The sequence below is a fragment of the Kribbella sp. NPDC054772 genome (assembly GCF_053611945.1).
Map to the genome: position 1 here is coordinate 124,810 of NZ_JBSHBJ010000004.1, position 57,671 is coordinate 182,480.

The 57,671-nt window shown below is 67.0% G+C and carries 50 protein-coding genes and 1 pseudogene (1 of these 51 running past the window's edge); 25 read left to right on the top strand and 26 right to left on the bottom strand.

The window, feature by feature from the left end:
* Together ACWGID_RS08740 and ACWGID_RS08745 are read right to left on the bottom strand one after the other, a co-directional pair.
* A pseudogene (locus tag ACWGID_RS08740) lies at positions 1-887 on the bottom strand (hypothetical protein); the annotation flags it as partial.
* A complete protein-coding gene (locus tag ACWGID_RS08745; RefSeq protein ID WP_452195801.1) occupies positions 884-2,227 on the bottom strand; it encodes an L-fuconate dehydratase in 1,344 nt (447 codons plus the stop codon). The pseudogene ACWGID_RS08740 and the gene ACWGID_RS08745, both read right to left, overlap by 4 nt.
* Positions 2,228-2,363: 136 nt before the next feature.
* Here ACWGID_RS08745 and ACWGID_RS08750 point away from each other — a divergent pair, with 136 nt between their 5' ends.
* The 5 genes from ACWGID_RS08750 to ACWGID_RS08770 are packed head-to-tail and all read left to right on the top strand — an operon-like array spanning position 2,364 to position 9,762.
* Positions 2,364-4,739: a glycoside hydrolase family 95 protein gene (locus tag ACWGID_RS08750; protein ID WP_452195802.1), complete on the top strand. Its 2,376-nt coding sequence runs from the start codon at positions 2,364-2,366 to the stop codon at positions 4,737-4,739.
* Between the two features lie 25 nt (positions 4,740-4,764).
* Positions 4,765-5,757, top strand: coding sequence for an ABC transporter permease (locus tag ACWGID_RS08755; protein ID WP_452195803.1), 993 nt, complete (start codon positions 4,765-4,767; stop codon positions 5,755-5,757).
* Positions 5,754-6,704, top strand: coding sequence for a carbohydrate ABC transporter permease (locus tag ACWGID_RS08760; RefSeq protein ID WP_452195804.1), 951 nt, complete (start codon positions 5,754-5,756; stop codon positions 6,702-6,704). Before ACWGID_RS08755 ends, ACWGID_RS08760 begins: the two co-directional genes overlap by 4 nt.
* 44 nt (positions 6,705-6,748) lie before the next feature.
* Complete coding sequence (locus tag ACWGID_RS08765) at positions 6,749-8,434, top strand: extracellular solute-binding protein (protein WP_452195805.1); 1,686 nt, start codon at positions 6,749-6,751, stop codon at positions 8,432-8,434.
* A 14-nt stretch (positions 8,435-8,448) separates the two neighbouring features.
* Entirely contained in the window at positions 8,449-9,762 is a 1,314-nt protein-coding gene (locus tag ACWGID_RS08770; RefSeq protein ID WP_452195806.1) for an alpha-L-fucosidase, read from the top strand.
* Positions 9,763-9,816: 54 nt separating this feature from the next.
* On the opposite strand, the gene ACWGID_RS08775 is transcribed toward ACWGID_RS08770, so the two are convergent.
* Genes ACWGID_RS08775 through ACWGID_RS08795 form a run of 5 tightly spaced genes read right to left on the bottom strand, consistent with a single transcriptional unit; the run spans position 9,817 to position 15,155 of the window.
* A complete protein-coding gene (locus ACWGID_RS08775; protein ID WP_452195807.1) occupies positions 9,817-10,881 on the bottom strand; it encodes a LacI family DNA-binding transcriptional regulator in 1,065 nt (354 codons plus the stop codon).
* Positions 10,882-10,924: 43 nt separating this feature from the next.
* Positions 10,925-11,932, bottom strand: a complete 1,008-nt coding sequence (locus tag ACWGID_RS08780) for a hydroxyacid dehydrogenase (protein ID WP_452195808.1) — start codon at positions 11,930-11,932, stop codon at positions 10,925-10,927.
* Positions 11,933-11,957: 25 nt separating this feature from the next.
* Entirely contained in the window at positions 11,958-12,854 is an 897-nt protein-coding gene (locus ACWGID_RS08785) for a carbohydrate ABC transporter permease (protein ID WP_452195809.1), read from the bottom strand.
* The gene (locus ACWGID_RS08790; protein WP_452195810.1) at positions 12,851-13,816 is read right to left on the bottom strand and encodes a carbohydrate ABC transporter permease; all 966 of its coding nucleotides are present in this window, start codon (positions 13,814-13,816) and stop codon (positions 12,851-12,853) included. The genes ACWGID_RS08785 and ACWGID_RS08790 overlap by 4 nt, the downstream gene beginning before the upstream one ends.
* 28 nt (positions 13,817-13,844) lie before the next feature.
* Positions 13,845-15,155: an ABC transporter substrate-binding protein gene (locus tag ACWGID_RS08795; RefSeq protein ID WP_452195811.1), complete on the bottom strand. Its 1,311-nt coding sequence runs from the start codon at positions 15,153-15,155 to the stop codon at positions 13,845-13,847.
* Positions 15,156-15,398: 243 nt separating this feature from the next.
* On the opposite strand from ACWGID_RS08795, the gene ACWGID_RS08800 reads away from it, so the two are divergent.
* Positions 15,399-18,842 carry a putative Ig domain-containing protein gene (locus tag ACWGID_RS08800; RefSeq protein WP_452195812.1) on the top strand — a complete coding sequence of 1,148 codons (3,444 nt, stop codon included), beginning with the start codon at positions 15,399-15,401 and terminating at the stop codon, positions 18,840-18,842.
* A 71-nt stretch (positions 18,843-18,913) separates the two neighbouring features.
* Here ACWGID_RS08800 and ACWGID_RS08805 read toward each other — a convergent pair whose 3' ends face one another.
* Both ACWGID_RS08805 and ACWGID_RS08810 read right to left on the bottom strand, forming a co-directional pair.
* Positions 18,914-20,026 carry a LacI family DNA-binding transcriptional regulator gene (locus tag ACWGID_RS08805; RefSeq protein WP_452195813.1) on the bottom strand — a complete coding sequence of 371 codons (1,113 nt, stop codon included), beginning with the start codon at positions 20,024-20,026 and terminating at the stop codon, positions 18,914-18,916.
* Between the two features lie 96 nt (positions 20,027-20,122).
* Entirely contained in the window at positions 20,123-20,368 is a 246-nt protein-coding gene (locus ACWGID_RS08810) for a hypothetical protein (protein WP_452195814.1), read from the bottom strand.
* Here ACWGID_RS08810 and ACWGID_RS08815 point away from each other — a divergent pair.
* The 3 genes from ACWGID_RS08815 to ACWGID_RS08825 all read left to right on the top strand — a co-directional run bounded on the left by ACWGID_RS08815 (position 20,367) and on the right by ACWGID_RS08825 (position 26,222).
* Positions 20,367-21,398 (top strand): glycoside hydrolase family 130 protein, encoded by a 1,032-nt coding sequence (locus ACWGID_RS08815; protein ID WP_452195815.1) that lies wholly within the window; start codon positions 20,367-20,369, stop codon positions 21,396-21,398. The genes ACWGID_RS08810 and ACWGID_RS08815 overlap by 2 nt on opposite strands.
* Positions 21,395-25,219 carry a polysaccharide lyase family 8 super-sandwich domain-containing protein gene (locus tag ACWGID_RS08820; RefSeq protein WP_452195816.1) on the top strand — a complete coding sequence of 1,275 codons (3,825 nt, stop codon included), beginning with the start codon at positions 21,395-21,397 and terminating at the stop codon, positions 25,217-25,219. The genes ACWGID_RS08815 and ACWGID_RS08820 overlap by 4 nt, the downstream gene beginning before the upstream one ends.
* Before the next feature lie 676 nt (positions 25,220-25,895).
* The gene (locus ACWGID_RS08825; RefSeq protein WP_452195817.1) at positions 25,896-26,222 is read left to right on the top strand and encodes a MerR family transcriptional regulator; all 327 of its coding nucleotides are present in this window, start codon (positions 25,896-25,898) and stop codon (positions 26,220-26,222) included.
* Positions 26,223-26,363: 141 nt separating this feature from the next.
* Here ACWGID_RS08825 and ACWGID_RS08830 read toward each other — a convergent pair whose 3' ends face one another.
* Positions 26,364-26,519 (bottom strand): Hsp20 family protein, encoded by a 156-nt coding sequence (locus tag ACWGID_RS08830; protein WP_452195818.1) that lies wholly within the window; start codon positions 26,517-26,519, stop codon positions 26,364-26,366.
* 94 nt (positions 26,520-26,613) lie between these two features.
* Positions 26,614-27,606 carry a zinc-binding dehydrogenase gene (locus tag ACWGID_RS08835; RefSeq protein ID WP_452195819.1) on the bottom strand — a complete coding sequence of 331 codons (993 nt, stop codon included), beginning with the start codon at positions 27,604-27,606 and terminating at the stop codon, positions 26,614-26,616.
* An 82-nt stretch (positions 27,607-27,688) separates the two neighbouring features.
* Between ACWGID_RS08835 and ACWGID_RS08840 the strand changes: the two genes are divergently transcribed.
* Positions 27,689-28,267, top strand: a complete 579-nt coding sequence (locus tag ACWGID_RS08840; RefSeq protein WP_452195820.1) for a TetR/AcrR family transcriptional regulator — start codon at positions 27,689-27,691, stop codon at positions 28,265-28,267.
* A gap of 16 nt (positions 28,268-28,283) precedes the next feature.
* Here the strand turns inward: ACWGID_RS08840 and ACWGID_RS08845 are convergent, their stop codons facing one another.
* Positions 28,284-29,186: an alpha/beta hydrolase gene (locus ACWGID_RS08845; protein ID WP_452195821.1), complete on the bottom strand. Its 903-nt coding sequence runs from the start codon at positions 29,184-29,186 to the stop codon at positions 28,284-28,286.
* 120 nt (positions 29,187-29,306) lie between these two features.
* On the opposite strand from ACWGID_RS08845, the gene ACWGID_RS08850 reads away from it, so the two are divergent.
* On the top strand, positions 29,307-29,729 hold the full coding sequence (locus ACWGID_RS08850; RefSeq protein ID WP_452195822.1) for a MarR family winged helix-turn-helix transcriptional regulator: 423 nt from the start codon (positions 29,307-29,309) through the stop codon (positions 29,727-29,729).
* A gap of 70 nt (positions 29,730-29,799) precedes the next feature.
* Here the strand turns inward: ACWGID_RS08850 and ACWGID_RS08855 are convergent, their stop codons facing one another.
* Complete coding sequence (locus ACWGID_RS08855; RefSeq protein WP_452196101.1) at positions 29,800-30,735, bottom strand: LysR substrate-binding domain-containing protein; 936 nt, start codon at positions 30,733-30,735, stop codon at positions 29,800-29,802.
* 172 nt (positions 30,736-30,907) lie between these two features.
* On the opposite strand from ACWGID_RS08855, the gene ACWGID_RS08860 reads away from it, so the two are divergent.
* Positions 30,908-31,564 (top strand): NAD(P)H-binding protein, encoded by a 657-nt coding sequence (locus ACWGID_RS08860; protein ID WP_452195823.1) that lies wholly within the window; start codon positions 30,908-30,910, stop codon positions 31,562-31,564.
* 79 nt (positions 31,565-31,643) lie between these two features.
* Positions 31,644-32,483 carry an alpha/beta fold hydrolase gene (locus ACWGID_RS08865; RefSeq protein WP_452195824.1) on the top strand — a complete coding sequence of 280 codons (840 nt, stop codon included), beginning with the start codon at positions 31,644-31,646 and terminating at the stop codon, positions 32,481-32,483.
* 91 nt (positions 32,484-32,574) lie between these two features.
* Here ACWGID_RS08865 and ACWGID_RS08870 read toward each other — a convergent pair whose 3' ends face one another.
* The 6 genes from ACWGID_RS08870 to ACWGID_RS08895 all read right to left on the bottom strand — a co-directional run bounded on the left by ACWGID_RS08870 (position 32,575) and on the right by ACWGID_RS08895 (position 38,309).
* Entirely contained in the window at positions 32,575-34,479 is a 1,905-nt protein-coding gene (locus ACWGID_RS08870) for a carboxylesterase/lipase family protein (RefSeq protein WP_452195825.1), read from the bottom strand.
* A complete protein-coding gene (locus tag ACWGID_RS08875) occupies positions 34,476-35,048 on the bottom strand; it encodes a hypothetical protein (RefSeq protein ID WP_452195826.1) in 573 nt (190 codons plus the stop codon). Before ACWGID_RS08875 ends, ACWGID_RS08870 begins: the two co-directional genes overlap by 4 nt.
* The gene (locus tag ACWGID_RS08880; RefSeq protein WP_452195827.1) at positions 35,041-35,709 is read right to left on the bottom strand and encodes a hydrolase; all 669 of its coding nucleotides are present in this window, start codon (positions 35,707-35,709) and stop codon (positions 35,041-35,043) included. Before ACWGID_RS08880 ends, ACWGID_RS08875 begins: the two co-directional genes overlap by 8 nt.
* Positions 35,710-35,753: 44 nt before the next feature.
* Positions 35,754-36,308 carry a hypothetical protein gene (locus tag ACWGID_RS08885; protein ID WP_452195828.1) on the bottom strand — a complete coding sequence of 185 codons (555 nt, stop codon included), beginning with the start codon at positions 36,306-36,308 and terminating at the stop codon, positions 35,754-35,756.
* 152 nt (positions 36,309-36,460) lie between these two features.
* Positions 36,461-37,393 carry a CPBP family intramembrane glutamic endopeptidase gene (locus ACWGID_RS08890; protein WP_452195829.1) on the bottom strand — a complete coding sequence of 311 codons (933 nt, stop codon included), beginning with the start codon at positions 37,391-37,393 and terminating at the stop codon, positions 36,461-36,463.
* A 163-nt stretch (positions 37,394-37,556) separates the two neighbouring features.
* Positions 37,557-38,309 carry an SDR family NAD(P)-dependent oxidoreductase gene (locus tag ACWGID_RS08895; protein WP_452195830.1) on the bottom strand — a complete coding sequence of 251 codons (753 nt, stop codon included), beginning with the start codon at positions 38,307-38,309 and terminating at the stop codon, positions 37,557-37,559.
* Positions 38,310-38,441: 132 nt separating this feature from the next.
* Here ACWGID_RS08895 and ACWGID_RS08900 point away from each other — a divergent pair, with 132 nt between their 5' ends.
* A complete protein-coding gene (locus ACWGID_RS08900) occupies positions 38,442-39,074 on the top strand; it encodes a TetR/AcrR family transcriptional regulator (RefSeq protein WP_452195831.1) in 633 nt (210 codons plus the stop codon).
* A gap of 127 nt (positions 39,075-39,201) precedes the next feature.
* Here the strand turns inward: ACWGID_RS08900 and ACWGID_RS08905 are convergent, their stop codons facing one another.
* The 4 genes from ACWGID_RS08905 to ACWGID_RS08920 all read right to left on the bottom strand — a co-directional run bounded on the left by ACWGID_RS08905 (position 39,202) and on the right by ACWGID_RS08920 (position 41,544).
* A complete protein-coding gene (locus ACWGID_RS08905) occupies positions 39,202-39,948 on the bottom strand; it encodes a GAF and ANTAR domain-containing protein (RefSeq protein WP_452195832.1) in 747 nt (248 codons plus the stop codon).
* A 77-nt stretch (positions 39,949-40,025) separates the two neighbouring features.
* On the bottom strand, positions 40,026-40,421 hold the full coding sequence (locus tag ACWGID_RS08910) for a J domain-containing protein (protein WP_452195833.1): 396 nt from the start codon (positions 40,419-40,421) through the stop codon (positions 40,026-40,028).
* Positions 40,422-40,767: 346 nt separating this feature from the next.
* Positions 40,768-41,043: a hypothetical protein gene (locus tag ACWGID_RS08915; protein ID WP_452195834.1), complete on the bottom strand. Its 276-nt coding sequence runs from the start codon at positions 41,041-41,043 to the stop codon at positions 40,768-40,770.
* Positions 41,044-41,100: 57 nt separating this feature from the next.
* Positions 41,101-41,544, bottom strand: a complete 444-nt coding sequence (locus ACWGID_RS08920) for an Hsp20/alpha crystallin family protein (RefSeq protein WP_452195835.1) — start codon at positions 41,542-41,544, stop codon at positions 41,101-41,103.
* 136 nt (positions 41,545-41,680) lie between these two features.
* Between ACWGID_RS08920 and ACWGID_RS08925 the strand changes: the two genes are divergently transcribed.
* Positions 41,681-42,397 (top strand): hypothetical protein, encoded by a 717-nt coding sequence (locus ACWGID_RS08925; RefSeq protein WP_452195836.1) that lies wholly within the window; start codon positions 41,681-41,683, stop codon positions 42,395-42,397.
* A gap of 136 nt (positions 42,398-42,533) precedes the next feature.
* A complete protein-coding gene (locus ACWGID_RS08930; protein ID WP_452195837.1) occupies positions 42,534-43,193 on the top strand; it encodes a GAF and ANTAR domain-containing protein in 660 nt (219 codons plus the stop codon).
* 144 nt (positions 43,194-43,337) lie between these two features.
* On the opposite strand, the gene ACWGID_RS08935 is transcribed toward ACWGID_RS08930, so the two are convergent.
* A complete protein-coding gene (locus ACWGID_RS08935; protein ID WP_452195838.1) occupies positions 43,338-43,808 on the bottom strand; it encodes a hypothetical protein in 471 nt (156 codons plus the stop codon).
* A gap of 1,041 nt (positions 43,809-44,849) precedes the next feature.
* Here ACWGID_RS08935 and ACWGID_RS08940 point away from each other — a divergent pair.
* Positions 44,850-46,835, top strand: a complete 1,986-nt coding sequence (locus ACWGID_RS08940; protein ID WP_452195839.1) for an outer membrane protein assembly factor BamB family protein — start codon at positions 44,850-44,852, stop codon at positions 46,833-46,835.
* A 13-nt stretch (positions 46,836-46,848) separates the two neighbouring features.
* Positions 46,849-47,616: a heparin lyase I family protein gene (locus ACWGID_RS08945; RefSeq protein ID WP_452195840.1), complete on the top strand. Its 768-nt coding sequence runs from the start codon at positions 46,849-46,851 to the stop codon at positions 47,614-47,616.
* Here the strand turns inward: ACWGID_RS08945 and ACWGID_RS08950 are convergent, their stop codons facing one another.
* Complete coding sequence (locus ACWGID_RS08950; RefSeq protein ID WP_452195841.1) at positions 47,617-48,771, bottom strand: ROK family protein; 1,155 nt, start codon at positions 48,769-48,771, stop codon at positions 47,617-47,619.
* A 183-nt stretch (positions 48,772-48,954) separates the two neighbouring features.
* Between ACWGID_RS08950 and ACWGID_RS08955 the strand changes: the two genes are divergently transcribed.
* The 6 genes from ACWGID_RS08955 to ACWGID_RS08980 are packed head-to-tail and all read left to right on the top strand — an operon-like array spanning position 48,955 to position 55,233.
* Entirely contained in the window at positions 48,955-49,953 is a 999-nt protein-coding gene (locus tag ACWGID_RS08955) for a hydroxyacid dehydrogenase (protein ID WP_452195842.1), read from the top strand.
* Between the two features lie 6 nt (positions 49,954-49,959).
* Positions 49,960-51,354, top strand: a complete 1,395-nt coding sequence (locus ACWGID_RS08960) for a sulfatase family protein (protein ID WP_452195843.1) — start codon at positions 49,960-49,962, stop codon at positions 51,352-51,354.
* Positions 51,351-52,610, top strand: coding sequence for an extracellular solute-binding protein (locus ACWGID_RS08965; RefSeq protein ID WP_452195844.1), 1,260 nt, complete (start codon positions 51,351-51,353; stop codon positions 52,608-52,610). Before ACWGID_RS08960 ends, ACWGID_RS08965 begins: the two co-directional genes overlap by 4 nt.
* Positions 52,611-52,640: 30 nt before the next feature.
* Positions 52,641-53,552, top strand: a complete 912-nt coding sequence (locus ACWGID_RS08970) for a carbohydrate ABC transporter permease (protein WP_452195845.1) — start codon at positions 52,641-52,643, stop codon at positions 53,550-53,552.
* Positions 53,549-54,361 carry a carbohydrate ABC transporter permease gene (locus ACWGID_RS08975; RefSeq protein ID WP_452195846.1) on the top strand — a complete coding sequence of 271 codons (813 nt, stop codon included), beginning with the start codon at positions 53,549-53,551 and terminating at the stop codon, positions 54,359-54,361. The genes ACWGID_RS08970 and ACWGID_RS08975 overlap by 4 nt, the downstream gene beginning before the upstream one ends.
* The gene (locus ACWGID_RS08980; RefSeq protein WP_452195847.1) at positions 54,358-55,233 is read left to right on the top strand and encodes a Gfo/Idh/MocA family protein; all 876 of its coding nucleotides are present in this window, start codon (positions 54,358-54,360) and stop codon (positions 55,231-55,233) included. The genes ACWGID_RS08975 and ACWGID_RS08980 overlap by 4 nt, the downstream gene beginning before the upstream one ends.
* A 20-nt stretch (positions 55,234-55,253) precedes the next feature.
* On the opposite strand, the gene ACWGID_RS08985 is transcribed toward ACWGID_RS08980, so the two are convergent.
* Positions 55,254-55,436, bottom strand: coding sequence for a hypothetical protein (locus tag ACWGID_RS08985; protein ID WP_452195848.1), 183 nt, complete (start codon positions 55,434-55,436; stop codon positions 55,254-55,256).
* Positions 55,437-56,003: 567 nt separating this feature from the next.
* Here ACWGID_RS08985 and ACWGID_RS08990 point away from each other — a divergent pair.
* On the top strand, positions 56,004-57,671 hold the 5' portion of the coding sequence (locus ACWGID_RS08990; RefSeq protein WP_452195849.1) for a M28 family peptidase. 3 nt of this gene lie beyond the right edge of the window; the window shows 1,668 of its 1,671 coding nt (coding positions 1-1,668); the start codon lies at positions 56,004-56,006; its stop codon lies beyond the right edge, outside the window.

Consider the following 57,671-nt stretch of genomic DNA (forward strand, 5'->3'; position numbering starts at 1 on the left):
GCGGGTGTCACACTCGCGTTGTCACAGTGTCCGCGTTCAACTCCGAGTCTCGGCGGCCGTCCCCCCGGCGGGGTGTTCGGGATCGCCCGGCGCTGCCGGGTGAGCGCCGCGAAGACGCTGTCGACATCGGTCCCGGCGACAAGCGAGACCGGCACCGACGTGAACGGTGTGTCAGCGGTGACCTCGACGCTCCACTGGTGTTCGAGGTCGGTCGGTCCGCTCAGGAACAGGTAGCCGCCTCGCGCGGTCTCACCGAGCTCGTAGTGCCATGGGCCGTTGTGCTCGATCTGCCAGCCCAGTGCGTACGGCGTACTCCGGTCGACCAGGATGCCGACGGGCAAGGCTTCTCCCGTGGACCACGAGTTCGTACTGGTCACCGCGTAGCGGCTGTTGGCGACATGGTGGTGGGGGGCCCGGACGATGTCGGCCAGCACGTCCCGGAGCGCGCGTTTCGACCAACGGTTCTCTGCCATCCAGCTGCTGACGGCCGAGTGCAGGTCGGCGTCGACGGACGCGAGACCGACCACGAGTGACGACAGGCTGGTGAGCTCCAGCGAACCCGGCCCGATCATCGAGGCTTCGGTCCACGCGCGGACGCCCGCCCGTGCTTCGAAGACACTGGTGACGCGAAGTCCTGTCGCCGGCTCCTCCTGGACGACGCGCAGCGTAGGGCCCGTCTCCTCGTGCCCGACGTACCGGAGCTGCCCACCGAGCACCGTGCCGACGTGACGATTGCTCGAATGGCCGTGCCCCACAGCCGTGACTTCGACCAGGGGCTGGCTCGGATCAGCTCCGGCAGGGGCGCCGGCGGTCAGGCGGACGGGCCCGTCGTCGAGGACGAAGGTCAGGGCGAGCTCGGGTGTGGTCCAGTGCAGCAGATGTGTCATAGGTCCTCGGTTTCTCGTACGCCGGCCCAGTAGCTGCCGTCCGGAAAGCTGTAGGTCTCGATCGACTCCCGATACATCTCGGCGCTGTAGCCCGGGTCGGTCGGCAGTACGTACGCGCCGTTGCGTACGACGCACGGGTCGACGAAGTGTTCGTGGAGATGATCGACATACTCCGTGACCCGGCCGTCGAGTGAACCCGAGACGGCGATGTAGTCGAAGATCGCGAGGTGCTGGACGAGTTCGCACAGTCCGACACCGCCGGCGTGCGGGCAGACCGGGACGTCGAACCAGGCTGCCAACAGGTAGACGGCGAGTACTTCGTTGACGCTGCCGAGCCGGGCCGCGTCGAGCTGGCAGTAGTCGAGAGCGCCGGCCTGGAACATCTGCTTGAACAGCACCCGGTTCATGCCGTGCTCTCCGGACGCGACCCCGATCGGCGCGACGGCCTTCCGGATCGCGGCGTGGCCGAGGACGTCGTCGGGGCTGGTCGGTTCCTCGATCCACAACGGGTTGAACTCGGCCAGTGCCTTGACCCACTCGATCGCGTCCGGCACGTCCCACACCTGGTTCGCGTCGATCATCAGGTGGCCGTCCGGTCCGAGGACCTCGCGTGCGATGCCGCACCGGCGGACGTCGTCGTTCAGATCGGCGCCGACCTTGAGTTTCACGTGCTTGTAGCCGGCGGCAACGGCCTCTTCGCACAGCCTGCGCAGCTTGGCGTCGGAGTACCCGAGCCAGCCGGCCGAGGTGGTGTAGCACGGGTAGCCGCTGCTCTCGAGTTCGTGTATCCGTTGCTGTCGGCCACTTTCCTTGCCGGCCAGCAAGGTGATCGCCTGCTCGCGGGTGAGAGCGTCCGTGAGGTAGCGCAGGTCCGCGGCGTCCACCAACTGCTCCGGCGACATCTCGGCCAACAAACGCCACAGCGGTACGCCGGCCCGACGGGCCGCGAGGTCCCACACGGCGTTCATCACCGCGGCCAGCGCGAGGTGCACGACGCCCTTGTCCGGCCCGAGCCACCGCAGCTGACTGTCGGCCTGCAGTTCCCGGTAGACCGCGCCCAGGTCACCGCACAGCACGTCGACGTCACGCCCGATCAAAGGTTCGGCGCGCTGCCGTGCGGCCGCGACGCACAGGTCGTTGCCGCGCCCGATCGTGAACGTGAACCCGTACCCGGACACCGCCTCGTCACCGGTGCTGCCTGTCTCGTCGGTGTCGTCGGTGTGCAGCACGACGTACGCCGCGGAGTAGTCGCCGTCCTTGTTCATCGCGTCGGACCCGTCCTGGGTGAGCGACGTAGGGAACCGGACATCGACGACCTCGACCGAGGTGATGCGTGGCATGGCGGCCTCACTGTCAGAAATAGATGGGATCTTTTCTCAATTTCGACGGGTTTCAGTATGGACCACATGCGGCGACGGCGCTACGATCCCAAAAATTCGTGGGATTAATCCTCGTCTTCTCGACGGAGGCTGAGCAATGAGCTACCTGGTGAGCTCTGATCGGTCCGGTCAGCAACGGCTCTGGTACGACCGGCCGGCGGCGACCTGGCTGGAGGCGTTGCCACTGGGCAACGGCCGGATCGGCGCGATGTGCTTCGGAGGTACCGCGACCGATCGCATCGCGCTCAACGACGAGACGCTGTGGTCGGGAGGCCCGGAGACCGCGCGACTGTTGTCGGCGCCGATCGGGGCGATCGGTGCGGACGCCGTGCAAGCGGTCCGCGATGCGTTGTGGGCGGGCGACATCCGGCGCGCACACGAACTCGCGCGCGGCTTTCACTCGGGCTACTCGCAGGCATACCTGCCGCTCGGGGACCTCTTGCTCGAGACACGCGTCGGCGGGTCCGCACCGACGGACCAGGCCGTGGCGGCATACCGCCGAGCGGTCGATCTCGACTCGGCGGTGGCGACGACGCAGTACGAGATCGACGGAGTGCGTGTTGTCCAGGAGGTATTCGTCAGCGCACCCGGCTCTGTGCTCGTCCTGCGGCTGACCGCGTCCGCGCCGGCTCTTGCTCTCACCTGCCGGCTCTCGTCACAACTCGTGTCGCGCGGGCATGAGATCGAGGAAGGCCTCGGACTGCTCCTGCAGGCGCCCGCGGACGTGGCGCCTCCACACCGCGACGTTCCAGAGCCGGTTCGGTACTCCGACGGCGCCGATCGTGGGATGACGGCGGCGATCGCACTGCGAACGATCACCGACGGCGTGGTCCGGTCGACCGACTCCCGGCTGGCCGTCGACGACGCGACCGAGATCGTCCTGGTGCTGTCCACCGCCACCGGGTACGACGGACCGTCGACAACACCGACCCGCACGGCCACCGAATGCCTGGCCCGGGCGGACACCGCGGTCACGACCGCCCTGCGCCGAGGGTTCGCGGACCTCTTGGACGATCATCTGCAGGACCATCGACGGCTCTTTCGCCGTTCGTCGCTGGAGCTCGTGGGGCTGTCCGAGGAGTCGCGGCAGCCGACCGATGTGCGCGTGACCGGATCGGTCGACGCCGACGATCCCGCACTGGCGGCCCTGGCGTACAACTACGGCCGCTACCTGATGATCGCGAGCTCACGACCGGGCGGCCTGCCGACGAATCTGCAGGGCATCTGGAACGACATCCTCCGGCCGCCGTGGAGCTCGAACTTCACCGTGAACATCAACACCGAGATGAACTACTGGCCGGCCGAGACGACGAACCTGTCGGAGTGCCACGAACCGCTGCTCAGGTTTATCGATCATCTTGCCGAGGCGGGTCGCAGTACCGCCTGGCAACGGTACGGACGCGGTGGCTGGACCGCGCACCACAACGCGGACGCCTGGTGCTGGGCCAACCCGGTCGAGGGCGATCCCCGCTGGTCGAACTGGCCGATGGCCGGCGCATGGCTTGCCCGGCATCTGTGGGACCACTACGAGTTCACCGGCGACCTCGCGTTCCTCGGGGAGTCGTGGCGCACCTTGCGCGGTGCCGCCGAGTTCTGCCTCGACTGGCTGGTCGAGCTGCCGGACGGCGCTCTCGGTACGGCGCCGTCGACCTCGCCGGAGAACGACTACATCGCCGCGGACGGGCTGCCCGCGTCGGTGACGGTCTCGTCGACGATGGACCTGGCGCTGATCTCGGATCTCTTCGACAAGGTGGAACGAGCCGCGTCATTGCTGGAGGTGTTCGATCCACTGGTCACGGAGATCGCGGCCGCGTGCAAGCGGCTGCCGGCACCGTCGATCGGCGCGCGGGGCCAGCTGCAGGAATGGGCCGCGGACCTGCAGGAAGAGGACCCGCACCACCGGCACATGTCGCACCTGGTCGGCGTACATCCCGGTGACACGATCACGCCCGGTACCACCGCGGCGCTGGCAGCAGCGGCCCTGCGCACGCTCGACCTGCGCGGTGACGAGGCGACCGGCTGGTCCCTGGCCTGGAAGATCTGCCTACGCGCGCGGCTTCACGACGCGGTGGGCGCACACCGGCTGATCAGGGCGTTCCTCCGGCCCGCGGAGGACCGGGCGACCGGACGTGTGGGAAGCGGCGCAGGCGTGTATCCGAACCTGTTCTGCGCGCATCCGCCGTTCCAGATCGACGGCAACTTCGGTGCGACCGCCGGTATCGCCGAGATGTTGTTGCAGAGCCACAACGGCGACATCGCGCTGCTCCCGGCCTTGCCTCCCGCGTGGACCAGCGGTCGGGTGACCGGTCTGCGAGCTCGCGGCGGTGTGGCCGTCGACATCGCGTGGACGCCGAACGGGATCGAAGCGGTCCTGACCGCGGATCGCGACCAGGAACGAACCGTCCGGTTCGGCGACGACCGGACACGGGTCCAGTTGACCGCGGGGATCGGTCATCGGCTGAGCACGGCATGACCACGGCACCCAAGAAGGAGGTTCGATGGCAACCCTGACCACGGTCCGGCCACCGGCCGGTGAGACGCCCGCACGACGTACGCGGCGACGGCGGCGCGAGCGCCCGGGCATCGAAGGACTGCGCCGCAGCCTGCGACGGCACTGGACCCTGTACCTGTTGATGGTCGTGCCGCTGATCTGGTTCGCGGTGTTCAAGTACATCCCGATGTCGAACGCCGTCCTGGCGTTCAAGAGCTACAACGTGGTCAAGGGCATCTGGGGGAGCCCCTGGGTGGGCTGGCAGAACTTCGATCTGTTCTTCCACAACCCGGTGTTCTGGACCCTGGTGAAGAACACCTTCGTCTTGTCGGTCTACACCGTCGCCGCGAGTTTCCCGCTCGCGATCGTCCTCGCGCTGGCGCTGAACGAGATCCGCAACGGGCTGTTCAAGCGGACCGTGCAGCTGGTGACGTACGCGCCGTACTTCATCTCCACGGTCGTGGTCGTCTCGATGACCATCCTGGTGCTGTCACCGCGGCTGGGGATCGTGAACGAGGGCCTCGGTTTCTTCGGGGTGCCAGGGGTCGACTTCCTCGGCAACCCGGATTACTTCCGGCACATCTACGTGTGGTCGGACGTCTGGCAGACCACCGGGTACTCCGCGGTGATCTACCTGGCCGCGCTGGCCGGGATCGATCCGGCGTTGCACGAGGCCGCGCGGGTGGACGGTGCGAGCCGGCTCCAGCGGATCCGGCACGTCGACCTGCCAGGCATCCTGCCGACCGCGGTGATCATCCTGGTGCTTGCTGTCGGCAACATCATGGCGATCGGGTTCGAGAAGGCGTTCCTGCTGCAGAATCCGCTGAACCTGAGCGAGTCCGAGATCATCGCGACCTACGTGTACAAGACCGGCCTGCTGAACGCCGACTTCAGTGGGGCGACGGCGGTGGGCCTGTTCAACTCGGTGATCAACCTGGCCCTGCTCCTGATCGTCAACGCCATCGCCAAGCGGATCACCGGGAACGGACTGTGGTCATGACGACGCTCACCGAACAACGCCCGGCGACCGGAAAGAAGGACGAGCGCCGCGATGCCCGGGAGCGCCGGATCCGCGAACCGCGTACCGACCGGATCTTCCTGTTCTGCGTGTACCTGCTGCTGGGCGTCTTCCTGCTCGTGGTGTTGTTGCCGTTGCTGTACATCGTGGCGAGTTCGTTCAGCAGTCCGGAGGCGGTGTCGTCCGGGCGGGTGCTGTTCTGGCCGGTCGACTTCTCGCTCCGTGGGTACCACGCCGTCTTCGCGAACCCGCAGATCATCCAGGGGTACCTGAACTCGCTCTTCTACACCGTCGCCGGCACGATCGTCAGTGTCACGATGACGATCGCGATCGCCTACCCGCTGTCGCGTCGTACGCTGGTCGGCCGGAACGTCGTGATGACGCTGATCCTGTTCACGATGCTGTTCACCGGCGGCCTCGTGCCGACCTACCTCGTGGTCCAGTCCGTCGGTCTGCTCGACACCCGCTGGGCGCTGATCATCCCGCAGGCGATCGGTGTCTGGCAGGTGATCATCGCCCGGACGTACTTCCGGACCGCGATCCCGGACGAGCTCGTCGAGGCGTCCCAGCTGGACGGCTGCGGCGACCTCCGGTTCCTCTGGTCGGTGGTGATCCCACTGGCCAAGCCGATGATCGCGGTGGTCGCGCTGATGTACGCGATCATGCAATGGAACTCGTACTTCGACGCGCTGATCTACCTGAAGAATCCGGACCTGTTCCCGCTGCAGCTCGTGCTGCGCAACATCCTGATCCTGAACACGACCGGTGGTGGCGCCGTCGACGCGTCCGTCGTCATCCAGCGTCAGCAGCTCGCCGACCTGCTCAAGTACTCGCTGATCGTGGTGGCGAGTGTGCCGGTGCTGCTGATCTACCCGTTCGTCGCCCGCTATTTCACCAAGGGAATCCTGATCGGCGCCGTCAAGGGCTGATCCCCGGTACCGCTCTGCCTTGTCCCAATCTCTGTGAGGAAGCCATGTCCGTAAAGCTCAGTAGGCGGAGGCGTGCCGCGATCGTCGGCACCAGCCTCCTCGCACTCGCCCTCGCGGCCTGTTCCGGAGGCAGCTCCAACGATCCCAGTAGCAAGCCGTTGCCGACCATCAGCGGCAACCCCGCGGTCACCCTGAGCGTGTTCTCGCCGCAGTCGGCCGACTGGAACCTCGCGACGAACGACTTCACCAAGCTCATCCAGCAGAAGTTCAACCTCACGATCAAGTGGCAGACCACCACGTTCGACGGTGGTCCGGCCAAGGAGAAGCGGCAGATCTCGCTCGCCAGCGGTGACTACCCGGATCTGTACCTGCTGATCCCGTGGGTCGACCAGTTCACCCAGGCCGACCTGCTCAAGCTGTCGAACCAAGGCGTCGTCGTGCCGCTCAACCAGCTGATCGACCAGTACGCGCCGAACATCAAGAAGGCGCTGGACGCGACGCCTGAGTGGAAGGCGATGGCCACTGCGCCGGACGGCAAGATCTACGGCATGCCGCAGTGGGTGGACTGCTTCCACTGTTCGTACCAGGACAAGCTCTGGATGAACTCGGCCTGGCTGAAGAAGCTGGGGCTGCAGCAACCGAAGACCACCGACGACATGCGCAAGGTCCTCGAAGCCTTCAAGACCCAGGACCCCAACGGCAACGGGAAGGCCGACGAGATCCCGCTCAGCGCCTCCGTCGGGAACTCCCTCATCCCGTACTTCATGAACGCCTTCATCTACGACCCGCAGGGCACCAGCGGCAACAACAGCTCGACGCTGGTGCTGAAGGACGGCAAGGTCGACCTCCAGGCGAACAAGGACGGCTGGCGCGAAGGCCTGCGGTACATCAACTCGCTGTACAAGGAAGGCCTGATCGACAAGGGCGCGTTCACCCAGAACGGGGATGCGCTCTTGCAGCAGGGCAACCACACCGGCTCGGTCATCCTCGGTTCCGCGACCGTGCTGCACTCGGGTCAGTTCGTCAACATCGGATCGGCAGACGGCCGGGACAAGCAGTACGACGTCGTACCGCCACTGACGGGGCCCCAGGGCGCGAACTACACGGGCTACAACTTCCCGAGCGTGCCGGGCGCCACCTTCGTGCTGACGAACAAGGCGACGCCCGAGCAGCAGATCGCCGCGATCAAGCTGCTGGACTACATCTTCACCGACGAAGGCCAGATCAACGGCCAGTTCGGGCTGGAAGGCAAGGGCTGGACCAAGCCGGGCCCCGGCGACGTCGCGCTCGACAAGTCGCTGAAGCCGGTGTTCAAGCAGATCCCGCAGAAGCCCGGCACGCCACCCCGGAACACAGCTTGGCAGGCGCTCGCGCAGTACAACAACACTGCTCATTTCCGGAACTCCGAAGCCATCGGCACCGACATCCACTCCCAGCCGGGGTACGAGCGCAAACTGTTCGAGGCGACCAAGCTGTACGCCGGCCACGAGGACAAGGCTCAGATCTATCCGTTCTGGAAGGTGTGGATCGATCCGGCCCAGGCCACCGAGGTCGCGACGCTGCAGACCAACATCGAGAACTACGTGCAGCAGAACGCGCTCCAGTTCATCACCGGTTCGAAGAACCTAGACACCGACTGGGACAGCTACGTCAAGGGCCTGGACAGCCTCGGCCTGAAGCGTTACCTGGAGATCCAGCAGACCGCGTACGACAAAGTCCCGAACAAGTAGACGAGGAGTGACCTGTGCCGTTCGACGCATCTTTTGATTCCCTGGCCACGTTCGAATGCCCTGACTGGTTCCGGGACGCGAAACTCGGCATCTGGTCGCACTGGGGTCCGCAGTCGGTGCCGCGGTACGGCGACTGGTACGCGCGCAACATGTACCGGGAGGGCAGTGACCAGTACCGCTACCACCTGCGGACCTACGGGGATCCGTCGGAGTTCGGGTACGACGACGTCGTACCGCTGTGGAAGGCCGAGAGGTTCGATCCGCACGCCTTGATGGAGCAGTTCGTCGCAGCGGGTGCACGGTATTTCGTGGCACAGGCCGTGCACCACGACAACTTCTTCAACTATGACTCGACCGTGAACGCCTGGAACTCCGTGAAGGTCGGTCCGGGCAAGGACATCGTCGGGCTCTGGAAGGCCGCGGCCGACGATGGCGGGCTGCCGTTCGGCATCACCGAGCATCTCGGCGCCTCGTTCACCTGGATGAAGGCCACCGAGGGCGATGTTGTGCCGGATCCCTGGTACACCGACGATCCCACCTTTCATGAGTACTGGCTCGAGTCCGTGACCGAGATGATCGATCGGTACGAGCCCGACCTGCTGTACTCCGACGGGCCCTTGCCGTTCGGCGAGCAGACGTACGAGCCGGGTCTGCGCGCGGTCGCCCATCTCTACAACACCAACCCGCGGGCCGTTTACCAGCAGAAAGACCGGCGCCGCGAGGTGAGCGCCGTCGGGATCATGGACATCGAACGGAGCCAGACCCCGGGGATCCACCCATCGCCCTGGCAGACCGACACCTCGGTCGGGGACTGGTTCTACAACGTCCGGGACGTCTACAAGACCGCCGGCCACGTGATCGAGATGCTCGTCGACATCGTGTCCAAGAACGGCAACCTGCTCCTCAACGTGCCGCAATTGCCGGACGGCACCCTCGACGCCGAGTGCACCGACATGCTCGAGGAGCTGGGTGCTTGGACCGCGCTGTGCGGCGAGGGAATCTACGGCACGCGACCGTTCCGGGTGTTCGGTGAGGGAGCGTCCAACGTGCTGATCAAGGGCTTCACCGAGGACCGGGTGCCGTGGACGAGTTCCGACTTCCGTTTCACCCGCCGGGACAACACGGTGTACGCGTTCCAACTCGCCTGGCCCTCGGACGGCCGCGCCGTGATCCGCAGCTTCGTGGACGACCGGGTGACCGGAGTACGGCTGCTCGGGCACGGCCCGGTCGAGTTCCAGCAGGCCGAGGGCATTCTGGTCGTCCGGCTGCCCGAGACTGCTCCGGTCGCCGTCGCGAACTGCCTGGCCGTCGAACTGCAAGCCGGCTGACCGCGAGTTGACCCGCCCTGCGATCTGCGAGCCGGCAGGGCGGGCCGATCCGGCTTACCGCGCTACCGGAGGCGGGCCGGCGGAGTCGCGGATGATCACATGGGTACCGATCACGGTGTGCTGATTCAGCGCGTGCCGCTCGCGGTTCAGGGCATAGCGTACGGCGGTCCGCCCGAGCTCCTCGTAGTCCACGTGGACCGTCGTGAGCTCGGGCGTGACGTCTCTGGCCAGTGGGATGTCGTCGTACCCGACGACCGAGACGTCCTCGGGCACCCGGAGGCCGGCTTCGCGGAGAGCGACGAGCACGCCGCTGGCCACGACGTCGGTCGCAGCAAAGATCGCGGTGAACTTCCGGTCGCGGGCAAGGAGCTCGCGAGTCGCCTTGTATCCGGACTCGCGGTCGAAGGTGACCGCGCGGGTGCGGTGCGGCGTCGTGGACAGGCGGTGTGCCTCGTGCGCGCGCTCGAACCCGCGGAGCCGTCCGTCGATGGTGATGTGGCTCGTGACGCCGCCGCCCAGGAAGGCGATGTCGCGATGACCCAGTGAGATCAGGTAGCTGGTCACCGCGTAGGCGCCGCCTTCGTTGTCGTACTCGACCACTGTCGCGGGGACATCGGAACCGAGCGGTGGACGTCCGCAGAGCACCAGGCGGGACCCGGACTTGTCCAAGGCACGGGCAGCCTGCGCCATCCGCTCCACGTAGCTTCGGCTGTCGCTGCCGCCGCCGACCAGAACCACCGCCTCGGCCTGCTGCTCGCGCATCAGCTCGATGATCTCCAGCTCGCGGTCCGGATCGCCGTGACTCGTGCAGACCAGGCACAGCCGGCCCTCCGCGGTCGCCTGCTGTTCCACGCCTTGACCGACGTAGGCGAACGCAGGACCGACCAGGTCGTGGACGATGAACGCCACCGTCTTGGTGCCCCCGCCGACCAACGCCCGCGCCTGGGCGTTGATGACGTAGTCGAGCTCGCGGACGGCCTTCATCACCCGCGCGCGAGTCGCCGCCGACACCGGGTAGTTGCCGGCCAGCACCCGGGACACCGTGGTGGCGGAAACCCCCGACGAGGCGGCGACGTCCTTGACCGTCGGACGCTCGCCAGAGGTCGGCTGTCGTGCCACCCACGGCCCCTTTCGGAGAGAACAGGAACAGGTCAACCCTAGGCTAGGCGACGCGGTCCAGATCGGAGGCCACGATCGCGTGTGCGAACGGCCGGCCGTCGAGGAAACGCTCGAGCTCGTCGATCACGCAATCGCCCATCCGTGCCAGTTCGTTGCCGTGCGAGCCGGCGATGTGCGGTGTCAGGAAGGTGTTGGGCAGCTCCCAGAGCGCGGAGCCGGTGGGTAGCGGCTCGGGTTCGGTCACGTCGAGTACGGCGTACAGCCGACCGGCTGCGAGCTGCCCGATCAGCGCGTCGGTGTCGACGAGGCTGCCACGTGCGGTGTTGATCAGGGTCGCCCCGTCCCGCATCAGCGCGAGCTGTTCGGCCCCGACGAGCCGATCGGTCCGCGGATTCGCAGGAGCATGCACACTGACGACGTCGCTGGTGCGCAACAACGTGTCCAGATCGACCAGATGTACGCCGAGCTCGGCAGCAGTGGCGGCATCGACGTACGGGTCGGACAAGCACACCTCGAGATCGAACAGACGGAGCAGTTCGATGACGCGGCGGCCGATCCGGGAGGCGCCGATCACTCCGACCGTACGACCGTAGTTCCCGATTCCGCTCTGTACTTCGGCCAGGGTGAAGTGTCTGGTCGCGTGGTACTGGTCGCGGAGCCGGAACACGTTCTTGCCGGCGAACAGGATCGCCGCGACGGCGTACTCGGCCACAGGTACTGCGTTCGCCTCGGCGGCCGAGGTGATCGCCAGGCCGCGTTCCCAGCAGGCCGGAGACAGGAGCGACTTGACCGAGCCGGCGGTGTGCAGGACCGCCCGCAGCCGGGGTGCCGCGTCGAGGACTGCCTCGGTGATCGGTGCGCAACCCCATCCGGTGATCAGGAACTCGGTCGAGGCCAGGGCGGCCATCACCTCGGCGGTGTCGAACCGCTCGGCGATGACGGTCTGATCGATCCGCACGAGCTGCTGCAGCCGGTGCATCGCCCGTGCTGGGTACAGATCCGGCAGGTGGTGTGTGCCGAGGGCGAAAAGTGCCGCGGGGCGGTCAGCCACGGGCTCCTCCGTTCATGAGTGGAAGCTATTTCAGGCTGCCCAGCGTGATGCCGGAGCGCCAGTACCGCTGCATCGCCAGCATCAGGGCGACGATCGGGATAAGCGAGACGATGGCCCCGACGATGACGAGCCCGGTCAGGTCGACCGACTGGTCGACCTTGATGTTGAGCCAGGAGTACAGGCCGAGCATGATGGTCCACTTCTGTTCGCCGCGCAGGAACACCAGCGGCCCGAAGAACGAGTTCCAGGAGCCGACGAAGCCGAGCAGGAAGATGGTCGCCGACCCGGTCGTCATCAGCCGCGCTCCGATCGTGAAGAAGGCGCGGTACTCGCCGGCTCCGTCGACCCGGGCCGCCTCGAGCAGCTCCGGCGGGACCGCGCCCTCGGCGTACACCTTGGCCAGATAGACCGAGAAAGCGCTGAAGAAGTGCGGCACGATGATCGCCCAGGGCGTGTCGACCAGGTGCAACCGGGTGTAGAGCAGGAACGAAGGGATGGTCAGCAGTGCGCCCGGGATCAGGAACGAGGCGATGATGCAGCCCATCAGGATTCCGCGGCCACGGAACCGGTACATGGCCAGGGCGTACCCGCAGGCCACGCAGATGACAGTCATGCCGAGCGTCCCGGCGACGCCGTACAGGAGAGTGTTCGCCATCCAGCGCAGGAAGATGCTGTCGTGGTAAGTGAACAGGTCCCGGGTGTTGTCGAGGAGGTGGAAGTCGGCGAACCACAGGCCGTTGGTCGTGTAGAGGTCGCGCTGGTCCTTGGTTGCGGAGACGATGAGGAACCAGACCGGTGCGATCGAGTAGATCAGGAAGAGGACGAGGCCGGTCCAGACCAGGATCCTCGACAGCTTGGACGGGTGGTGACCGGCCGGGAGGTCGTCGTCCGGCCGGTGTCTGCGGGCGGTGGTTGTGGTCATGCGGGAGCCTTGTTCGTGAGTTTGTAGAAGGTCGCCGAGATCAGACCGACCACGAGCGCGAGGACGATGGACAGCGCGGCGGCGTAGTTGAAGTCACCGACCGCGAAGGCCTGGTTGTAGATGGTCATGATCGGGGTGAAGTCCTTGGTCACGGTCTCCGGAGTCATCGAGCGGAACAGCAACGGTTCGCTGAAGATCTGGAGGGTTCCGATGATGCCGAGAACGCTGACCAGCACCAGGGAGCGCCGCACGTACGGCACTTTGATCGACCACGCGATCCGCCATTCGGACGCGCCGTCGACCCGGGCGCTGTCGAAGATGTCGCGCGGCACGGCCTGCAGGGCGCCGTACACGATCAGCATGTTGAAGCCGATGCTGCCCCACGCCATCAGGTTGCCGACCGACACCCAGATCAGCCCGCTGCTGTAGAAGTTCGCGTCGATGCCGAACAGCTTGAAGAACGGTGTGAGCGGACCGACGGCGGGGCTGTAGAGGTAGATCCAGATCAGGGTGGCGACGATGCCCGGGCTCATGTACGGCACGAGCATCGCGATCCGGAGCTTTCCGGCGACCCGGCGGCGGACCGAGTCGAGCAACAGCGCCAGCGCGAGGCTGGTGGCCTGGATCAGCGGGATGACCACGATCGCGAACAGCGCGACCCGCCACAGGCTGCCCCAGAACTTCACGTCGTGCAGGGCGCGGTCGAAGTTCTCGAACCCGCTGAAGCTGACGGTTTTGACGCCGAAGCCGAGGCCCGAGCTCTTTGCGGTGTAGAGGCTCTTGCTCAGCGCCATGATCACCGGGACAACGGTGAAGACGACGAACCCGGCGAAGAACGGCGCAGTGAACGACGCGCCTTTGAGCGCCACGGTACGGCGCCAGCGGCCGCCGGAGGAACGGATGTCCCCGGCCCGGTCGGCAGGTGACGCGGTCGACGGCTTCGGTTTCAGATCCAGGGACATCCGTACTCCTCGAATTCTGTCGTCGATGTCAGTTCGCGACGCTGATGCCCTTGGCCTTCAGGTCGTCGACGGTGAACTTCTGCATGTTCTCGAGGAGCTGGCGGAAGGTGATCTTCTTCGTGACGGCCTGGGCCCACTGGTCCTGCAGTTCCTTGAAGACAGCGGTGTAGTTGGGCCCGACCAGCCAGTTGTCCACCCCGGACGCGGAGGCCTTGTTGATCACGGTTTGTGCCTCCGGGCGGTGGCTGCCGAACAGCTTCCGCGGTACGGCGGCGTCGATCCACGGCGACGGGTCGGGCATCGCACCCGGCCAGGCGTAGGCGCCTGTCGACTTGTCGTAGGTGGCGTCGATCCCGTCCTTGGTCGTGTTCATCCAGATCCCGACCTCGCTCGCTTCCTTGGGGTGTTCACATCCCTTCGGCACGAGCAGTGCGTTGCCGTGCGCGGGAGTCGTGAACTTCGTGGCACCGGCGAACTGTGGAAGGTCGATCGGCTCCCAGTCGCCGATGGTCTTCTTGAAGTGCAGCTCGTAGTTGGTCAGCTGCCAGGTAGAGGTCGGCAACGAGACCATCTTGCCTTCGTCGAAGTACGCGATCAGGGCAGGCCGGTCCTGGTAGGTCTGGTTGGCGACGAGCCCGTTGTCCACCAGCTGCTGGAGAATGTTGGCCGCGGCAACGGATTCGGGCGACAGGAAGTCGACCTTCCAGGCGTCGTCCCGCACTGAGTACCAGGTCCCGCCAGCCTGGACGATCAGGTTGACCAGCGTGCTCGGGTCCTCACCGGCCAGGTTCATCACCTGGACGCCGTGTGGCTTGAGAGCTTTACCGGCGGCGATCACGTCGTCCCAGGTCTTCGGCACCGGTACGCCGTACTTGTCGTAGGCCGCGCGGTTGATCATCATGAACGTCGGTCCGGTGCCGAGCGGGATGCCGTAGTACTTGTCCTGGACCTTGGCGCCGGTGAGCGCGGTGACCTTGAACTTGGTCTCCGCGGGTTTCACGTAGTCGGTCACGTCGGTGAGCAGGCCTTCCGAAAGCAGGGCCGGTACGTCACCGAAGTTCTGCGACAGGCAGGGAATCGCGCTGCCTGCCGCGAGGGCGTTGCGCAGACCGGTGGCGGTGGTCGGAAGGTCTGCCTGCTTGACGAGCTTGACCTTGATGTCGGTGTGGGTGGCGTTGAACTTGTCCACCACCGGCTGGACGTCCGACCAGGCCCAGTACTCGATCTCGACCGGGCCGGCGGCTGCCTTGTTGGCGGTATCGCTGCTACAGGCGGCCGTGGTGGCGGCCAGGCACAGGGCGAGACCGGCCAGCACGGCGCGACGGCTGTTTCTGGGCATGCGTGTATCTCCGGGGGAGCTAGGGGATGTGCGGGCTGGTGGCGGCCGCCATAGTTAACGATTTCTATGAAAGCTAGGAGAAGAACTTGTTGCCGTCAAGGCTCTGCGCTCTTGCCGTGGCCCTGAGGTGATGCCTAGCGTAGAAATCGTTAACTACGACGCTGACCCAGCGGCTCTCGGTGCGGCGCGTCGAGCGTCACCCGCAGTTCTCCTGTCCCCGCCTCAGGAAAGAAGGTGCTGTCTGTGTATCCGACTCCTGCCGCTGGTCGCGGCCGTGTCCGGCGACTCGGCGCGTTCAGCGCAGCCCTCGTGCTCGTCACCGGACTCCTCTTCACAGTGGCCCGGCCGGCCGCCGCCCGCGAGCTGGACGGGTGTGCGCTGTCGTTCCACTCCACGGTCAGCCCGCAGGGGTTCGTGCATCCCGGCGTCGCGCTGACCCAGCCGGTCCTCGAGAACGCCCGCGCGCAGCTCGCCGCGGGCGCCGAGCCGTGGACCTCGTCGTTCCGGGCGATGCAGCAGTCGTCCGCGGCCGGAACCGCCGTCACGTCGTCCAACCGGAGCAGTACGGACCCGGCCAAACCCGCGTCCGACGCGTTCAACAGCCAAGGCTTCAACGGCCGGTTCATTGCCGACGGTCTGAAGTCCTACACGCAGGCTGTCCTCTTCGTGCTGACCGGCGACGAGATCTACCGCAAGAACGCGCTCGACATCATCCGCATCTGGGAGCAGATGGACCCGGCGAAGTACGAGTACTTCACCGACTCGCACATCCATACCGGAGTCCCGCTCAACCGGATGGTGTCGGCCGCCGAACTGCTGCGCTACACCTCGTGCGCCGACGAGGCCTACCCATGGACCGACGCGGACACACAGTCGTTCACCCACAACCTTGTCGTCCCGGTCATCGAGACGTTCCAGAACGACAACAACCACTTCATGAACCAGCACAACTATCCGCTGATGGGCGCGATGGCCGGCGCGATCTTCATGGACGACACCGCCCTGTACCGGCGATCGGTCGAATGGTTCACCGTGAACGCCACGGCGAAGGACCAGGGCTTCAACGGCTCGGTCGCGCGGCTGTTCCGCTGGGTCGACCACGACGACAAAACCGGCGAACCGATCAAGGACCCACACGTCCAGCATGCCGAGATGGGCCGTGACCAGGCCCACGGCGGCGGCGACCTGACCAACGCCGTGATCATCGCCCGGATGCTGCTGGCGCAGGGCACGAAGGTCGACCCCGTGGCCGGTACCGTCTCCGGCGCGGCGAACGCAGTCGGCCCGTACGAGTTCCTCAACAACCGGATCCTCGGCGCCGCCGACTACTTCTGGCGCTTCATGCTCGGCTACGACACCTCATGGACCCCGATGGCGTACGCGATCTCGCCGGACGGCACGATCCGCGACACCTACAACCACATCGCGGACGGCTACCGAGGCCGGTACGTCACCGCGAGCTTCTGGGAGATCTACTACTACTACAAGTTCACGCTCGGCAAGGACGTCCAGGCGATGGCGCCGTACTACGCGGAGGCCTATGCCAAGCGTCCCGGGCCGTTGTACTCGCGCGGCGGAGTGGTCGGAAACTACTGGGACGGCGTCGACGGCGGCGGCGACTCATGGTTGTTCGCGCCTGCCGCGGCGGCGGGGGAGTCGACCCGGCCGCTGGGCAGTAACCCCAACCGCTACGAGGTCGAGGACCGCTACACCCACCTGGCAGGCGAGGTCACGACCGGCGACGGCTACGTACGGATGGCCCCCGGCTCGAAGATCGCCTACCTCAACGGCGCGACGGACCGTCCGAAACTCGGCTTCCTGGTCCGCACCAACGGTGCCGCGGTGATGCACCTGCACACGGCCAGGAACGGCCGCACCCTGAAACAGGACTATCCCGTGGACGTGCCGAACACCGGCGGCAAATGGCGGTACGTCACGACCGACGGACCGATGGACGACATCCTCTTCATCGCGGTCGACGGCGCTACCGTCGACCTCGATCGCATCAACATCAATGCCGCGGCCGAGCTCACCGGGCCGGTCTTCCCCGGCACCGCGGCGGACCGCGCCATCGGCTGGCTGGGTGCGCAGGCAAAGATCGACCTCGCCGCGACGGCCGCAGAAGGTACGACGTACGCCGCGACCGGGCTTCCCCCGGGCGCCGTGCTCGACCCGGCCACCGGTCTCCTCACCTGGAGGCCGACCCGGGCCGGCTCCTGGACCGTCACGGTCGCCGCCGACGACGGCACCAGCATGGCGGCCCGCCGCATCACCCTCACCGCGGCCGGTGACCGTACGAGCGCCCTGGTCTTCGCGAGGAACGGGTACAGCCCGCGGACGGCGTACGAGTCTGCGACCAAGGACGCGTACGATGACGCCGTCGCGGCCGCGAACAACCTGTGCAGGAAGGGATCCGACGCCGAGTGCCAGAGCGCGTTGGCCGCCGTCGTGGGGGCGGTCGACGGACTGCGTGCACTCTCGCCGAAGATGGCTCTGGACGGCAGCCTCGACTATCCGGGCCTCGTCGCTTCTTCCACCACCGGTGACCGGATCGTCAACATGGTCGACGGTGACGAACAGACCGGCACCGTCTATCCCCAGGCCGTGAATCTGTCGCACACCTTCGACTTCGGCCCGGACTATCGCGTGTCCGCGACGAAGTTCGGTTTCCAGAGCAACATCTTCGCCGACCGGCTCGCGAACTCGGCCGTGTTCGGTTCCAACGACGGAGTCACCTGGACTCGTCTCACCCCCGGGGTGACCGCGTTCACCCAGGACTACAACACCCTCGACGTCGCCACGGATCTTCAGGACGCCGAGTTCCGGTACCTGAAGGTCCAGATGATCAAGCAGTTGCCGGACGTCCTGTACGGGATCGTGCGTGGTGTGTTCGAGATGACCGAGTTCCACATCTATGGCGAACGGCACGAGATCGGCAACCTGGTGAAGGCGACCTCGATCACGTCCGCTCAGGCCATCGCCGGCAAGATCATGACCGGCGACACCGTCGACGTCGCAGTCACCGCGAAGAAGCCGCTCCAACAGGTGACGGTCACCGTCCAGGGCCTGCCGGCGAAAGCGACCTCGGCAGACGGAATCAACTGGAAGGCCTCGGCCAAGCTGGACAACGTTGCGACCGGCACCATCCAGGTCGCCGTCGACTCCGTCGATGCGAACGGCAAGGCGGGCCCGACGGCGTACGGAACGACCGACGGATCGAAGCTCTACATCGCCGGCGACCCGGCACACTTCATCGACGTTGCCAAGGTGGCGACCGTGACCGCCTCCGACAAGCAGTGGCCGGGCACCGGACTGGGCGCTGACAAGGTCGGCTACCTGCTCTTCGACCGCAATCCCGAGACGTACGGCGATCTGAACAGCGGATCAGGCGCGTACTACCTCCTCGATTTCGGTGCACACGCGACCGTACGCCCCGAGGAGGTGCTGCTCCTGCCGCGGGCCAGCCACCCGCAGCGCGCCAACGGAACGGTCGTCCAGGGGTCGAACGACGGCCAGACCTGGACCGACCTCACCAAGTCGCTCACCGGAGCGTTGGCGAACACCTGGAGCGACCAACCCTCCTCGGGTGACAACCACTTCCGGTACCTGCGCATCTACAACGCCACGAGTTGGTTCGGCGACCTCTCCGAGGTCGAGCTCTACGGCGACCTCAAGACCGACGCATAGTTCGCAAACCTCCCAACGACCGCCAGGGCGAGCGTCTGCCACCGCGCAGGCGCTCATCCGCTCCTCACGCGTCAAGATCTGACCGGGCCCGACCTGTGTGGTCGTGCGCGCGGTGGGTTGACCGGGCCTGTGCTGCCACGGACGATGAACTCGACCGGTGGAAGCTCTGCTGTCGGCGGTTGCTTTCCTTCGACGAGAGCGACCAGGGTCTGCGCGGCGGCTGTTCCCCAGGCCACGACGTTCTGCCGGACAGTAGTCAGGGGCGGGACGGCATACGGCGCGAGTGGTATGTCGTCGAACCCGACCACGGACAGGTCGTCCGGAACGCGGAGACCACGGTCGGCCGCGACGGAGATGCCGGCGATGGCCATCAGGTCGTTGCCGTAGACGATCGCGGTCGGTGGCTGGCGGAGATCGAGGAGTTCGTGTGTCGCACGAGCGCCGGAGGCACCGGTGAAGTCGGCGGTGACGACGGTTCCGATCGGCAGGCCGAGCTCTTCGAGGGCACTCTGCCAGGCGCGGCGCCGCGCCTCGGTGTGGACGTAGCCGGCGGTGCCCATGACGTGCGCGATGTGCTGGTGCCCGAGTGAGTGCAGATGGTGTACGGCGCGCCGTACACCAGCGTCGTCGTTCATCCCGATCGTGGTGCCGTCGCCCGGGTCCGTCCCTTCCGGGGCAACGATGACGGTGGTCAGTCCGAGGTCGCGGAGCTCGTCGGGCCGGGTGTCGTGAATGCGAAGGTCGGTGAGGAACACGCCATCGGCCCGCGACTCACGGGCGAACCGCTGATATGCGGCGCGTTCGGACTGCTCGTCGCCGACCACCTGCAGGACCAGCGAGTACTCGCGCGCCGCGAGCCCGATCTCGATGCCTGCCAGGAACTTGGGGAAGAACGGGTCGGTGCTGAGGAGTTCGGGGTCGCGGCGGATGACCAGCCCGACGGCTTGGGCGCGGTTGCGAGACAGCGCGCGGGCCCGCGCGCTCGGCTGCCAACCGAGCGCCGCGGCTGCGCGGAGGACTCGGTCCCGTGAGGTCGCGCTGACGCCGGGACGTCCGTTGACCACGAAGGACACCGTGCTCTTGGAGACCCCGGCTCGTGCCGCCACGTCGCCGATCGTCGCCCGCTTGGACGGGCTGGACTCGGCTCCTGCGCCGGACGGGGGGTATGGCTCCGCTGTGCTCACCTCGCAAGGATAGTCGTTGTAAACCGGTTTTATAGCGACGTTTGGCCGCAGGCGCGGCCCGTGTCTGCCGTACGGCAGCCTCTTGACCGCTCTCATTCAAACCGGTTTAATCCCGATGACGACGAGCGGGCCACAGTCCTCGCCGGGGCCTGCGTACTCACAGTTCCGGCCGTCGTCCTGTTCGTCCTGTTCCAGCGGCACTTCACGTCCGCGAACCTCGGCTCGGCCGTCAAGGGCTGAGTCACCGTCCCGCACGAACCTCGACTCCGAAAGCCAGGTCATGACGCAGATCTCCGGTGTACCGACCGTTCCGTACCGGTTGCGAAGGATCGGCACGATCATGAGTCCCGAGCCTGGCGACCCGCTCGAGGCCGAGGGCGTGCTCAACCCCGGCACGGCCTGGGGGAGCGATGGTCAGCTCTACCTGTATCCGCGTCTCGTCGCGCAGGGAAACGTGTCACGCATCGGCCGCGCGCGGGTGGTGATCGCGGATGGCGAGCCGGTGGGGGTCGAGCGGCTCGGCGTCGTCCTGGCCCCCGACGAAGGCTGGGAACACGGTCGGCAGAACGCCGGCGTCGAGGACCCCCGGATCACCTTCGTCGAACCGCTCGGGATCCACGTCATGACCTATGTGGCGTACGGTCCGCTCGGCCCGCGCCCGGCGATCGCGGTGTCGCGAGACACGGTCGGCTGGCAGCGCCTCGGCCCGATCCGGTTCGGCTACCAGCCCGAACTGGACACCGACCTCAACCTGTTCGCGAACAAGGACATCACGCTCTTCCCCGAGGCTGTTCCAGGCCCCGACGGCAGACCCGCGCTCGCTCTGCTGCATCGTCCGATGTGGGACCTCGACTGGCTGCGTCCGGGCGCGGGCGCTCCGACGCCGGCCGGGATCACGGACGCGAGGCCGTCGATCTGGATCGGGTACGTCGACCTCGAGCAGGCGATGCGTGACCTCAATACGTTGACCTCCGTGCACGGGTCGGAGCTGATCGCCGCGCCCGAGATGCCCTTCGAGGAGTCGAAGATCGGCGCCGGACCGCCGCCCCTGCGGGTACCCGAGGGCTGGCTCGTCCTGCACCACGGCGTGACCGGAGCGAACGTCAAGGGCTTCGAGCTCGCGCACGGCGCGCGGTACACGGCCGGCGGAATGCTGCTCGACCCGGCCGACCCGCGGCGGGTTCTCGCCCGGACACCGGAACCGCTCCTCGTCCCCGAGACCGCGGAGGAGTTGCAGGGCACGCTGGGCAACGTCGTCTTCCCGACAGCGGTCGAGAAGATCGGCGATCGGTACTTCGTCTTCTACGGCATGGCCGACTCCCGGATCGGCGTCGCCGAACTCACGCACTGTCAGAAAGGGAGCTGGACATGAGACGCATCAGATTCCTGATCGCCGTGATGCTGAGCATCGTGGTCGCCGGCAGCGGGCTGGTCGCGGTGCCTTCGGCATCAGCCGATCCCGGGAAGAAGGACGTCGAGACGATCGTCGCGCGCCTGCGGCAGTACTACCTGGACCAGGGCGACGAGATCAAGATCGCCAACGGGATCTACCTCGGCCGGATGTCCGAGGCGGTGCACTACGCGGATTCCCTGGCGGCGGACGGTTCGTGGTCCGATGTCGACTACACCGACACGACGAGCTCGGCGAACGGTGCGGTCTGGTCGGCGTACATCGCTCTGTACCGGATGCTCGCCATGGCCCAGGCCTACCGCGATCCCACCGCGAGCGGCTACCAGAACCCGGCGCTCCTCAGCGCGCTCGAGAAGGCCCTGAAGTACTGGGACGCGGCCGACCCGACGAACAAGAACTGGTGGGAGACCGAGATCGGCGAGTCCATCGCCATGGGCAGGATCTCAATCTTCGTCGGTGACGTGCTCAGCCAGGACGCGCTGGATGTCGCCTTGCGGCACAACACCGGCAAGCTGGATCCTGTCGGCGCCAACGGGGCCTGGCGGACCACCAACTACTTGTTCGAGGCCCTTGCCACCAACAACGCCGCGAACATCAGAGCCGGCTTCGACACCATGGTCCAAACGGTCGTCGTCGACAACTCCGGTGCGACCCACGAGGCAGTTCAGCCCGACGCAAGCTTCTGGGCGCACGGCGCGCAGCTGTACAGCGAGGGCTACGGGATGATTCTGTTCGTCAACGTCGCGCTGTGGGCCGACGCCGCCCGCGGCACCGGCTTCGCTTTCAGCCGGGACAACCTGGACACGATCGCCAACTACATCGTCAACGGCACCCGGTGGATGATTCGCGGAGAGATCGGGATGCTCTACCTGGGCTACCGGCCACCGAAGACCATCGACGGAGTGACGAGCCAGAGCTCGGAGTTCATCGAGCCGCTGACCAAGATGATCCGCACCGACCCGCTGTACGCGAGCGCGTACCGCGGCCTGCTGGACAGCATCTACGGAAAGACCCGGTCGAACGGACTGGTGGGGGACAAGTACTTCTGGCGCTCCGAGTTCTCGTCCCACCTCCGTGACGGCTACGGGATCTTCACCCGGCTGAACTCCAGCCGAACCGTCGGCAGCGAGTACCGGTCCACCTTCCGTCCCGAGGTCGGGAACGAGATCGTCTGGAACAGTGCCGGTGCGACGGCGATCCAGGTCAACAACCACGAATACTCCGACCTCGGGCCTGCCTTCGACTGGTTCCACTATCCGGGCGTGACCGCGCCGTACGTCAAGGAGCAGACTCGTGGCTCGACGGGGAACGGCGGAGCCTTCACCGGCGGTGTCTCCGACGGCACGTACGGCGCGAGCGTGTACAGCCTCGATCGCGCGGCCACGAAGGGAAACAAGAGCTATTACTACTTCGACGACGAGATGGTCGCCCTCGGGTCCGGTATCACCTCCACGTCCGATGCGGCCATCCACACGACCGTGAATCAAGCGGCAGCGAAGCCGAACGCTTCGGTGGACGGCGAGCCGGTGCCGGCCGGGCCGGACTCCGTGGCAGTCGACCATCCGTCGTGGGCCTACAACGACGAGGTCGGGTACGTCTTCCCGAGCGGGCAACCGGTGCGTGTCTCGAACAAGGCCCAGAGCGGTAACTGGCTCGACCAGGACCCGGTGAGCCGGGACGCCTTCACCCTGTACGTCGATCACGGGGTCAAGCCGCACGACGCCGGCTACGAGTACGTCGTACTGCCGGGGAAGAATCCGGACCAGGTCAAGGCGTACGCGGCCGCTCCGGCGATCAAGGTGCTGCGCAACGACACCGACGTTCAGGCTGTCCAGCACCCGGGCCTGCACCGGACCATGGCGACCTTCTACCGGCCCGGGCGGCTCGACCTGGGGCAAGGACGAACCCTCGAGGTGAGCCGGCCGAGCATCGTGATGCTCGACGAATCGGGTGCCACCCCTGTGGTCAGTGTCGCGAACCCCAGCCAGCCAGGGCTTGTCGTACGCGTAACCCTGAACGACAGGACCACGTCTGCCGACGGCAGCTTCGCTCTCGGCTCCGGCCCGAACCTCGGCCGAACCCTGACCGCAGCACTGGTGCGGCGCACGCCAGGCGAGAATTCCGACTACAGCGCGAGCACCTCGGCCCCGGACGGGCAGGCTGCGTTCGCCGGCGACCAGGACGAGTCGACCGCCTGGCACTCGGCGGAGGACGGGTCGGCCTGGCTCAGCAAGGAACTCGAATCCGGGTCGTTCCTCACCGGCGTATCGATTGCCTGGGGCGACGACGCCGCGCGGCGCTACCTGCTGCAGACCTCGTCCGACGGTACGACGTGGGCCGACCAACGGTTCGTCCGGGACGGAACCGGCGGACGCGTCACTCTGGAGATCGCGCCGACGCCTGCGAACTATGTCCGGCTGCTGATGATCGACAGCACCACCGGCCGCGGGTACGCCGTCAGGGAATTCGGCACGCAGACGAGCGTCAACCGCGCCCTGGGCGCGGCGGTCACTGCCTCCGGTTCGTCGGGCGGGACCGCTGGGAACGTCACCGACGGAAGCATGGAAACGCGGTGGAGCGCGACCTCCTCCGACACCGCGTGGATACAGGTCGATCTCGGATCGGTGCAACGGATCCGTACGGTCAGGCTGTGGTGGGAAGCGTCATACGCCAAGCAGTACACGGTCCAGGTGTCCGGCGACGGGCGGACCTGGCGGGACGCGTTCGCCACGAGCGGTGCGGGCTCCGATGGCGGGACCGATGTGGTCAAGGTCGACGAGACCGCGCGGTACGTCCGGGTGCAGTCGCGTCAGCGCAGCACCAGCCAATACGGGATCTCGCTGTGGGAACTGGAGGTGTTCGGCGACGATCGGATCACCGACGCGTCGCCCGCATCGGGCGGCCGTGAGAACCTCGCCCTGCACCGGCCGGTCAGCGCCGACTCGACGTACAACGTGACACTGGCCGCGGCGAACGCGAACGACGGAAACGCGACCACGCGGTGGGCATCGCAGCGGCAGGCAGCGCCGTACACCACCGAGCGATGGCTGCAGGTCGATCTCGAAAAGACCCAGCCGGTCAACCAGGTCGTCGTGTCGTGGGAGGCGGCGACCTCGAACGACTACCGCGTCGAGGGCTCGGTCGACGGTCAGAACTGGACCGTGCTGGCCCATGTGCAGAAGACGTCCGGCGAGCTCCGGAACGTCGTCGACTTCGGGCAATCGGTGGCCCGCTTCGTTCGCATCGCCGGCCTGCCGGCCACGCAGTACGGGCTGTCGATCTTCGAGCTCGAGGTGTACGGCGGCTACACCCTGCGCTGCGGTGCGACGCCGTACAGGGTCGACCCGAACCGGAAGACCGTTGTCACGGGCACCCTTTCGCCCCGCGATCCCGACGACGAGGTCGGTGTCGCCTCCCTGGACAAGAACGTGGTCTCGATCTCCGGCACCCCGCACCTGGACGCCGACGGCCGAATCGACGTCGACCTCAGCACGGGACGATCGGGATCGACCTCGCTCCTGTTCACTCACGCCAAGGGCGACGAGTACGTCCTGTGCCCGGTGTCGTTCACGGTTGCAACGACGAAGCTCGAGCATCTGGTCAAGCGTGCGAACACGTTGGACAGCGAGAGCTACACGCCGTCCAGTTGGCGACCGCTGCTCCCGGCACTGGAGGCGGCCAAGGCCGCGCTGCGGTCGCCCGACCTGACGCAGCCGAAGGCTGACCGCGCCGCTGCTGTGCTCGCGCACGCAATTGCCGCCCTCAGCAACCCGCCACGATGATGTCCTAGGTGTCTCGACAGCCTCCCTTGCGGCGAAACTCTCTCAAGGCATCACCAAAATCTCTGCTCGCGAGGTTAGACATTGCGAGCCGAGATGTGTAATGTTCCGTGTGTCGACAGAGAAGAACAGCGAAGCTGACGTGGACAGCTACCGTTCTGTCCAACCGTGATTGTGCAGTAGGTAAGACGGCGGACTCCGCCGGGCCGATCAGTGAAGGGGCCCGGGTTTCCGCCAGGATCCAGTCAGAGTCATTGGAGCCGGCGGTCGGAAAGGGTTCCAGGCTTGGCGGGTGGAAGTAGTTGTTGCAGTCCGCAGGTTGTAGTTCGCAGTTTTCGGTAATCGCAGTTGCTGTTTGTAGTCGAAGTAGCAGTAGGTAGTTGTGTTCGAGAGAGAAGGGAAGGGGATTACACCGTCGGATCGCCCGCCAGTGCCAGTAGTTCGCCGGGCGGGTGCCGTAGTTCCATCGGATGGGAAGGTGGTCTTCGGTTACGTATTCAGCGATCCCCGTAGTGGCGGCCTTCATGTGGCGCGCTGCGGCAGAGTAAGACCGGCTTCACGGCCGGTAGATGGTGACAATCCAACAACCCCTGGGCCCCGATGCTTCGGCATCGGGGCCCTTCGGCATGGAGGTTCGATGACCCCAGACCGGCACACGGAAACACTGAGGAGACCACTGATGAGTTCGCCCCCGGCCGGCCCGGCCAACTTCGACGATGAGGATTACCCCGCTTTCACGATGGGGCGGGCCGCGGAGATGCTCGGCACCACCCCGGGGTTCCTGCGAAGCCTGGACGAGGCGAAACTGATCACCCCGCAACGCTCCGAGGGCGGCCACCGCCGCTACTCCCGCTACCAGCTGCGGCTCGCGGCCCGGGCTCGCGAGCTCGTCGACCAGGGCACCGCCCTGGAGGCCGCGTGCCGGATCATCATCTTGGAAGACCAGCTCGCCGAAGCACTACGGATCAACGAACAACTGAAGAACCAGAACACCAGCGGCGACTAGGCTCTCCTTCGCGATGGTCTGCTGCTGGTTGGTCGCCTTCATCGATCCCACCTCATCGACAACTCGTCTTACGTCACCGGGCCTGGCACGGGATCGGTGACGTGGTCCCCCAGGGGTCAGGCGTCGATCTGCTTTCGATCGCTACTGTCTGCTGCGCTGATGGCGATCTCGCGCCTTGGCCTTCTCTGCGATCGGGATCTTCAGCGTCAGTACGCCGGACTCGTAGCCGGCCTCGATCCGGTCGGCATCCAGGGTGTCGCCCAAGTACAACTGCCACGGGTCGGTGCGCATCAACATCGTCCTACACCTCCTGAAAGCCCGGCTGTCCAACAGTCGTGTCAACACGCACTTCCCTTATAGCATGTCAACGGAATGATGACTGTAGGCAAAGTCAGCGAAGCGCTGACATGAGGGAGGGGGTGCTGCTGGGGACAAGCACGATCCGACCGAAGACGCTCCCATGGTCGATCTGCTGGTGTGCCTCCGCGGCTCGGTCGAGCGGGAGGACGTCGTGGACGACCGGCGTGAGGCCGTTGCGAGTCGCTGCATCGAATTGCGCTGACCGGACCGCGTCTCGCGCCGCTACGGGAACCGTCGCGAGACTGAATGTCGCGAACGAGCGCGATTGCTGGAACGCACGGACGAGTGACATCCCGAAGTCGTTCGGCGGGAAGCCGGCCACCGCGCCCACCAGGACCAGGCGACCGTTCGGGGCGAGGCGTTCGAGGAACATGGGCAGTTCCGGACCGCCGACGATGTCGACGATCACGTCGTACGTCGTTGGCGCCCCCGGCTGCCCGACGCCACTGCGGTCAAGGACGTGTGTGGCACCCAGTTCGCGCAGACGCCGGCCGCGTTCACGGGAGGAGGTGGTGACCGCGACGATGCTCGCGCCGGCGTCAGCGGCGAGCTCGACCGCGGCGATACCGATGCTCCCGGCGGCGCCGCGTACGAGCACACGCTCGCCGGGGGCGAAGTGGGCGTGTGCGAGCGCGAAATGCGCGACGGTTCCAGCGCTCCCGAGTGTCACCGCGTCGATGACCGACAGCCCGTCGGGTAGTTCGATGGTGTCCTCGACGCGCGCCACTGCTTGCTCGGCATAGCCGCCTTCGGTGCCGGTGAAGGCCCAGGCTCGTCGACCGACCCACGCCGGATCGACGCCGGTACCCGTGGCGAGCACCACCCCGGCGACCTCGCTCCCCAGGATGAGGCCCTCGGAGAAGGCGGATCCCAGCGTCCCGCGGCGGATGACCGCGTCCACGCCACCCACGCCGATCGCCTCCGTGCGGATCAGGATCTGGTCAGCGGCGGGGGTTGGGGCCGGAACGTCGACCACCTTCAGACCGCTCGGGGCCCCGAACTTCTGGACCGTCACAGCTCGCACCGTCGTCTCCTTCGCGTCATCTCGTCGCGGTACGATTCGGACGTTAGTGGACGCCCCCGTCCACATGGAGGAAGTGAGACGGATGGGATCACCACTGCCTCAACTCCGCGCCGACGCGCGGGAGAACCGAGACCGCATCCTCGCCGCCGCACGTTCTCTCTTCGCCGAGGCCGGTCTCGACGTGGGCATGCGCGAGATCGCCCGCCGGGCAGAGGTCGGACCGGCCACGTTGTACCGGAGGTTTCCGACGAAGCAGGTCTTGGTCGACGAGGCGTTCGCACAGGAACTCGAGGCCTGCCGCCGGATCGTTGTCGACGGATGTTCCGATCCCGACGCCTGGCGCGGATTCGTCTCCGTCGTACGGGGTCTCACCGTGCTCAACGTGCAGAACAGGGGCTTCGTCGACGCGTTCACGGCAACCGATGCCGTCAAGAGCAAGATCACCGAGCACCGTCGTGAGCTTCTACGGATGCTCGCGGGTCTTGGTCGTCGTGCGCAGCTCGCCGGTGCCTTGCGAGCTGATTTCACCATCGACGACCTCGTACTCATCCTCCAGGCAGGGCGAGGCTTGTTCTCAGTGCGCACCGGAGAAGGCGCCGCCCACCGGCTCGCGGCGATCGTGCTCGACGGTCTCCGCGCCCCGACGAGCAACGCCAGCTGAACCTCGGATCTTCGGTCTACAGGTGGTCTGTGTAGAAGGCGACGAGCCGGTTGGCGGCGGCGTCGACGTACTTGGGTTCGTCGTACATCTCGTAGTGGCCGGCGCCCTCGATGACCATGAGGTCGACCGGGTTGGGTGCCAGGTTCCAGAGCTGCATGCCGGACTCGTAGGAGCCGGTGTTGCCGATGCGTCCGGCGAGGACGACCTGGAGCGGCTGGGTCATGAGCTGGTCGACCAGGTGATACGCGTCGTAACCGAGAAGCAGTGAGTCGCCACGGGAGAGGCGGCGGTTCGTCGAGTGTTCGTTCCGGCCCCGCTCGGTGCGGTAGTAGGTGATCGCCTGGGTCGTGTCGATGTCGGTCAGGCCGGCCGCCGCGGCGTCCTCCAGGGTGTCGGGCAGCCAGTTCGCGCGGGTCAGCTCGCCGGTGCGCGTCTCCTCGATGCGTGCTTCGGCCATGCTGTCGAGCGCTGCCGCCGGGCCGTCCGGTTGGAAGCTGCGGAACGACGTACCCATGTTGCCGGGGACAACCGTGCCGACCGCCTTGATGCGGTGGTCGGTGCGGGCGGTGTGTACTGCGTAGCCTCCGCCGGCGCAGATGCCGAGCACGCCGATGCGGGCAGGGTCGATGCCGGGGATGGTGCTGAGGGCGTCGATGGCGTAGGAGATGTCCTCGCCACGGCGGTACGGGTCTTCGAGGTCGCGGGGCTCTCCGCCGCTCTGGCCCTGATGGGCCGGGTCGAACACGAGCGCCGCGATGCCCCGGGCGGCCAACCGGGACGCGTAGTTGGCGCCGATCTGCTCCTTCACGCTGCTGCCTGGCGTGGAGAGTACGACGGCGCGCAGCGGCACGGCATCGTCGATGTCGTCGGGTCGGTGGAGATCGGCCGCGAGCTCGATCGGCCCGCGGGGGATCGTCATGTGCTCCAGCATTTTGTTGCACCCTTCACAGAGGATCTGTTCGAGATCCAGCTAGTTCGAGATTATTGGTAGTACAGTATCGAACTAGTTCAAGTCCTTGCCATCTCGAGAGGAGCTCGCGTGCCCGTTGACGCCGCACAGCTATGGACGCTGAACCATCGCTTGCTGACCGTCGTACTGGACGCCTGCAGCGCCGAGTTGGCCGAGCTCGGGCTGGAAGCGAAGGAGTTCTTCGTGCTCGCCGAGGTCACTGCCTCGCCGTACCCTGCCGAACTGGCGGCGAAATTGGTGATCCCGAAGGCGAGCGTGACGGCCTATGTGCGGAACCTGGTCGCCAAGGGGTTCATGCGACGTGAGATCGACGAGGCGGACCTGCGACGGCACCGGCTCGTGCTCACCGACGAAGGTGAGGCCGCGAGGACGCGCTCCTTCGCAGCGCTGGCGAAGGCGTTCGACCGCAGGCTGGCGAATATCACTCCGCGCGACCGCGATGAGCTGCAACGGATTCTCCTGGCACTGCTCGAACCGGCAGCGGACACCTGATGACGAGCCACCACCCGCCGCAGACCCGGCCGTGGACCGCGCCGGAGCTGGACCGGCTCGCTGCGTCCTGCTACATGGTCGGGCTGCGTAGCCATTCATGGCGTTCAGCGCATCGCCGGGCGGTGACGAGGACGTTTGCGATGGCGGGCGACAGATCGTTCGTGGGCCACAGTATGGAGAGTTCCGACATGATCGTCGGCTCAACGAGGTCGCGAACAGTCACGCGGGTGCTGGCGTTCGCGGCGTGCTCGGCGAACGATGCAGGGGCCAGGCCGACCTCGCGTCCGCTGGAGAGCCGGGCGAGCATGGCGTTCACGGGCGGGTCCTCGAACGCGCAGATCTCGGGTGCGAAGCCCGCGTCGTGGAACACGGCGACGATGCTGTCGTAGTAGGCCGGGGCGAGCCGGCGGGGAAAGAGCAGCAATGTCTCGTCGTGGAGGGCCTTCACCGGGATGGTCGGTGCGGCAGCGAGGCGGTGCCGGCTGCTGAGGAGTGCGGCGACGGGCTCTTCGCGGAGGATCTCGCCGCCGACGCCGTCGAGGGGTTGTGGTGAGAGTGCGAGGCCGATGTCCAGGTCGCCGGCGAAGAGCCGTTCGGGGATCTCGGCGCTGAAGATCTCTCGGGCGTCGATCGTGAAGTCGGGGTGGTCTTCCTGAAGTGCATCCAGGAGCGCGGTGATGGTGCCGAAGTTCGCGACCGGGGTGTAGCCCAACCGGATCGTCGTCGCGATCCCTGATCCGGCCAGCCGGGTGCGCTGTACCGCCTGCTCCAGTGCTGCCAGCGCCTTCGGCGCCTCGTGAGCGAGTGTCCGGCCTGCGGCGGTGAGCTGCACCCGGCGGCTCGAACGCGCGAAGAGTGGGGTTCCGAGGGCTTCCTCGAGTTTGCGGATCTGGTGACTCAGGGACGGCTGGGAGATGTAGAGGCGCAGAGCGGCGCGGCCGAAGTGGAGTTCTTCGGCGACGGCGATGAAGTACCGCAGGACGCGGGGGCTGATATCGATAGTCAGAGCCTATCGTCGAGCGTCCGGACAAGTCTTGGACGCTCGCTGGATGGACGTCGTAGCGTCGTCTCACGCCCCGGGACAGGCTCCGGCCTGCCCGTCGACGGCTCGCCGGATCAGCCGGCGGATACCCGCCGACATGGCGCTGGCCAAGAGATCAGGAGCGGAGGTGATGTGAATGCGCGTATTCATCGTCGGAATCAGCGGCGCCATTGGTGACCTTCTCGCCGGCAAGCTGCACGACTACGGTGTCGTGGTCCGCGGGCTCGTGCGTCGCGCGGACCAGCAGGCCGATCTTCGGTCGAAGGGGGTCGAGGCCACAGTCGGCAGCCTGGGCGCGATGTCGGTCGAAGAACTGGCCCGGGCCTTCGAGGGCTCTGACGTCATCGTGTACACCGCAGGATCCAACGGCGGGGCGCGTGAGATCACCGACGCGATCGACGGTGACGGGGTCCTGACCGCCCTGAAGGCGGCCGAACAGGCAGATGTCAGACGATTCGCGCTGGTGTCGGTCTTCCCTGAATCGTGGCGTGAGCGCGACCTAGGCGAAGAGGTCGAGCACTACTTCTCGGTCAAGAAGGCTGCGGATGTGGCGGTCACGCGCAGCGGGCTCGACTGGTTGATCCTGAGACCCTCCCTCCTGCTGGACGACCCCGGAGTCGGCACGGTCTCGCTGGGTCCCGCGGAAGTGCACGACGACGTCACCCGAGAGGACGTCGCGGACACGCTGGCCCAGCTGCTCTGCGAGCCCCGGATCTCGCGCCAGATCCTCGAGCTGAATCGCGGTAGGACGCCAATCGACGAGGCCGTCGCAGCCAACGTCCGGAACGTGTGAGCGGTCCGTCTGTTCCAACCACATGTCAACTTGCAGCAAGCAACCAGCAGTAGCTGGTCGGCCACGAGAGGAAGAGATCATGGGCTACATCGCCGTCGGTGCAGAGAACAGCACCCCGATCGAGTTGTACTACGAGGACCAAGGGTCGGGTCAGCCGGTCGTCCTGATCCACGGGTATCCGCTGAACGGGCACAGCTGGGAGCGTCAGACGCGCGAGCTGCTTGCCGCGGGGTATCGGGTGATCACGTACGACCGTCGTGGTTTCGGCCAGTCCTCGAAGGTTGCCTCCGGCTATGACTACGACACGCTCGCCGCAGATCTGAACACGGTCCTCGAAACCCTGGACCTCCGTGATGTCGTGCTGGTCGGCTTCTCGATGGGCACCGGGGAACTGGCCCGTTACGTGGCACGGTACGGCCACGAGCGGGTGGCGCGGCTCGCCTTCCTCGCGTCGCTGGAACCGTTCCTCGTCGCCCGGGACGACAATCCCGAAGGCGTGCCGCAGAAGGTCTTCGACGGCATCGCGGCAGCGGCGAAGGGGGACCGGTACGCCTGGTTCACGCAGTTCTTCGCGGACTTCTACAACCTGGACGAGAACCTTGGCTCGCGCATCAGTCAGGCGGTCGTCACCGGCAGCTGGAATGTCGCGATCAGCAGCGCCCCGGTGGCCGCGTACGCCGTCGTTCCGTCCTGGATCGAAGACTTCCGCGGTGACATCGAGGCGGTGCGCGCCAGTGGCAAGCCGACGCTGATTCTGCACGGCACCAAGGACAACATCCTTCCCATCGATGCCACCGGACGCCGCTTCCACGCCGCGTTCCCCGAGGCAGAGTACGTCGAGATCGAGGGCGCCCCGCACGGCCTTCTCTGGACCCACGCGGACGAGGTCAACTCCGCACTGAGCGCATTCCTCTCGTAGCCCGCCCGATCCTGTCCCGGCTGATCCATGATCAGTTGCTGCGGGCAGCCGAGACAGCTCAAACCGACGCGTCAGACGTTCTGAGAAAGTCTCAGGGCGTCGGACCGTCGTAGCTCATCCAGAAGTCGATGGCGGCTGCTCGCGGGCGGGATGTCATGCCGCTGTCGGCGCTGAGTTCCATCACGCGCTCAGGGGCACGACCCACCGTGGACCAGGCCGGCAGACCTGGCCCGTTCGGATTCCCGGTGGCGACGAAGTTGAGCCAGTAGCCGCGCATCTGGTCGCGCAGCCGGTAGTCGTCCTGGTCGTAGGCGGCGTCGCCGTCCTTACCCAGATTGTCGTAGGCGTACATGACTTCTGCGCCGTGATAGGCGCCGTATCTCTCCAGGCCCTTGTCTGGCGGGGTGTGCGCGAAGAAGTACAGGTATGCGGGAGCCTGGCCGGTCTGCGTCTGCAGGTGTGCCCAGCGGTGCATCGCCCGCGTCATGACCTGGTCGGTCTGAGACTGCAGGAGCGAGTTGAGGACCTGCTCCTTCGTCGTACCGGGGTACAGGTCGAGGAACTGCCGGGCGTTGGCGCCGTATTTCTCCTGCACCGACGCGTGGTAGGCGTCCACGTCCGTGTTCGGCGGGGCGGCCAGCGCAAGGGAGCTCTCGTCCGCATTGCTGCCGACGAGCAGGGGTACGTCGAGCTGGTCGCCGTCCGCGTAGACCCGTGCGGGTGACCGGTCCAGCACGTGTCCGTCGACGGACGGTCGCCACTGCCGGCCGACCGCGGCGGCCGCGTCCGTGATCCGGTCGGCCGGCATGGCGCGCATCTCGTCGACGGTCGCACCGCCCAGCTCCTGGGCGAGTTGCTGGCCGGCGTCGTCGGCCACGGCCCTGGTGTCGGCCTGGTCGCCGTTCGCGGTGTTCCCGGTGGTGCCCATGCATGCCCCGCTGGCGCCGATGATGCCGTCCACCAGTCCGTCGGCGAGCGGTGTCGCACCCAGGATGCAGACGCTCTCCCCGCCCGCGGACTCGCCGGCGATCGTGACGCGGCCGGGGTCGCCACCGAAGGCGGCGACGTTCTGCCGGATCCAGTCCAGGGCGGCGATCTGGTCCAGGATCCCGTAGTTGCCTGAGGCGCCGTACGCGGACTCGGTGGCCAGCTCCGGGTGGGAGAGGAAGCCCAGCACGCCCAGCCGGTAATTGATCGTGACCACGATGACCTCACCGCTGGAGGCCAGTGCCTCGCCATCGTAGAGCGGCAGCGCGCCTGAACCCGTGGCGAAGCCGCCACCCGGGATGTACACCAGCACCGGCAGCCTGTCCGAGATGGGTTCCGTACCGCGCCAGATGTTGAGGTAGAGGCTGTCCTCGCTGACCGGGTACGGGTTCAGGAGCGTGTTCTCCAGCGGCACGTCGACCACCTGCGACAGAGCGCGCGTGACGAACGTCGAGGTGCCCTGTACGGGTGCAGCGGAGAATCGGTCCGCGACCAGCACCTCGGTCCGCGGCACGGGCGGCTGCGGCGCCCTCCACCGCAAGCCTCCCACGGGTGGCTGGGCGTACGGGATGCCCGCGAAGATCTCGACCGTGTCGGCGTCGTTGCGGACACCGATCACCGGTCCTTCCCGCGTCGCAACACGTTCCGAGGGCTGAGGATTGTCCCCGCCGGCGTGGCGTACCTGTGGCACGGGGCCCGCCAGCACCGCGGCACCACACACCACGGCCGCCGCGACGAGCCACCCACCCACTCGGAGAACGACGCCGCGCCTGAACCACCATCGCGCGGTCAACACGAACGCTGCGACCAGCACGGCGACCAGGCTCCAGCCCCACCACGGGCTGCGGTTGAGCCACAGGAGCACGGCAGCGAGGACCGCCACGAGAACCAACGGCGCCCACGACCACACCGAACGCCAGAGCGCCTTCCGCCGGGGCGTCGCCGTCCGCGGCTCGCCCGGACGGGTGGTGTTCGCGGCGTCTTCCTCGGCAGCGTGGCGGGGATTCATCCGGTCTCGATCGCGGTGAGCAGGCCGGTCGCGGCCAGGGTGAGCAGGGTTGCCCACAGCACGATCGCGATCACCTGCCAGAGAATGACCCAGCCCTTGTTCACGCCCGAGGCGACCAGCGTTGCGGCGGTGAGGTGCGTCGGCAGCGCCAAGGGACCCAGAAGGCTGGCACCGGGAACGCCGAACCGGACCAGCCAACGGCGCAGGCGCTTGTGGCGCTTGGACTGCTTCGCGGCGCGCTCGCCGGCTTGCGTCTGCTCGTCCGTCGCGAGTGCTGGAACGCCGGTCGGAGAGGCCTTGGCGGTACTGCGGCGGGTGCGGCGCGCGACGGTCGCCGCGCGAACCCGGGAGCTGAGCAGGACGACAAGCACAACGGCGATGATGTTGCCCGCCGCACCCGACACCCCGGCGACCAGCGGGTGGATGCCCGCAAAGACGCCGAGCGCCGCCGATCCCTCGCCTTCGATGTACGGGATCGCGCCGGCGAGTGCGACGATCACGGGCTGGACGAGCTCCGGAACCTCAGCGACAAGGTCCTGGAACCACTCGTAGGCGCCGCTGCTAGGCACCGGCACCGGCACCGTCGGTGGCGGGTGTCGCCAGTAGCTGCAGCTCCCAGGCGAGCGCGATCCCACTCGCGCCACCGTGCTCATGGAGAATCGGCCCGAGTTGGTTGGCTGTTGACTCGCGAGCCCAGTCGCGCTGCCATTCGCCGGACACGGCCATCCAGGTGATGGGTACTGCGCCGGCCTGTTCCATGCGTCGCACCGCCATATCGTGCGCTTCGGTGGTCACTCCGCCGCTGGCATCGGTGACGACGAAGACGTCGTACCCCTCATCCAGCGCCTGGATGGCGGGCATGGCCACGCAGATCTCCGTCCAGAGCCCGGCAAGGATCAGCTTCTTGCGCCCCGTCTTCTCCACGACCTCGACGACGCGACGGTCTTCCCAGGTGTTGATGGACGTGCGGTTGATCGGCTTCTGGTCCGGGAAGAGGTCCTGGAGGCCCTTGATGAGGTGGCCGCCACGTTCTTCGATCACCGTCGTCAGCACCGTGGGGACATCGAACACCTTCGCGAGCTTGGCCAGGCCGACGACGTTGTTGACGATCATGGTTGGTTCGTGGCTGTTGAGATTGGCGAACTGGAAGGGCTGGTGATCGATGAGCAGCAGGACGCTCTCCTCAGGGGTGAGCAGTGCTTGGAGTCCGGCCTTTGCGGTGCGCGTCAAGATGGTTCCTTCTGCGTGGTGGGTCGAACGGTGGATGATTGGAGTCAGAGTTGTTCGGGTGATGCGATCCGGTAGACGAATTCGCCGAGCCCCGACTGCGCGATAGCGAGGAGTAGTCCCGCCAGGCCTTCCTGAGTGGCGGCCATGCTGAGGTCGCCGATGCGGATCGCCTCGTAACCCGCATCGAGACTCAGCTGGCTGACGAGGACTTGGGCTTCGTCGTCGCCGGACCACAGGTTGCTCGGCCGTACGCGGGCGTCGGCGATCTGCCCGTACAGAGAAGCGAAGTTGGTACTGAAGGCCTTTGCCGTCGGCCCGCCCGTGACCGACTTGACGTATTCCGCGTTGGACGTGAAGCCGGCCGGAGCTTGGGCACCGCCATAGAGGTTCGTTGCGTCGAGCACCGTCTTCCCCTCCAGCCCCGCGACGGATGCCAAAGCCGGCTCCACGGCCGGACCCGGTACCGCGAGCAGCACGGCCTCCGCGGCTCCGGCGTCCCCGCCTCCACGCCCCAGCCGCGTCACCTGGTGCCCGGCACGTTCCCACAGGTCGGCCAGCCCGCCACCGATGTTTCCTCGTCCGACCACCGTGATGTTCATGCTGTGCTCCTTGCCAGGCTGAAGTACGACGAATGCCGCGCAGGCCGGAGCCTGTCCCGTGGCGTGAACGACGCTACGACGCCTATCCAGTAAGCGTCCAAGACTTGTCCGGCCGCGCGACGATAGGCTCTGACTATCGATAGAGAGCAGCATCATGAGCGCCCATTGGTGCGGCGTGCTCGCTCGCGGAGCCAGACGAACACGACCACCGCCACGTTCACGACGGCAAGAACGGTCAGCGTGGGTCCACCACCCGCACCTGCGCTGCGATCGACGACAAGAGCGCCGCCCCCGGCCATCAGCACGTTCACCGTCGTCGTGACGAGATTGTTCGCGATGTGGAATCCCATAGCGGCCTCGAGTCCGCGACTGATCAATCCCATCAGGGCCGTGCAGACGGAGAGGAACACGTAGTACCCGATGAGCCAGGGATCACCGGCGCCATGCAGAAGGGCGAACGAGAGGCTCGAGACTACGAGCCCGGCGATGATCGCCGGTCGCACAGCGCGGAACCACGAACCAGCCGCGGGCAGTACCGCGCCCCGGAACATGAGCTCCTCGCCGGCGGACTGTAGGGGAGTGGTGAGAAGTACGACCACCAGCATCGCCACGGTGGTGCCGCTGATACCGAATCCGACCCAGCCCGGAGCGTCGGGTGCCACGACTGCCACTACAGCGGTAGCGGCCCCCACAAGCACGGCAGAGGCCGCGAAGGAGGTCAGAAGACGCCGCTGATCGAAGCGCCGAGGCGAGCTGAGGACGCGCCGCCACGGCACTCTCGCGAACCATGAGACGAGTACCAGGGCAAGCAATGCCGTCAGGCCGGTGCTGATGTTTGCGGCCAACAGCTTGAGCGGAGTGAGCGTCGACTCGAGGGGATCGTCGTCGCCTTCGAAGAGGCCGGCTACCAGATAGAGGCCGAGCTGGAGTACGAGCAGTGTCACCGGAATCGCGACGATGACGATCAGCGACTTCCACCACGCCAGCCGAATGTGCGTACCGAAGGGACGCGTGTCATCCAGTGCACGTGCCGTTGTCCTGGGGGCAACGGCTCCTGATGCACTGGGGTTGGTCTGCGAGTTCATGGGGGCGTCAATCTCTTTCCTGGATACCTGTTGCTCCATCGGATGGCGGCAGTCAGAACCATGTGGCGACAACACAGGCAACCCCGCCGCGGCTGACCATCGCAGCCGGGTCGGGCGGAGTGTGCGCCCGACCCGGCCGCCGAGGCCGTACGTCGTTCTGCTGTCAGTCGGTCACCAGCTCGGCCTTCGGTGGCTCGACTGCGGTGAGGCCCCCGTCCACGGGGATGACGGCGCCGTTGATGTATGAGCCGCCGGGGCTGGCGAGGAAGGCGATCACCTCGGCGATGTCCTCGGGCTGGGCGACGCGGCGCAGCGGGATGAGGGGGTTGTACCTGTCGAGGTACTCGGCCGGAGCGCTGGTGTACACCGGACCGGGCGCCACCGCGTTGACGCGCACACCGGCCGGGCCGAACTCGGCGGCCCAGGCCCGGGTCAGGGAGTTCACAGCGCCCTTTGTGGCGGCGTACACCGCGTTGTAGAAGTCCCCGAGCGTGGCGGCCCCGCTGCTGACGTTGATCACGCTGCCGCTGCCTCGCTCGGCCATCTTGGAGGCCAGCGTGGCGGTCAGTACGTAGACCGCTCGCAGGTTGCCGTCGAGCATCGCGTCGTACTGCTCAGGGGTGATGCTGAGGCTGGGGCCGAAGCTGGCCGCCGCGGCGTTGTTCACCAGCACGTCTACCTCGCCTGCGTCCTGGGCCAGCCGAGTCACGTCCTCCGGGCTGGTCAGGTCCGCGACGACGAAGCGCGCCGTACCGCCGTCGGACCGGATCTCTTGGACCACCTCGGCGCCGCGTTCGGCGTCGCGGCCGGTCACGACCACGTTTGCGCCTCGCGCGGCCAAGGCGATCGCCGTGGCCCGGCCGATGCCGGATGTGGAACCGGTGATCAGGGCTGTCTTGCCGGTCAACTCGCTCATATCGAACTCCTTTGTCTGGATGGTGCTGTCAGCAACCAACTCAGTCAGCTCAAAATTCCGTACCGATCGGTCGGTGCAGAATGGCGATCACAATTGTGGATCGATCGGTACGCAATTGGTAAGCTCGATCGCATGGAGAACAGAGGGAGCGCGCCGGTCGGCCGGCCCCGGGGATTTGACGCCGACGAGGCTCTGGAGAAGGCGATGACGGTCTTCTGGCGGAACGGCTACGAGGGCGCGAGCCTGCCCGAGCTGACCAGCGCCATGGGGATCAGTCGCACCAGCATGTACGCGGCCTTCGGTAACAAGGAGGAACTGTTCCGCAAGGCGCTGCTGCGGTACGCCGACGGCCCGGCGTCGTACGGCGTCGAGGCGGTGGCCGAGCCGACTGCCCAGCAGGTGGCGACGGCCTTCCTGTGCGGTGCCGTGCGCAGCGCCACCTTGCCGGGCTACCCGACCGGGTGTCTCAGCCTGCGGGCCTCCCTGATCGGAGGCGAGGACGGGCAGGCGATCCGCGAACTGCTGGCCGCCTGGCGTGACGAGACCAGCGCCCTGCTGACGAAGCGCTTCCGGCGGGCCGTCAGCGACGGCGATCTGCCCGCGAAGACCGACCCGGCGCTGTTGGCGAGGTATGTCATGACGATCGGCAACGGCGTCGCGGTGCAGGCTGCCGGCGGCGCCGCGCGCGCCGACCTGCAGTTGATCGTCGACGCCGTCCTGCAGAACTGGCCGCCCCTTCTCACTCGGGCGCCGAAGAAGCGGTGACCGCCGCACGGCGGTCGGATCGCTGTGCTGCATGCTCGGAGGCACTGCCTGCTGGTCAGGTCAGAAGGCGGCACAGGCTGGCGCCGCCGAGAAGCTCCGACGGAACCGCCGTGGGAGGGTGTTTCGGTTAGGGCTGTGGAAGGTGGCGGGTGTCGATGAGTTCTTGTGCGACGTCGCGTAGCTTGCGATTGGCGTGCTGGGAGTAGCGCTTGAGTACTTCGAAGGCGCGGCCGTCGTCGAGGTCGTAGCGTTCCATCAAGATGCCCATGGCCTGTCCGACCAGTTTGCGGGCGTCCACCGCGGTCGCCAGGTTTTCTTCGCGGCGTGCGGTCGCGACGGCGATTGAGGCGTGACGGGCCAGGATCTCGGCGACGGCCTGATCCTCGGTGCCGAACCCGTTCGGGGTCGCGCTGTAAAGGCTCAGTACGCCGACCGTTGAAGCGCTGAGGGTCAACGGCAGGTTCAGCACGCTGCGCACGCCGAGGTCGGCCACCAGGAGAGCCCAGTCGGGCCAGCGGTGATCGGTCTGGGTGTCGTTGACCAGCACCGGGACGTGGTCGCGCATACAGGTCGTCATCGGGCCGGCGGTCTGGTCGGCTTCGGCCGGGTGGTCGAGCTGGAAGCGGTAGATCTTGGTGACCGCCGGGTCGGTCACGGCCGGGATCTCCGGCCCCGCCGCAGTCTGGAGAGCGACGCCGGCGAACTCGCATCCCAAGGCGTGCAGCGCGAACTCCACGACTGTCGCGACGGTCTCCTCTACGCCGGCGGCCGCGTGCATTTCGAGTGCCAGGCACGCGAACGCTGATGTGACGCCGCCGATCGGGCCTATTTCAATCTCGTAGCCGGTGCCGGGCCGCCGTTCGGTGCGATCCATGCGTCCATCCTTCCCTGGCTGTGGCCAGCGGTCTGCCCATGCTGGGGCGGCCGGTGGCGTCACAAGGTGGGTCCGTCTCATCGGACGTGGGGTTCCCAGTGCACGGGGCCGACCCAGACCGGCGAGGGGTCCTGCGGCGGGTCCGGGAGCAACACGGCGGGTGCTGACATGGGGCCCGATGGCCGTGGCGCAGCCGCCACGACTCTGGGTGCCGGCTCAGCTCGGACGCGATCGTAGGCGGCACGGCGGATCGGGTCGCGCAAGGTGGCGTACGCGCTCAGGAGTTCTTGCAGGCGCTCGTCGGCCTCGTCCTCGGACTTTGCTGACGCTGCGGGCTCTGCTGATGTGGCCGCTGTCCGCGTGTCGGGGTGCAGTTGCCGGACCAGGGTGCGGAAAGCATGATCGAGGTCCTCGTCGGACGCCTCGGTGGCGACTCCGAGGATCGCGTAGGGGTCGGTGAGCGGTGCGGTCATGGCTGGCTGAATTCTCGTGAAGGCGTGAAATGTCGATCAGTCGTCGTTCAGGGCGTCGATCAGGTGTGGAACACGCCGGGGGACTGGCATCGATCAGTAGGACGGTTGACCGGGGTGATGCGGCGGCCCGCGCCGAGAGTTGTCGTCCTGGGAAGACAGCCGGGCGGGACACTGGTGCCGTCGTCGGCTCATGGGTGTTACTGGCGGGCGGCCGCATCACCGGGTCGGGAACGGTGTCCGGAACGGTGTGTCCGAACTGTGTCAAAGGGTTGGTTGTCGGTCCTGTCTCACTCCTTTCCGGTCCATCCAGGTTCCAGATCCGGGCGTCACTGCATCAGCCGAGGAGTCAACCGCGATCGCGCGGAGGGCTACGACCCCGTCCGACCGGACGTCGCGCCGGACCACGGCAGGCGAGGGAGTGCGGGAGGCGCGGCCACCACGGCTGCGGCGGTGCCCCCCATGCCCTCGCGGACGGAGTCGGAATGTCCGGCGGCGGTTCGCACGGCGAGTCCCAGCTGGCGGCGATCAGTGCGTCGAACTCCGCCCGAACCAGGTCGTTGTCGCTGAGCGCGAGGTCGAGGAAGATGTCGGCCTCGGCGACCGCCTGTTCCGTCTCCGGCATCGATCTCACCCCCTTGACAAGACCCTGCACGCTGCCGCTCCGGACTCGGTGTGTCGGTCAGGCGTCGATCTGTTTGCGGTCGCCGTCGGACGCCGTGACTGCGATCTTGCGCGGCTTGGCCCGTTCGGCGATCGGGATCTTCAACGTCAGTACGCCGGCCTCGTAGCCCGCCTCGATCCGGTCCGCGTCCAGGGTGTCGCCCAGGAACAACTGCCGGGAGAACACGCCGAGCGGACGCTCGGCGACCTGCATCTCGGCGCCGTCGGCAAGCTCGACCGGGCGACGCTCCGCCTTGACCGTCAGCACGTTGCGCTCGACGTCCAGGTCGATCGCGTCCGGCGAAATACCGGGAAGGTCGAACGCCACCACGTACTGGTCGCCGTCGCGGTAGGCGTCCATCGGCATCGACGTCGGATGTGACCACGTGCCCGGGGCCTGGCTCCCGAAGACCTGCTGAGCCAGCCGGTCGAACTCCCGGAACGGATCTGTGCGCATCAACATCGTCCTGCACCTCCTGAATCCTTGATTGTCGGTGGTGTCAACACGCACCTCTGATATAACATGTCATCAAGGCGATGACAAGTACCTCCGTCATCAAAAAGCTGACGCAATCGATTCTGCGAGAGGTAGGTGACGAATGGCAGACGACCCCCATCACCCGGCCACCGCCCGGGTTGGGGTCCCGGGTGCGGCTGAGATCACGCAGACCGCTGCGTGGACCGCCTTCACCACAGTCGACCAAACAGTCCGGCAGCTCGCGTCTCAGGTCGGGGACCAGGAACTGACCACGCACGGGGGGTCGGGGATGGTCGGTGAAGCGGTGAGTTCGGCGGATGTGCTTGCCGCGCTGTCCGGGCTTCGAGCCCTGCAGGATCAGCTGGCTGCCTGGGAGCCGGTGCTCATCGGCGCGGCTCGAGACCGCGGCACCAGTTGGGCAGCGATCGCTCCCGCCCTCGGCTTGGCCAGCCGCCAGGCCGCAGAGCGGCGCTATCTGCGACTTATGCCGCACGCGACTGACCCCGAAGGGATGACCGGAGAACAGCGGGTCCAGGCAGCCCGTGACCGGCGCGCCGGTGACCGCGCGGTCACGCGGTGGGCTCGGGACAACGCGTCCAGGCTGCGTCGGCTCGCGGCGCAGATCACCGCGCTGGACGATCTCGACCCCGGCACCCAGGACACCGTCGAGCAGCTCCTGCTAGCCCTCGGCGACAGCGACACCGCAACCTTGCTCGCACCCCTGGCAGAAGCCGGCGCCAGCCTCGAGGACAGCCACCCGAAGCTGGCTGAACAGGTCTCCGACATCAACCTTGCCACCGACCAGCTACGCACCCGGCCCACGAGCAAGCCGCAATAGCAGCACGCAACGGCAATATGACCACGCACTGGTGTCGCCGCCGAGGGCCGCGGGTACCGGGTGTTCTTCTGGTCGGTGTCCCGCTGGCCACAAAGCGAGGTGGCCGGCCATGGAGCTGCCGTACCTGCTCGAGGTGATGAACGAGGTCTCGGCATCACTGAGCTTCCCGATGGACCTCGACGAGACCCTGGAAGTGATTACCGCCGGCGCCGCCGAAGCTGTGCCGAACATCGACTTCGCCAGCATCTCGATCACTGGCAAAGACGGCAGGATCGAGACCCTCGCCCCCACCGACGAACTGGCGCAGCGAGCCGACGACCTGCAGTACGAACTCGGCGAAGGGCCATGCCTGGACGCCGTGTTCGACCGCCCCGTCGTCCAGGTCGACGACATCGCCACCGATCTGCGCTGGCCGACGTACGGTCCTCGCGCCGCGAAGGAAATCGGGATCGGGTCCCAGCTGGCGTTCCAGTTCCGCGCCGATCCGCACGGCCGCGGCGGAGTCAATCTCTACTCCGTCCATCCCCACGCGCTGACCGCAGAGTCACGCCAGCTCGGCGCGATGTTCGCCAACCTGGCCGCGGTCGCACTGGGTTGGAGCCGCGCGAACACGCTCGCCGAAGAACTCGTGACCCGGACCGACATTGGCGAGGCCATCGGCATCGTCATGGAGCGCTACCGCCTCGACCCCGACCGCGCATTCAGCTTCATCGTACGAACCTCCCAAACCAGCAACACGAAACTGCACGACGTCGCAGCCGGCATCATCGAGGACACAACCCGAAGAGCCGAGTAGACCCAGGGCGTACCCGCAGCGAGGGCCGCTCCTCCTATGTGTCCTGCCATCGCTGCCTTGGACTGCCGCAAGGGGGAGCCGGCAGACCCAGCCGACCAGGCTCAAAACCCGCCAGGCCAGGGCTGAGCCAAGCCAGAGCTGACCCTAGGTCGCTGAGACCGGTCGGTTGGTCGGCGACTGCATCCACCACCGCGGACTGGGCGAGGCGACGAAGCGCTGCTCGGTCACTGCTCCATGGGGACGCTGACAAACGTCGATCAGCGCCAGGTGTTGATGAGCAGTAAACCCCAGGTCAGAGGCCAGATCGGCGAGTTTTCGCCGCGCGCCGCGCTCAGCACCTGCAAGACCCTCGACCTCCGGCACCACGTCGGTCAGGTCGTACAGCTGGAAGCGCTGCTCCTGGGCAGGGGTCGGCGTGACAACCTTCCGGGCGGCTGCGTCACGCAGTACACGCACTTGAGCGCTGAACTCGGCGTACGAGGCGTCTGAATCGTCAACGGTCAGCGGCAGACCAGGAAGCATCGCCTGCGTCACCTGGTGGGTGCCGACCTGCAGTGGAGTGGCTGCGGCGATCCGGGCGATCGTCGCGAGTACGGCTGACCGCGTTGTGCCCAAGCCCTCGTTGTGACGTGCTGCCCAGCCGGCCCAGTCCGCCAGGGCCGCGGCGTCGGCGGGTGCGCATATCCGCCTGCTGTGTAATTGAACGACGCGGGAAGCCTAGGTACGACGGACCGCCCGGCACATCGGCACGCAGACCGAACCTCCGACGCCGACCTCTGTCCTTCGGCAGAGACTCCGATCAGCCGGCGGACAGAAGCTGGCACTCGCCTGGCCTGGTCGACCTGCGGAGAAACCGGGATGACCTCTCGATGCGGCAACTCGGCAGTTCCGAGTCCGACCAATCATCCTCCTGATAGTTGCGTCGGGCACCTTTGTGTGGCGGGTGGCCTGGTAGCCCGAGGGCCGCGATCAGCAGGCTGACACCTGGGACGGTGCCCAACTGGCGGGTCATGCTGACGACCGAACTACCGCAGTCCACAGGGCGCCAGCCGAGTGCCGCGAGCGTCCCGTAAGCAAACCGCCGCGCGATGCGCCGATCGCGAAGATCGGTACGGCGAGCGGTCCCGCCCCGAAGGTGGCGGCGAACAGAAGGTTGGCCAGGTCGGCCCAGCCGAAGCTTCGTACCCGGAGAAGTTCAGGCGGCCGCATTGGTGATGATTGCCTGCGGCCGTACAAGACGAACCCCAAGAGCGCGAGACCGGCGGCGCTGACGGCCACGGTGCTTGCCTAGCCCAGTCCGGTCCGCGTACCAGTGCGAGCGAGAGTGCCGCCACGCCGGTGCCGGAGGACCGGCGGACCTCCGCCGCCGTATCGGCCTCGAAGTCGGTCTTGAGTATGGCCGAGGGGGTTCTCGCGGAGGGATCCGATCGCGCTGTGGTGGCCAGGGTGATCCAGCAGGCGGTCGAAGCCGATGTATCCGACATCAGGTATGCCGTCGGTCGCCTGGCGGAGCAGATCCTCGAGCTCAACCGCAGTTTCCGGACCGCGAGGCCGGCCGGCCACCCCCGGGAACGGAGGATTAATTTGGCTATTGACAGAATAAAAGGCGCCTTCTAGGTTCGGCTGCACTGCGAATCGACTTGAAGGGATGCCGCCATGACCTCATCACTCCCGATCGGCCGGCGACGGGTTCTGCAGCTGGGAGCCGTTGCTGGTGTGTCCCTCGCGGCGACGTCGAAGACGGCCGCGCTCGCCGCCCCGGCGGACGCGCCGCAGGTCGAGGTCACCGATCTCGGTCCGGGGGTCACGAACTTCTCGCTGGCGGCGGGGATCCCGGTCGGTGACCGGGTGTACGTCGCGTCGCGGAACATCGACCCGATGCGGATCGTCGGCTACGACCTGACCACCGACAAGGTCACCAGCGTGACCGCGGGGCCCGGGATCAGCACGCAGTTGCTCGCCGCCGATCCCGAGGGGCGGTACCTGTACGCCGCCGTCGACGAGCGTGGCATGGGACAGCCGGGCTTCCTCCGGGTCGATCTGTCGAAGCCGGACGCGCCCAAGGAGGACCTCGCATCGATCCCCGGCCTCTCGCCGTACGCGATCGCGATGGCCCCGGACGGTGTGCTCTACTTCGGCGGCCTCGAGAAGAACCCGGCCCTGCGGAGGTACGACCCGGCGACCGGTGAGCTCACGACCATCGTCGGGCCGGATCCGAACGTGCCGATGATTCGCAGCCTGTTCGCCACCGAGGATCGGTTGTACGTCGGCACCGGCGCATCGCTCGGGGTGACACCGACGAGCACCCAGGCCGGTCTGTTCGTCATGGATCGGGCAACGAACCAGTACGCGTCGATCCTGCCGCAGGAGTTCGTCGGTGCCGTCGAGGTCCGCGACGTCGCGATCGACGGAGACAGCCTGTACGCCTGCTCGACCACGGCCGCCGGCGCGGCGGTCGCGGTGATGGACGTGGCGAACCCGGGGGAGTACCGCCTGCTGCAGAGTGACCGGCCGTTCCTGCGGCTGCCCCGTGTGCTCGGGAACAAGGTCTACTTCAACGGCGGCGCTCTGATCGAGCTGTCGCTGGACGCCGGTCTCTTCCGTGAGATCACGGTTCCGGACGCGGACTTCGGTGAGATCTGGGGGCTGTGGATCCGTGACGGCAAGGTGATGGTCGTGTCGGCGTTCGGCCTGGTCTTCGAGGTCGATCCGGCCGACGGTGCGACGAAGATCCACGACCTGATCGCGGGTGGCGCGCCGACCGGACCACAACTGGCGATGTCGGTGCACGCCGACCTGAACGGTGTGTACGTCGGCGGCACGAACTCGGTGATGTACCACGACCTGCGCAGCGAGACGCAGACCCGGATCCTGGCGCAGAGCGAGGCGAAGGACATCCTGATCCGCGACCGGACGGCGTACTTCGCGCAGTACAACGCGATCGGCGTCCTGGCCTACGACCCGCGCACGGACGGCGAGTGGCCGCGGCGGGTCGCGCCGTTCCCACCGGCACAGAACCGGCCGCACCAGATCGTCTGGGACGACCGGCACAAGGTGGCGCTGATCGGCCTGCAGTCCGATACCGAGGGCGGCGGATCGCTGCTGACGTTCGACCCCGCGACCTCGCGCACCACGGAGGCGATCAATCCCATCGACAGTACGCAGATGGTGCGCGCGGTAGCGGTCCACGACGGCATCGCCTATCTCGGCGGCCAGAACGTCGGGAACACCGGCGGAACTGTGGTCGCGTGGGATCCCGTACGGCGTAAGGAACTGTGGCGCCTCACGCCGCAGGCCAAACCGACCGGGGTCACCGGGCTCGCGGTGCTCGGCGGGCGTCTCTACGTCATGTGCCACCGCGGAGACTTCTTCGTGCTGGATCTGGCTACCCGACGGATTCTGCACTCTTCGAACCACCGAGCCGCGGTGCCCAGCTATGGGACGCTGCTGGTCAGCCGCGGGCGCGTCTACGCGACCTCGAGCAGCACCTTCTTCCGGTTCGACCCGAAGACGTTCGCACGGACCGACCTGGTCACGCTCGACGCGGAGTGGTACGGGATCCCGCGGTCGGCGGTCGACACCCGCGGAACGTTCTACGCGATCCGCGGCCGCAACCTCGTCCGCGTCCGGATCGACAACTGAGAGGACCTGAACGATGACCAACGCTTCACGAGTCAGCCGCCGTACCATGCTCACGACCGTCGCCGGTACGGCGATAGCGCACCGGCTGGGCCGCCCACACCGGCACGACGGCACCGTCGTGTTCAGCGACGGGTTCGAGACCGGGACGTTCGACGCCTGGGACGCGCAGTCGGTGGAAGGCAACGGCAGCCAGGCCGTGGTGCCGTCGCCGACTGACGCGAACGACCTGGTCGCCCGCTTCACACTTCCCAACGACGGTGTGTCGTTCCGGTCGGAACTCGGCGAGCACCAGTTCGACTGGGGACGCTACGTCTACGAGTTTTCGATCTTCGTGCCGGCCGACTGGGTGATCTTCGAGCGCGGCTCGATCCTTGCGCACTGGCACGGATACCCGCTTCCTGATGGCAGCAGTACGTACCCGCCGCTGGCGCTGAACGCCTATCAGGATCTGTGGCGTCTCGATCTGTCGAGGCTGACCAGCCCGACGACCGCGACGAAGCAGTTCTTTACGCTCGGCTCGCTGACCGACTCGTTCGGCCGCTGGACGAACTGGGTCTTCGATATCACGTGGTCGACCCCGGACAGCGACGGGATACTCGTCATCACCCGCGACGGCACGCAGGTCCTGCGGGAGACCGGCGCCAACAACTACCACCAGCAGTGGTCGCCACATTTCCAGACCGGGATCTACCGCTCCGAGTGGCGCCCGGGCAACACCTGGCCGACCGGTGGCCCGGACGTCAATGTGTACCACCGCGACATCGTGGTGACGCAGTACTGATCAGGCCGGGCTGCCCGCGGTCGTGAACAAGCTGGCCAGTGATGCGTGGGCAGCCCCGGTGGCGATCGCCTCGGGCGAGGCCGGTACGACGTGCAGTTGCGGCGCCGGGGTGTAGTGGTGGACGTACTCCTGCCGGACGGTCGCGGTGGCCAGCGTGTCGAGCCCGAGGCCCGTGACCTCGTCGGTGCAGGCGAGGACGATCGACTCCGGGCCGATGATCTTGGCGAGGTTGGCGACGCCGGCGCCCAGCCGTACCGCGGCGTCCGCGACGACCACGGACTGCTCGGTGTCGCCGTCCGACAGCCGCCGGGTGATACCCCAGCTGCTCGCGTACGCCTCCAGGCAATCGGTCGCACCACAATGGCAGGACCGCTGCTCCGGGCTACCCGTCGCGCGGATGTGCGCGAAACTTCCCGCCGTACCCTCGAACCCGCGATGCATGCGTCCGCCGACCACCACGGACACACCCAGGCTGGTGCCGACGTTGAACACCAGGAGGTCGCGCCCTCGCTGCTCCCGGCCGAACAGCAGCATGCCCTGCGCGAGGCAGTTCACGTAGTTGTCGACGACCACGGGAAGCCCTGTCGTGCGCTCGATCCAGGGGCCGAGGGCAACATCTTCCCAACCGAGCGCGCCGCTGTGCCGGACGGTCCCGGCGGCGCTGTCGACCACCCCCGAGACGGCGAGGCCGGCGCCGAGCAGCTCGGCGCCCTGCCGCCCGTGGCCGAGCGACGTGATCATGTGTTCGACCGCGTCGTCGACCCTGGAGGGCGTCGTGTCCGGCAGCTCGACGTGCTCGGTACGGACGACCGCTCCGCGCAGGTCGACCAGCACTCCGAACAGGTGGTCGCGGGCGATGTGCAGTCCGGCCGCGAAGACTCGGTCGGCGCCGAGCTCCAGCTGCCGGGCCGGTCGTCCCCGGGCGCCCTGGACGGTGTCGCTCTCGGTGAGGTAGCCGGACTCGACGAGCCGGCCGACGATACCGGTCACGGTTGCCGGACTGAGCCCGGTCTGAGTGGCGACCGCGGCCCGGGAGACCGGCGCCTCGGCGCGTACCACGTCGAGCACCAGTGCCTCGTTGATCTCCCGGATGAGCGTCTTGCTGCCGGGCCGCGGCGCCGGTGCGGGCCGCTTGCCGACCCTCGACTGATCCACCTACGACTCCCGTCTCGCGTTGCCGACTTTCCGTGAGTCTAGCAGGGTTATTTTCCATGTTGACAGAAATAATCGATCGGTCCTCTGAGGTGCTGCGATCGGACCTGTCGGAGGCCGTCCGGTGTCATGAAAGATTAATTCAGTCATTGACAGAATTATCGAACTGTTCGTACCTTGGCGCTCATGAGCCACCACATCGTGCTGAGCGTTCCCGCTGCCGAACTGGGCGCGTTCTTCCCGCAGCCGACCCGGGCAGCGCTCGAAGGGCTGGGCCCGGTCGCTGTGTGGGATCCGGGTCGGTTGCAGGACCGGGTGAGCCTGGGCACCGCTCTGGCTGACGCCGAGGTCCTGATCACCGGCTGGGGATTCCCCCGGCTGGATCGTCAGGTCCTGGCGCTGGCGCCGCGTCTCGGATTCGTCATGCACTCCGCGGCCTCGGTGCGCTGGCTCGTCGGCGACGCGTTCTGGGACGCAGGCATCCCGATCTCACAGGCCGGTGCCGCGATGGCGCCGGCCGTCGCCGAACTGTCGCTGACGCTCACGCTGGCCTTGCTCCGGCGCACCCATCGCGTCGACCATGCGCTACGGTCCGGCGTCGACTGGCACACGGCTCGGCAGATCGAGCGCGCCCGGGAGCTTGCCGGTGCGGGGATCGGCGTCATCGGGGCGTCGCGGACCGGTCGGGCCTACATCGCGGCGTGTCAGGCGCTCGGTGCGGACGTTCGGGTCTACGACCCGTACCTGCCGCCGGACGACGGCCTCACGCGGCTCGGTACCGGACTGGGAGAGCTGCTCGCCGGCAGCGAGGTCATCGCGATTCATGCACCCGCGACTGCCGAGACCAACGGGCTGATCGGCGCCGGCGAACTCGCGCTGATCCGGGACGGCGGGCTCTTCGTGAATACGGCACGCTCGGCGATCGTCGACCAGGAGGCGCTGTACGCCGAGGCCGCCTCCGGACGGATCGACGTGGCCCTCGACGTGTTCGACACCGAACCGCTGCAGATCGCCGACCGCTGGCGGTCGTTGCCGAACGTTCTGCTGACTCCGCATCTCGCGGGCGCGACGACACAGTCCCGGGCCCGGGCCGGGTGGATCGTCGTCGACGAGATCAGCCGCTTCCTGGGCGGCGATGCGCTCGAGCACGCGGTGACGCGCCACGACCTCACTCGGATGGGCTGATCTGCAATGGCGAAGAACATCCTGCTGCTGCACTGTCACGACCTCGGCCGGTTCCTCGGTACGTACGGCGTACCGACGGTCCGCACGCCGCACCTGGACGCCCTCGCGGCTGGTTCCGCGGTCTTCGAGGAAGCGTTCGCGGCCGCTCCGACGTGTAGCCCCGCGCGGGCCTCGCTGTTCACGGGGACCTATCCGCAGACGCACGGTGTGCTCGGGCTGACGCACGAGCCGTTCAGCTGGGACCTGCGCGATCCGGCCGCACACCTGGCCCACCGGCTCCGTGCGGCCGGGTACCGCACCGAGTTGGTCGGAGTGCACCACGAGTCGCGGGTCCTTGCCGACGGCATCGTTGCGGAGCGGCTCGGGTTCGATCGGGTCCGCACCGGCGGCGATCGCGATGTCGTCGTCCAGCGAACGCTTGCCGCGCTCGACGACGCGGCTGCGGAGGACAGGCCGTTCTACCTCCAGGTCGGTTTCCACGAACCACACCGGACGCCGTCCGCGCGGGATCGGCCCGGAGTGATGGGGTTCCTCGGCGATGCGGTCCGGCCGGACGACTCGCTGGGTCACACGGTCCCGCCGTACCTGTCCGACGATGCCGGCGCCCGCGAGGAGATCGCCGAGCTGCAAGGGGCGGTGCGGCACGTGGACGAGGGAGTCGGACAGATCCTCTCGCATCTCCGGAAGCTCGGGATGGACGACGAGACGATCGTCGTGTTCACCACCGACCACGGGGTGGCGCTGCCGCGAGCGAAGTGCACGCTGTACGACCCGGGCCTCGGCGTGGCGCTCATGATCCGGGTGCCGGATCGCCCGGCCTGGCAGGGGAGCCGGATCCCGGGGATGGTCAGCCATCTGGATGTTCTGCCGACCTTGTGCGAGCTGACCGGACACGCCCGGCCCGACGCCGTCGAGGGCGTCAGCCTGACCGGACTGGTCGAACGCGGCACGCCGGCGCGTGAATATTGCTTCGGGCAACAGAACTACCACACGTACCACGATCCGAAGCGGTCCGTGCGGACGGCGACCCACAAGCTGGTCGTGAACTTCGGCAACAACCCGAGAGTGATGGATCCGACCCAGTCGTGGACGCACCGCAGTCGTCCGGTGGACCTCGTGGACCCGACCATCGGCAGCAGTCGCGCCTTCGAGTTGTACGACCTGTCGGCTGATCCTGACGAATTGCACGATCGCGCCGACGACCCGGCGTACGCGGGGGTGTTCGCGCGGCTCGCAACCGCTTTGCTGCGCTGGATGTGCCGGACGGGCGACCCGCTCTGGATCGCGGAACCACCGCAGCGCCGGCACCAACTCGTACTGCAGGCACTCGAACGGGCTGGCCGCGGAGCATCGCCGGATCCGATCGAGTTGCCGGACCGACAGAGAAGAGAGACAGCATGAACCTCCGACTCAGGTGCGCCGCCGTACTGACCGCCGTCGCGCTCGCTCTGACGGCCTGCTCGGGTGCGCCGGAGCAGGGCGGCAAGGCAAAGGTGACCTTGTGGATGTACCCGGTCGTCAAGGACGAAGCGGCAAGCAAGAAATTCTGGCAGCAGACCGGGCAGGCGTTCGAGAAGGCGCATCCGGACGTCGACCTGTCGATCGAGATGCAGACCTTCGACAAGCGTGACGCGCAGGTCTCGGCCGCCCTGGCCGCGGGTTCCGGGCCGGATATCGTCCTGGTCACTCCCGACCAGGTCGCGACCTATCAGAGCATCCACGGCCTGCTTCCGGTCGACGACGCGATCAAGCAGGCGCGCGCGGCGTTCTTCCCGGCGACGCTGACCGCGGCGACGTTCGACGGCAAGTTGTACGGTGTCCCGCTGTTCCAGAACGTGAACACGACCGCGTACAACACCAAGGTCTTCAAGGACGCTGGCCTGGCGTTGCCCAAGACCTGGGACGATGTTCTGGCTGCCGCCCCGGTGCTCGCGAAGAAGGGCATCGCGGTAACGGACTACGCGGGTTCCACCGAGCAGACGCTCAACCTGACCTTCTACCCGTTGCTGTGGCAGGCCGGAGGCCGGATCTTCAGCCCGGACGGCAAGGACATCGCCTTCGACTCCGAGCAGGGCGTCGCGGCACTCAAGTTCCTGGTCGATCTGAAGAAGCTCGGCGGACTCCCGGCGGACGCCGTGACAGCCGGACCGAAGGTCGAAGGCGAGCCGATTGCCGCGGGCAAGGTCGGCATGCGGATGTCGGCCTCGCTGGCAGATCTCAAGCAGCTTCGCGCGGCGCTCGGCAGGCAGACCGTGACGTTGGGGGAGCCGCTCGAGGGCGCGGTCCAGGCGACATACGGAAATCCGGGCCTGCTCGCGCTCACGTCGATCAACAAGAAGCAGAACCGCCAGGCGGCGTACGACGTACTCGCGTTCCTCAGCTCCCCGCAGACGCAGCAGGGCCTGAACGGGCTCGCCGGCAACTTCCCGACCCGGACCGACGTTCCCGCACCGGGCAGTGGACCCGACTACGCCGCGATGGCTGAGGCTCTGAAGTCCGCGAATCCTGGTGAACCGTCGCCCGCGGCCCGCCAGGTGATGGCCGCGCTGGCGCCGAAGATCCAGGCGGCTCTGCGTGGTGACCTGACCCCGCAGCAGGCGCTTGACCAGGCGGCCAAGGAAGCCCGTGGCATCCTGCAGCGGTCCGCGCCGCGCTGATCAGACCTTCCCGAGTCGAGAGGCCTCACCATGTTCATGCACGCCCGGTCGCGGCCGGACCCCACCGCCGCGACCCAACGACGCCGTGAGGCGCTGTCCGGGTTCCTGTTCGTCCTGCCGACCCTGGTCATCTTCGCGCTGTTCAAGTTCCTGCCGATCGCGGGTGCCGGTGCGATGAGCCTGACCGACTACCGGCTGAACGGCGACGTGACGTTCCTCGGTGCGGACAACTACCGTCGCCTGTTCTCCGATCCGAACTTCTGGCAGAGCCTGCGGGTGACGGTCCTGTACGTCTGCCTGTTCGTGCCGATGATCCTGGTGGTCGCGCTGGCCGGGGCGGTGCTGCTTGACAAGGTGGTCCGGTACTCCGGGGTGTTTCGATCCCTGCTGTTCGTCCCGTACCTGTGCTCGTTCGTGATGGCCGGCATCGTCTGGTCCTGGATCTTCTCGTCCGACGGGCCACTGAACGCCGCGCTCTCGGGGGCCGGCTTCGGTCGCGTGCCGTTCGTGTCCGGGCCGCAGTTGCTCGTGCTCGCGGCGCTGGCCGTCGTGTCGGTGTGGAAGGGATTCGGCTACTCGATGCTGATCTTCCTGGCCGGTCTGAAGGCGCAGCCGGCAGAGGTCCACGAGTCGGCACGGATCGACGGGGCGTCCAGTTGGCGGGCGTTCTGGAACATCACGCTGCCGCTGCTCCGGCCTGTGACCCTGTTCGTCCTGGTGATCGAGACGATCGTTGGCTTCCAGGTGTTCGACACCATCTTCGTGATCACCGCCGGTGGCCCGAACCAGGCCAGCCACAGCCTCATCTATCTGCTGTACGACGAGGGGTTCAAGTTCCTCGACTTCGGGTACGCCGCGGCCGTCGGTGTGGTGCTGTTCTTCGTCGTCCTGGTGCTGTCGCTCGTACAGCAGCGTTTCGTGGAAGGAAGGGCGAATCGATGAGCCGCAGTCACCGGCAGCTCGCACCGATGCTCGTGCTCGGCACGATTTCCGTGCTGACGGTCGCGCCCTTGGTGGCGATGGTGGTCCTGGCGCTCTCTCCGGCCGACGCACCGACGATCCCGTACGCCGTCCCACGTGCGCTGACGTTCGACAACATCGCCCGGGTGTTTCAGGCCGGCGCCTTCGCACACTGGCTGCTGAACTCGCTGGTCTACTCGATCGTTTCGGTGCTGATCGTCCTGTTGACGGCGTCGATGGCAGCCTACGCATTGGCCCGGAAACGCTTTCCCGGCCGCACCGTGTTGCTCTGGGCAATCATCGCGACGCTGATGGTGCCGATGCAGGCGACGCTGATCCCGTTGTTCGTCATGGTGGCCCGGGTCGGCGGTGTGAACACGCTTTGGGGACTGATCCTGCCCACACTCGCGAACGCCCAGGCGGTGTTCCTGATCCGGCAGTTCGTCCGCGAACTCCCTCAGGAGTACTTCGATGCCGTTCGCATGGACGGCGCGGGGGAGTGGAGGACCTTCACGACCCTCGTCCTGCCGCTGGTCCGGCCGGTCCTCGCGACACTGGCGATCTTCGTCTTCCTCTGGCACTGGAACGATCTGCTCTGGCCGTTGGTCGTCGGGCAGTCGGACCAGGCCCGGACCCTCACCGTCGGATTGGCGACGCTGAACACTGAGACCGCGTCGACTGCAAATGTGATGGCCGCGACGCTCGTGAGCTTCGTACCGTGTCTGATCGTGTTCGCCGTCCTGCAACGCCAGATCATCGCCGGCATCACAGCGGGAGGAGTCAAGGGATGACGACGGTGCGTTTCGGCCTGATCGGCGTCGACTCGCCGCACGCGCCGGCCTTCACCCGTCTGTTCCAGGACGGTGTGGTCGCCGGCAGCGAGATCACCTGCGCTTGGCGGGGCGTCGCCTCGCCGGACTTCCCGCTCTCGCGCGACCGGATCGACGACCTGGCCGCAGAGGTCGCGGCACTCGGCGTCGAGTTCGTCGCGACACCGGAGGCGGTGGCCGAGCGGTGCGACGCCCTCCTGATCGTCGCATCCGACGGGCGGACCCATCCGGCGTACTTCGAGCGGCTGGTGCCGTTCGGCAAACCGACGTACGTCGACACGCGCTTCGCGCCGACGGCCCGGGAGGCGCGGCGGATGCTGGAGACGGCGCGCAGGCACGGTTGCCTCACCCTCGCCGGATCGCCCAAGCGGTTCGCCCGTTCCTTCCGAGCCGTGCTCGGCGGCGACATACAGCACATCGATCTGACAGGACCGTTGCCCACCCAGCCCGGACACCCGTTCCTTGCGTGGTACGGCGTACACCTGGTCGACCTCGCCGTTGCCGCGCTCGGTCCCGGATGCGCATCGGTCGATGCCACGGCGGACGTCATCACCTTGGCCTGGGCCGACGGCCGGACCGCCGCGCTGGCCGAAAATGCCGAGGTAGCCACTCACGGGACAGTGACACAGCAAGGCACGGCGAAGGACTTCCACATCGAACCAGCACCGGCGATGCTGTCCGGCCTGCTGGAATCACTCGTCAGCGCCTGCCGGACCGGCCGGCCGAACGTACCGGAATCCGAAATCCTCGACACCGTGGCGATCATCGATGCTGCCCACCGCAGCCGAACCGCAGGCAGGCCGGTCGAGGTTGCCCGCGGCCCAGTTCGATGAGTATCGCAGGCCCTTATCCGTCACGGGGTTGAGCTCTGTGGATCGTCGCTGTCGAAGCGGACAAGCGGCAGTGACGTGAAGCCGAGCGGTACCGCTCCGACGAGGCAGGTCGCGCCTCCGATGATCGCGCTGAGCTCAAGGCTGGTCGGTGACGCGATCGCCCCGGCGCGGAAGTCACTGAACGCGTCACCGGAGCTTCGCACCGAATCGTCGATGAGCTACTGACGCTGCTGGGCGACAACCTCAAGCCGCACTTGGCCGTGAAGCGCGCGATGCACAATTTGCTGCGTCTCACTGCCCGGGTTGACAGCGGCCAGCCCAAGTCGGTCTGCTCCGTCACTGCTCCGTGGGACGCTGACAAACGCCGATCAGCGCCAGGTGCTGATGAGCAGTAAAACTCCAGGTCAGAGACCAGATCGGCGAGTTCTCGCCCCCGCGGCGCAGTCAGCATCAGCAAGATCCTCGACATCTTCGAAGGCACCCAACAAATCCAACAACTGATCGCCGCGCGTCGGCTGTTGGGGCAGGACCTCTGCTGAGCTGAAATAGCCCTCTTTGCAGGAGATCCACGCGACTACTGGTGTCCTCGGTCTCGATTTTCTTGATGTCCGACAGGTCCGCGCCTGAGAACCGGCACCGACGGGTCCGCCTCGAAAGGTGCGGTGCGAGGTCTTCAGTCGATGGCGTTACCGGCGTATCACGGCAAGTAGCACGGAACGCTCGTCGACGCTTAGGCCGGCGAGTTTTGCTGTCAGGGAGGGAGTAGAACGATGAGCCCAGGACGAGGAAGGCGTCGAGGCTGGGGCCTGGCGACGGTCGCCGCGGCAGCGGTGGCGATCACTGGGGCCGTGACACCGGTCGCGTCGAACGCGACCGGCACCACGCCGGCCGCCGACGCCAATCCGACGGCGTGTGCCAACCGGGTCAACAACACGCCGCAGAAGCTCGTCGAGTGCGTCACCAAGGCCGATCTGTGGGCCCACATGGTCAAGTTCCAGCAGATCGCCGACGCCAATCCGGGCGCGGACGGTCACCCGTCCCGCAACTCGGGGGAGCCCGGCTACAAGGCCTCGGCCGACTACGTGGCCGCCGTCATGAAGGCGGCGGGGTACAACGTGAGGTTGCAGGAATACAAGTTCCACTACTTCAGCTTCGTCGGGACCCCGATTCTGCGGGTGGATGCGCCGACCCCGCACTCGTACGGGATCGGTACGGACTTCAACCCCGGGCAGGTCGCCGGATCGGCCACCGCGCACCTGCAGCCGGCCAAGGGCATCATCGTGCCCGCGACGCCCACGCCCAGCTCGGCCAGCGGCTGCACGGCCGCCGACTTCGCCGGTTTCGTACCGGGCAACATCGCGTTGATCCAGCGCGGCACCTGTACCTTCGCCCAGAAGGTCGCGAACGCCGAGGCCGCCGGCGCGTCCGCCGCGATCATTTTCAACGAGGGCAACCCCGGGCGTACGTCGCTGTTCTCGGGCAGCCTGGCCGGGACCGAGCACATCCCGGTGATCTTCACGTCGTACGACGTCGGCACCCAGTTGCTCGCGCAGTACGTCCCGGGTGCCGCACCGGTGCTGACCGTCGACGTCCGCGCGATCGACGACCCGAACCGCTCGGACTGGAACGTGATCGCGGACTCCAAGGGCGGTGACCCGAACAACGTCCTCGTCGTCGACGCGCACCTGGACGCCATCTACGGGGCCGGGATGCTCGACAACGCTTCGGGCTCGGCCACCATCCTCGACATCGCCCAGCAGCTGAAGAACACCAGCACCAGGAACAAGCTGCGGTTCATCTGGTTCGGCGGCGAGGAGCTCGGCCTGCTCGGCTCGCAGTACTACGTCGACAACCTGTCCGCCGGCGAGCTCGCCAAGATCAAGTTCGACCTCGACGCCGACGTCACGGCGACGCCGAACTACGTGGCCGGCGTCCTCGACCCGAAGGACGGCGTGATGCTGTTCGGCCGCGGCCCGGGTACGCCGATGCCGCCGAGCATCTGGGCGCCGTCCGCGATCGGGCGCGACTACGGGATCAGCTACCTGAACTCGATCGGGAAGAACCACATCCTGTTCTCGGCCGACGGTACGGACGCGTTCATGTTCCAGCAGGCCGGGATCCCGGCGAGTGGCGTGCTCACCGGTCAGGACTGCTGCAAGCTCGCGTCGGACGTCGCGCTGTTCGGCGGCTACGAGGGCAACTTCGAGGGCACCGTGCCGGGCGATGACGGGGGCTGCGTGGACAACCCGTTCCGCTGGTGCGACAACCTCAGCAACAACGACCCCGAGGTCCTGACCTGGATGTCGAAGACCTTCGCGAACATGGTCGGGCAGATGGCGTACGACACGCGGGTGTTCACCGCCGGCAAGCCAGGCACCGGGCACGCCAAGTTGGGTGGGCCGCCGCCGATCGCGGCGCCGAAGAACGCGGTCGCCGGC

Bases quoted from the DNA above. Each gene is read 5' to 3' on its own strand.
- ACWGID_RS08745 (WP_452195801.1), bottom strand. From the start codon at position 2,227: ATGCCACGCATCACCTCGGTCGAGGTCGTCGATGTCCGGTTCCCTACG.
- ACWGID_RS08750 (WP_452195802.1), top strand. From the start codon at position 2,364: ATGAGCTACCTGGTGAGCTCTGATCGGTCCGGTCAGCAACGGCTCTGG.
- ACWGID_RS08755 (WP_452195803.1), top strand. From the start codon at position 4,765: ATGGCAACCCTGACCACGGTCCGGCCACCGGCCGGTGAGACGCCCGCA.
- ACWGID_RS08760 (WP_452195804.1), top strand. From the start codon at position 5,754: ATGACGACGCTCACCGAACAACGCCCGGCGACCGGAAAGAAGGACGAG.
- ACWGID_RS08765 (WP_452195805.1), top strand. From the start codon at position 6,749: ATGTCCGTAAAGCTCAGTAGGCGGAGGCGTGCCGCGATCGTCGGCACC.
- ACWGID_RS08785 (WP_452195809.1), bottom strand. From the start codon at position 12,854: ATGACCACAACCACCGCCCGCAGACACCGGCCGGACGACGACCTCCCG.
- ACWGID_RS08790 (WP_452195810.1), bottom strand. From the start codon at position 13,816: ATGTCCCTGGATCTGAAACCGAAGCCGTCGACCGCGTCACCTGCCGAC.
- ACWGID_RS08795 (WP_452195811.1), bottom strand. From the start codon at position 15,155: ATGCCCAGAAACAGCCGTCGCGCCGTGCTGGCCGGTCTCGCCCTGTGC.
- ACWGID_RS08815 (WP_452195815.1), top strand. From the start codon at position 20,367: ATGAGTCCCGAGCCTGGCGACCCGCTCGAGGCCGAGGGCGTGCTCAAC.
- ACWGID_RS08810 (WP_452195814.1), bottom strand. From the start codon at position 20,368: ATGATCGTGCCGATCCTTCGCAACCGGTACGGAACGGTCGGTACACCG.
- ACWGID_RS08820 (WP_452195816.1), top strand. From the start codon at position 21,395: ATGAGACGCATCAGATTCCTGATCGCCGTGATGCTGAGCATCGTGGTC.
- ACWGID_RS08825 (WP_452195817.1), top strand. From the start codon at position 25,896: ATGAGTTCGCCCCCGGCCGGCCCGGCCAACTTCGACGATGAGGATTAC.
- ACWGID_RS08830 (WP_452195818.1), bottom strand. From the start codon at position 26,519: ATGTTGATGCGCACCGACCCGTGGCAGTTGTACTTGGGCGACACCCTG.
- ACWGID_RS08840 (WP_452195820.1), top strand. From the start codon at position 27,689: ATGGGATCACCACTGCCTCAACTCCGCGCCGACGCGCGGGAGAACCGA.
- ACWGID_RS08845 (WP_452195821.1), bottom strand. From the start codon at position 29,186: ATGACGATCCCCCGCGGGCCGATCGAGCTCGCGGCCGATCTCCACCGA.
- ACWGID_RS08860 (WP_452195823.1), top strand. From the start codon at position 30,908: ATGCGCGTATTCATCGTCGGAATCAGCGGCGCCATTGGTGACCTTCTC.
- ACWGID_RS08865 (WP_452195824.1), top strand. From the start codon at position 31,644: ATGGGCTACATCGCCGTCGGTGCAGAGAACAGCACCCCGATCGAGTTG.
- ACWGID_RS08870 (WP_452195825.1), bottom strand. From the start codon at position 34,479: ATGAATCCCCGCCACGCTGCCGAGGAAGACGCCGCGAACACCACCCGT.
- ACWGID_RS08885 (WP_452195828.1), bottom strand. From the start codon at position 36,308: ATGAACATCACGGTGGTCGGACGAGGAAACATCGGTGGCGGGCTGGCC.
- ACWGID_RS08890 (WP_452195829.1), bottom strand. From the start codon at position 37,393: ATGAACTCGCAGACCAACCCCAGTGCATCAGGAGCCGTTGCCCCCAGG.
- ACWGID_RS08895 (WP_452195830.1), bottom strand. From the start codon at position 38,309: ATGAGCGAGTTGACCGGCAAGACAGCCCTGATCACCGGTTCCACATCC.
- ACWGID_RS08900 (WP_452195831.1), top strand. From the start codon at position 38,442: ATGGAGAACAGAGGGAGCGCGCCGGTCGGCCGGCCCCGGGGATTTGAC.
- ACWGID_RS08905 (WP_452195832.1), bottom strand. From the start codon at position 39,948: ATGGATCGCACCGAACGGCGGCCCGGCACCGGCTACGAGATTGAAATA.
- ACWGID_RS08910 (WP_452195833.1), bottom strand. From the start codon at position 40,421: ATGACCGCACCGCTCACCGACCCCTACGCGATCCTCGGAGTCGCCACC.
- ACWGID_RS08915 (WP_452195834.1), bottom strand. From the start codon at position 41,043: ATGCCGGAGACGGAACAGGCGGTCGCCGAGGCCGACATCTTCCTCGAC.
- ACWGID_RS08920 (WP_452195835.1), bottom strand. From the start codon at position 41,544: ATGTTGATGCGCACAGATCCGTTCCGGGAGTTCGACCGGCTGGCTCAG.
- ACWGID_RS08925 (WP_452195836.1), top strand. From the start codon at position 41,681: ATGGCAGACGACCCCCATCACCCGGCCACCGCCCGGGTTGGGGTCCCG.
- ACWGID_RS08930 (WP_452195837.1), top strand. From the start codon at position 42,534: ATGAACGAGGTCTCGGCATCACTGAGCTTCCCGATGGACCTCGACGAG.
- ACWGID_RS08940 (WP_452195839.1), top strand. From the start codon at position 44,850: ATGACCTCATCACTCCCGATCGGCCGGCGACGGGTTCTGCAGCTGGGA.
- ACWGID_RS08945 (WP_452195840.1), top strand. From the start codon at position 46,849: ATGACCAACGCTTCACGAGTCAGCCGCCGTACCATGCTCACGACCGTC.
- ACWGID_RS08955 (WP_452195842.1), top strand. From the start codon at position 48,955: ATGAGCCACCACATCGTGCTGAGCGTTCCCGCTGCCGAACTGGGCGCG.
- ACWGID_RS08960 (WP_452195843.1), top strand. From the start codon at position 49,960: ATGGCGAAGAACATCCTGCTGCTGCACTGTCACGACCTCGGCCGGTTC.
- ACWGID_RS08965 (WP_452195844.1), top strand. From the start codon at position 51,351: ATGAACCTCCGACTCAGGTGCGCCGCCGTACTGACCGCCGTCGCGCTC.
- ACWGID_RS08970 (WP_452195845.1), top strand. From the start codon at position 52,641: ATGTTCATGCACGCCCGGTCGCGGCCGGACCCCACCGCCGCGACCCAA.
- ACWGID_RS08975 (WP_452195846.1), top strand. From the start codon at position 53,549: ATGAGCCGCAGTCACCGGCAGCTCGCACCGATGCTCGTGCTCGGCACG.
- ACWGID_RS08980 (WP_452195847.1), top strand. From the start codon at position 54,358: ATGACGACGGTGCGTTTCGGCCTGATCGGCGTCGACTCGCCGCACGCG.